Consider the following 55,101-nt stretch of genomic DNA (forward strand, 5'->3'; position numbering starts at 1 on the left):
CGGCCACGAGGTCATCGTGAGTTTCCTGGAAGGGGACCCGGACCAGCCCATCGTTACCGGCCGCACCTTCCACGCCACCAACAGGCCGTCCTATGAACTGCCTGCCAACAAGACCCGTACCGTGCTGCGCACCGAGACCCACCAGGGGGAGGGGTCCAACGAGCTGCGCTTCGAAGACCAGGCGGGGCAGGAAGAGATTTACATCCACGGTCAGAAAGACCTGAACCTCCTCATCGAAAACGATGTGGCCTGGCACATCAAGCACGACGAACACCGTGACATCGACAACGAGCGGGTGACCCGCATCAAGGCCAATGACCACCTGACGGTGGAGGGGGAGAAGCGGGACCAGATCAAGGGGGACTATTCGCTCACCGTGGATGCCAGCCTGCATCAGAAGCTTGGCCAGTCCCTGCTGGTGGAGGCGGGGAGCGAGGTACACCACAAGGCGGGCATGAAAATCGTGATGGAGGCCGGTGCCGAGTTGACCCTCAAGGTGGGCGGCAGCTTCGTCAAGATTGACCCGAGCGGTGTCACCCTCAGTGGCGGATCCATCAAGATGAACTCAGGTGGCAGCCCGGGGTCAGGCTCCGGCTGGGGTGGCAAGGTCCCCATTCTGCCAGGCAATGTTGAGGTACCAGCAGCACCACCGGCAACTTTGCCAGCCCCGGCCATTCACAAGAGCATGGAGTCCATGGCACCGTTGACCAAGCCTTGTCCGCTCGCGCCACCACCCGCCCCACCTCAGTTTGCCGGGGGGGCACCAGTGCCACCACCCGCTCCACCCCAGTTTGCCGGAGGGCCATCGATGCCACCGCCGCCGCCACCTGCTGCGGCCAAAGGGGAGGGCAAAAAGCCAGCAAAGAAGTGGGCGACGGTAGAGATATCCAAAGCGGATGAAGCGCTCAGATACTATTCGGCGCAGGGGTACACGCTGCTCAATAACTATTTGCGGGATCGCCCCTACAAGCAGCGAGAGGCCATCGATACCCTGCTTAGTCGCAGCTATTTGAATTATGAGCCGACATCCGCGAGTGAGTTTGACCAGGCAATGAAGGCCTATGTTGCCGATGTGGAGGCTGGTCTGGCGAAATTGCCGGCTTCACCCGATTTGTCTTTCGTCTATCGGGGATTGGCACTGGACAAGCCGGAGCTTGCAGCCCTGAAAGAACAGTTCACAGGGGTGGGCAATATCGTTGTTGAGCCAGGATTCATGAGTACCTCACCGGACAAGGCCTGGGTGAACGATACCTTGTTGAAGATCCGCTTGCCTGCCGGTCATGGTGGCCGTCTGCTGGGAGACGCTGCGCACTTCAAGGGGGAAGCTGAGATGCTGTTTCCGACCCAGACCCGGCTAAGGGTCGATCGGGTGGTTTCCTCCATGAGCGGTGATTTCGATACCTTGCTCAATACGATTCCAACCTCTGACAATGCATCGGATAACCGCAGCAGGATCAAGCGACTGATCGAGGTATCCATATTATGACGTTATCTGATTGGCTCGCTGGCGAGCAAGTGGGTAAAACGTATGCCGTCATCGATGGAGCCCAGGCAGAGTCAGCCGTGGCGGATTTCTATACCTATGATGGAGAGAATGCCAATCCACTTTTTGCCGGTACAGCTTTCGATGAACAGTCTGCGTTGGGGCCCTGGTTGCTGCCTGCGCCTTCCACTGAGTTTATGATGGTCAACCCCACCCTGAGCGGCTTCTACCTGATCAGCGACCAATCAGTGGAGTTGATCCGCCGCCATTGGCAGAGCCTGATAGAAGCAATACGCGAGGGAGAAGCAGTCTGGTTTCGTTTCTCTGACCCACGCATTTTCCTGCCCATGCTCAGCGCCATGACCCCTGATGAACGCGATAGTGTGCTGGGGCCCTGTTCCGGGATCTGGATCCATGGCAAAGCCTTCGCTCGCACGCCTCATGCCCGGTTCCAGCCCGCATTGCAAACCCCCTGGTTTCATATCCGCCCTCATCACCTGGCTGGACTCTACGACGAGAACCGTCATGCCTATATCTTGCGTCGGCATTTCTGGCAGCGCATGACAGGTATGATGGAGCTTCATCCAGACCCGAAAGGCGCTATCCTGCCTGTGCTCAAAGCGGCTAACCTGGCATGCCTGCAAGACGATGTGCTTGACGGTGTGGTGGCTGGCGTCCTGACCCTGCAGGTGGGTCTGCCTCTTGACAGCATACGGGCTCCTTTGATGTTGACCGATGATGAGATGTCTCAGGTGGCCAACTGGTTGCACAAGTATCAAGTGAAGACAGGAGTTTCTTGATGGCGGCAGATCCCCATTGCATCCCTTGCGAGCGTTACGAAAACTGGATAGAGATCGATGTTCGTGATGAGTACAATCAACCATTCAAGGGGCTCAAGGCCATCTTGACTGATGAGACAGGCAAGTCAGAGACAGTGATACTGAAAGATGGACCAACTCTGGTGCGCGGTTTTGCGGTTGGTCCCGTGGACGTGAAGATTGAGACTCAGCCCTGGCTCAAGGCGGCGCAATCCCGCGAAAAGCTCAAAGAAGGAGAACAGAGCGGAATACCTGCTTATTCCGACAAGCTGCCTGGATATGAGAATTCCAAACGGGAGCATATCAAGGTCACCACGGGGGACCTCAGCCAGAGTGAACCGCCAACCCCGCTGCCTGAGGCTCACCAGAAGGGCAAGGCTAGCAATGCCCGCTTTTTTACCAAGCATTCCTATGTCATTGAGGTGAAAGGTTATCAAATCAACACTCTGCGGATCGGGGTGTTCTTCGATGGTACTGGGAACAATACCCGCAATGCCCAAGCTGGATTACAAAAGGTTGAGAAGTGGTTGCTGGAAACCTGTTCAGACCCAGCGCAGCGAGAGAAAGAGCTACGGGGCTGCCAGATGGGACAAAGCCCGGTTGAAGGAAGCTCGGCCAATGATGTGACCAATGTTTGGAAACTTCGCGAACAATATCGGATCGGCGAGGAAACCCTAAGTGCTCGTGCTTATATTAGCGGCATTGGTACCCGTGATCCTGTATTAGGAAAGGATACCCTTGTATATCGTTCTGACGATACTTTTACTCAGGGTCTGGATCTTGACCTAGGTGGAGAAAATACATCAATTATCGGTAAGGTGATGCAGGCTTGTGAACTTAAGATTACCGAAGGAATCGAGCTTGGTTTAGGTCGAGTATTGCCTGATATAGACTGTATTCATCGCATAGAATTCGATGTATTTGGCTTTAGCCGAGGGGCTGCTGCTGCTCGCCATTTTGTCAATGTGATCGATCAGAAAGCCGATCATCCTCTAGTCAAAGCGATAGCCAATAATCCGAATATTCGGCTTAAGGCAGGTTTTGATTGGGCCAGCCGGAGAGATGTACGTTTTACTTTTGTTGGCCTGTTCGATACCGTTGTTTCCTCCTATAACTCCCGTGTTAACGTCAATCTTAAAGCTGATTGTGCGCAGCGAGTAGTGCATCTAACGGCGCAAGATGAAGTACGTAAACACTTTCCTCTGTCACGTATCATTGACAGAAATACGGAGAGCGATATACCTACTCACTTTACTGAGTTAGCTCTACCTGGGGCTCACTCTGATATAGGGGGGGGGTATTATAGCCGCTGGAGTTTGGGCAATCCTAATAGCGATTCTGCACTGATTGAGTGCATCGAGATGGAGCGCTTTATGAGCGTCGAAAGTGTCGATATAACGGAAACTGCGAGTCGTGCTTATTTGCAAGCCAAGGCCTATGCCGAAGAAAAAAGAGCTATGGGATGGGTAGAAAGCATCAACTCCAACTTACCCCGCGGCGCAGTCCCGTCGCTTGGGGTCATCAGCCTGAAACCTTATTCCTTTAGGCGTCCGGAGGGGAAAAATAGTTCTGGTCCCGGCAAAAAGTCAGTCTATGTGGAGGTACTGATGAATCGGGTGGTTGAGGGGGAATATTCTCGCATTCCATTGCATATGATGGTTGAAGCTGGACTGGCTGCGGGGGTGCCATTTAAAAAATGGAGGTCTGAAGATAGGGCACTGCGACTTGAGTCACTCTCAATCAAGCGATCAATGCTCAATTTAACAAAGCTAGATAGGCTCTGGGCTCAAGCAGCTACAAAGCAAAAAAAGGTGGAAAACTTAGCTAGTCAACTACCAGCCGATGATTATCGTATGTTACGCCGTGATTATTTGCATCATAGCGCTAGTAACCAAGGAATTGCCAATCCGGCTAATACTGATAAATCCGAGCCTACAGTTAGTAAAGAAAAACGTGAACTGATAGGAAACAAAAAAATATGATATTGAAACGATTATTTATCCTGAGTTGTTTTCTGTGGTCGTTGACCGCTTATGCTGTGCAACCAATTTATTGGGTTTATGGAACAGGTAGCAACATTGATAATATTTGGACCAGCAAAGCAGAATTTTATCGTGATGGTCGTTTAGTCGTGGGCTATCCGGGAGGGGGAGGAGGACCTGAGACCAGTGAAAAGCGTATTGTTCAAAAGAGGTATTACTGGAGTGGGGGGGATGGTGGACCAACTAATGGAGCCCCTATACCAGATAAGGCCATAGTCGAAATGGTCTCATTCCACGACAAAAAACGTTATCGCATCAAAGTAGATCTACCTGCTGATTTGGAACAGCGGATGCGGCAAGAGTACATGGTTGATGGAATGATCGAACGCCGTCATTGGCTTTACTTTGGGTTGGCACCAGGTGGTTATTTCGAAGTGCTGTTGCAAGGATTCAATATCCGGCCTGATCAGTTGCTTGTGCGTGGTATTGCCGAAGAGGTGACTGACGACTGGTATGATAAAAAAGTCCCGCTAGCTCGCCAATATGGAATAGATGACTTCGATAAAGAATATAGCGAGTTATTCAAGCAATATTCTGTGCCACACGGCATGGATTGGGCTCCCATCATGGACTCCTACCGTGCCAAGCAGCCCAAAACAGATATAAAACCAGTCAACTAGCTAGCCAGTTGCATCCACAATCTTCGCTGTTATGGCATAACCATGGGCCCGGCGACCGCGCGGGCGGCTTCGTCACCGCGCAGCACCCGTACTATCTCGAGGGCAAACTCGATGGCGCTGCCGGGGCCCTGGCTGGTGATCAGGCGATGGGCTTCATCGGTCACCACCCGCGCCGTGCTCAGTTGCGCGGTGGGCAGGCGGGCCTGAAAGCAGGGATGGCAGGTGGCGCTGGCATCGCCAAGCAAGCCGTGATGGTGCAGCACCACGGCAGGGGCGGCGCAGATGGCCGCACGCCAGCGGCCCAGCGCCGCCTGCTCCCTCAGCAGGTCGATGGCGAGGGGGGTGTCGCGGATAGCTTCGCTGCCGGGCAGGCCACCCGGCACGACCATGGCTTCGAAGTCGCGGCTGGTCAGCTCGTTGAGATGGCAATCGGCGACCAGCTGCACCCCACGGGAGGCGCGGATCTGGCGCTGCCCCGCCGGGCAGCAGGAGGCCAGCACCACCTCTATGCCGCCGCGCACCAGGGTGTCGACGATGGCGACCGTCTCTATCTCTTCCGACCCAGGGGCTACCAATACCAGCACGCTCATCCTGCACTCCTCCATCGCCCGCGTCCCGGGCTCAGCGCTTCTCTTTGACGGCCTGATAGAGGCCCTGATTGACCGGCACCGCAATGCCGTGGGTGGCGGCCTTGCCGAGCAGGAAGCCGGTGATGGCCTCAATCTCGGTCTCACGCCCCTGCTCCATGTCCTGATACATGGAAGAGTAATTGTCGGCGGTGAGTTCCACCACAGTCATCACTCGGCGCAGCAGCTCGTCGCTGCCGGTCGGCTGGCCTTCGGCCTGCATCACGTCGGCGACTTCCACGCAGATCTGTTGCAGCACATCGGCAAAACGGGGGCCGGCCAGTTCGCCATTCTTGAGCTTGTAAAGCGCCGTGAGCGGATTGATGGCGCAGTTGATGGCGAGCTTCTGCCACTGGCGGGTCAGGATCTGCTCATCCCAGCCGGCTTGGCCTAGGGCGCGAGCGAGTTCATCCGCCAGGTGGGCATGGGCTTTGGCCGCGTCGTTGACCGGGCCCAGCCAGGTTTCGCCCTTGCCGGTATGGCGGAACACGAAGTGGCCATTTTGCATGGCGCCGTGGCTGGTGACACCGGCAATGACCGGGTTGTGCGGAAACAGCTGCACCACCTGTTCGGCTATGCCCATGCCATTGTGCAGCAGCACGATGGGAACCCCTGCCGCCAGCTTGCCTGCCAGGGGCGTCAGGGCCGACACCACCTGACCCGCCTTGGTCATCACCAGCAGTCGCTGGATGGGGCCGGGCTTGTCGATGAAACCCCGCTCGATGGCGAGCAGCTGGGTGTGGCCCTCGAGGGAGGTGAAATCGATGCCGGGGTGCAGGGTGGCGCGGTGCCGCTCGCTCAGCAGCACACGGGTCGGCTGGCCACTTTGGGTCAGCAAGGAGGCGAAGACGCCGCCCAGAGCACCACAGCCCAGCAAGGACCAGTGAGGGGAGGAGGGGTGTCGGCTGTTTTTCAGGTTGTTGTCGCGTAATCCGCTTGGCATGGAGAGGCTCAATCAGGGTAGTGGCTGCGTTCCGAACAACCCGCTACCGGGGATAAGTGAAGATATCGCTAGGCGGACACTAACGGGTCTCGCCATTCCTGTGCGCAGGGGATTCTAGCAGAGCAATCCCATTGAAATCAGCAAATTTGCCGGTTTTCTGGTAGATTTGCCCCTTTGTCAGCACAACCTGAAGTACAGCATGAGGAGCCCGGCTATGCCGTCATTCGATATTGTCTCTGAAGTCAAAATGAACGAGGTGTTGAACGCCGTCGATAACGCCAATCGTGAACTGGCGACCCGTTTCGATTTTCGTGGTGTGGAAGCCAGCTTCGAATTGAACAAGGAAGAGGTGAAGCTGGAAGCCGATGCGGATTTCCAGCTCAAGCAGATGGTCGAGATCCTGCGCGGTGCCCTGCTCAAGCGCCAGATCGAGAACAGCTCCATGGAGGTGGGCGACAGCGTTCACTCCGGCAAGCGTTTCCACCTGACGGTGAAGTTCAAGCAGGGGATCGAGAAAGAGATCGCCAAGAAGCTGGTGAAGCTGATCAAGGATTCCAAGATCAAGGTGCAGGTTGCCATCCAGGGTGACGAGGTGCGCGTCACCGGCAAGAAGCGTGATGATCTGCAGGAGACCATGGCACTGGTGCGTGGCGCCGAGCTGGGTCAGCCGATGCAGTTCCAGAACTTCCGCGATTGATGATGAACGGGGGGAGGGCCCTGGCCACTCCCCTCATCGAGGAAGTGCCATAAAAAAACCGGAGCAGCTGCTCCGGTTTTTTGTGTCCGTGTGACGAGTTCGATTAGAACTTGTAGGTCACGGAGAAGTAGTGGCCGAAACCAGTGGTCTTCAGACCGTAGGAACCGTTCTGGATGCCATAGATGTCGTTGAAGTACTTCAGACCGTAACCGACGGCGTAGCGGTCGGAGTGCCAGTACAGACCGTTGAACATGGCGGTACCGTCGGTGGAAGTGTCCTTGGCATCAAACAGGTGATCCAGGTAGCCCTGATAGGCTACGAAGCTGCCGTTGGAGAAGGTGTAGAAAGGCTTGAACCAGTTCATGGAGAACTGATAGCCGTTCCAGCCCTGCTCACCGCCGCCTTCGTTGACGTGACGGGCATACAGGTTCATGCCAACCTTGCCGAACCAGGGCACTTGTACGTCTGCACCCAGACCGGTCATGGCTTCAAACAGACCATCCGGACCACCCACGTTGATCAGGTTGGCGATGTAGACTTCCTGCACCGGGCCGAAGGAGAGATCTTTGCCGGTCATGGCATCGATGGAGATACGCGGTGCGAACTTGATGAACAGGTTGTCTTGGTTGTGCTTGTCGTCGTGACGGTTCTGGAAGATGTCGAACACGTCGACGTAACCGTACAGATCGAAGATACCAGAGCGGCCACCAAACTCCATTTCGAAGTAGGTATCGTTGTAACCACCTTCAGATTCGCTGTAGGGCAGCTGATCGATGGTGTGCATCACGTTGAACTGGAACCACTTGTAGTCGTTCTTGTGGATGTCGCCGCTGTAATCGGCAGCAAAGGCCGGAGTGGCGGATGCAGCCAGCAGACCGGCAGCGATCAGAGTCTTGGTAAATTTGGCCATTTTATTGGTCTCTTGTGCGTTAGTTGAGGTTTTCCGTAGCCTGCCCACAAGGAGCGGAAGGGATTCTAGCCAAATAAATTCATCGGATAAACAAGAGCCAGGGAACTTTGTCCGGTTTTGTGAATCTAATCACCCCCAAAATGGCGCAAACGCTTGCTATTTGTCCGCTTGTGGTAACAAAGCATCGCCTCGTTTGGCAACCATGATGATCAGTATCATCACCGGGATGCCGAGCAGACTGGTGCCGACGAAGAAGCTGCTGTAGCCGATCTGTTCGACCACCTGACCGGAAAAACCCGCCAGCAGCTTGGGCATCAGCAACATGATGGAGCTGAACAGGGCGTACTGGGTCGCCGAGAAGGCGACGTTGGTCAGGCTCGACAGATAGGTCACGAAGGCTGCCGTCGCAATGCCGGCGCTGAGGTTGTCCAGCGAGATGATCAGGGTCAGCAGCTCCAGATCGTGACCCACCTCGTTGAGCAGGGCGAACAGCAGATTGGTGCTGGCGGTGAGCACGGCGCCGAGAAACAGGATGCGCAGGGTGCCGAAGCGCATCACCAGCACGCCCCCCAGGGCCGCCCCCACCAGCGTCATGATGACGCCATACACCTTGGTGATGGTGGCCACCTCCGTCTTGCTGAACTGCAGATCCACATAGAAGCTGTTGGACATCACCCCCATCACCACATCCGAGATGCGATAGCAGGCGATGAGCCCCAGGATCAACAGGGCCGAGCCGCCGTAGCGGCGGAAGAAATCGGCAAAGGGACACCAGATGGCTTCATAGGTCCAAGCGCCCAGCCCGGCCAGGGTCCTGGGCCAGCCCCGCTCGAGCAGCAGCGTCTTGCGCTCCATCTGTTGTTCGTTCTGGCGATGGAGGTCGATATCCGGCTCGTGGCTGAGCAGTGTGGTGAGGATGCCGAGGGACATCAGCCCCGCCATCAGCAGGTAGGTGAGCTGCCAGCCGCGGTAGTCGTAGCTGTCGTTGCTGCCAAGCCAGGCCGCCAGTGCCAGCGCCCCCGCCCCCGCCATGATCATGGCGAGCCGGTAACCCGTCATGTAGGAGGCTGCCATGGCCGCCTGCAGGCGCTCGGGGGCCGACTCGATGCGGTAGGCGTCGATGACGATATCCTGGGTCGCGGAGCAAAACGCCACCAGCAGGGCGAACAGGGCGAGCTGGGCGAGCTGGGTCTTGGGATCGCAATAGGCCATGCCAACCAGGGAGAGGGCGATCAGCACCTGGGAGAGCAGCATCCAGCTGCGGCGCCGCCCCAGCAGCCGGGAGAGCAGTGGCAGCGGCAGTCGATCCACCAGAGGGGACCACAGCCACTTGAAGCCATAGGCCAGCGCCACCCAGCTCATGTAGCCGATGTCGGTCAGGCTGACATCGGCTTCGCGCAGCCAGAAGGAGAGGGTGCCGAAGACCAGCAGCAAGGGCAGGCCGGAGGAGAAGCCCATGGCAAACAGGGTGAGTACCCGCGCTTCCAGATAGACGGCGAGGGCGTCTCGCCAGCTTGTGGCGCGGTCAGGGGTATGGCTGGGCGGGCGGAGATTGTTCAACTGCCTGACTCCTCAGAGAAAAGGGGGTCATTTTGTCAGGTTCGAGGGGGATAGCCAAGGCAAGCCGAACGGGGCGGCCCGGGATTCAGGGTCGTGAGCCGATGCAGTGGCGCGGACAGGGCCCCTCGGCCACGAGGAAGGTGGCGCAGGCCATCAGTTGCTGACGCAGCCAGGTGTCGGTGACGAGCTGATGCTCGTCCCACAGGTGCAGGCTGTGGAGCAGGTGCCAGAACACCCCCTCCTGCTCGGTGGCGGGCTCTTTATCCATGGGGATGGCGGGCAGCGCCTGCCAGTGGGAGAGGAGTTGCCAGCTCAGATCCTCGAGCTGTCGATAAGGAATTTCCCGTGCCAAAAAGTGACGAACCGCCTGGGCCAGCACAATGGCATGTTGGGCAATGTAATCGTGACAAGTCACCGGAACCTCCTCTCTCTGCCTGGCCATGTCCCGCACACAGGACAAGGCCAGAGTATAGAAAGGGGCGCCGGTGACCCGGGTTACGTCGTGGCGGAATGTGATCCGCCCCGCGTTATTTGTCCGCCAGCAGCACCACTTTTTTCAGGATGATGGGGCTGGTCGGCACGTCATTGGCGCGCAGTATGGAGCTGTAGCCGGTCTGGACCTGAGCCAGCTTGTCCAGCACCTCCATGCCCTGCACCACCTGGCCGAACACCGTGTAACCGGCGCCGGCATTGGCGTTGAGGTTGTCGTTGTCCACCAGGTTGAAGTAGAACTGGCGGGTGGCGCTGTCGACCGCCTGGGTACGGGCCATGGCGATGCTGCCACGCTTGTTGGGCAGGCCGCCCCTGGACTCGTTGACCACGGGGTCGAAGGTCGGCAGGGGCTGGAACTGCTGGTTGTAGCCCCCGCCCTGCACCACGAAGTTCTGGATCACCCGGTGGAACAGGCTGCCGTCATAGCTGCCATCCGCCACGTAGCGCAGGAAGTTCTTCACCGTCTGTGGCGCCTGCTTGGGGGCCAGCTCCACCACTATGTTGCCGTGGTTGGTCTCCATCTGGACTTTTTGTCCGGCGAACGCCAGGGGGGCGATCAGGGTGGCCAGTAACCAGAGAGTCTTCATTTATATGCTCCTTGCTCAGCTCGGCTGGCCTTTGAGATAACCGCGCAGTGCCTCGTCGGCCATGATCTGTTGCAGCACGCTGCCCAGTTGCTGGTTCAGGATGGACTCCAGGTCGGCCATGGTCGGCTCACCCGGCTCTTCCTTGCTGGAAGACATATTGAACTGCTTGGTCAGTCTGTTGCCCTGGAAGTCGGCGATCACCTGCAGGCTGACCTTGGACTTGGTGACATAGGTGAAGGTCTTCTCTTCCACGGTGACGGCGGCGGTGGAGATGGCCAGGGTCAGGTTGGTGGTGCCGCTGTTGCCCACTTCGAGGCCCTGGCTGCGCAACCCTTCCGCCAGTTTTTCCGCCAGCAGGTTGTTGAGGGGCTGGCTGCTGTTGACCAGCACGGGAGCCTTCTCTTTCTTCTTGATGGAGAAGACATAGGCGGCCTCGCGCTTGTCGACTCCTTCCATGGTGATGCGGTTGCCAGAGTAGTACTGCTGGTTGGAGGGGATGACTTGCGGATTGAGCAGCGCCGTCTCCGGCCAGTGGGTGGCACAACCACCCAGTATCAGGGCGGCCAGCAGCAAGAGTGACTTTTTCATCATGGTTTTCCTTTGGCGTTTGATGGCTTTCAGCGTTTGATGGCTTTCAAAATAACGAATTTGCTGTTCGACGCAACGACTTGTGCGTTGGCAAACAAGCGCTTGAGTTTGTTGTGATAGTCCAGATGACGGTTGCCTACTATCCAGAGTTCACCCCCCTGAGGCAACACCCGGTGTGCGTCGGTGAACATCTGCCAGGCGATGTGATCGGTGATCGCCTGCAGCTGATGGAAGGGGGGATTGCAGAGGATTCTGTCCGCCGCTCCGACCGCCACGCCGTCGAGACAGTTGTTGACCATGAAGTGGGCTCGCGGCAGGGCAGCCGGCAGGTTGTGCTCGACGTTGAGGCGCGCCGAGGCGACCGCCATGTGGGATTCGTCGATGAAGGTCACCTCCACCTCGCTGTCTTTTGCCAGCAGCGAGAGACCCAGCACCCCGTTGCCGCAGCCAAGGTCTATCACCTTGCGCGCGCTGTGGATCGGCAAATTGTCCAGCATGAAGCGGGCGCCTATATCCAGGCTGGTGCGCGAAAACACGTTGGCATGGTTGTGGATGAGCATGTCGGTGCCCTCCAGCGGCCAGACGGTCGGGAAGGGGTTGGTCAGGGCAGGGCGCTCGGCCTGCGGCTCGCAGTGAATGAGGCGCGCCTTCTTCCAGGCGAGCGAGGTGCGGGTCTGGCCCAGATACTTCTCGAACAGCTTGAGGGTGGAGCTGTGGATGTCCTTGGCCTTGCCGGCGGCTAGGATGCGAGTAGCCGGGGTGACCACCTCGCGCAGGGCCAGCAGTTGCTGCTCCAGCAGCGCCTGATACTTGGAGACCTTGATCACCACCAGCGCAGGGGCATCGGGCAGCGGGGCCAGGGCGTCCTGCAGGGTGATCTGTGCGGGATCCAGCCCGTTCTCCGCCAGATTGGCCAGGGTGGCCCGCTCGCTGATATGGGAGTCGCTCACGCAGACCGGGCCATGGCCGTGCAGATAGGCGGCCAGGGCGCCGAAGCCGTCGTTCATGATGATGACGGGGCCATCCTGCTCGAGCGGCTCCTCGGCCAGGGTGTTGATCAGGTACTCGTCCGCCGCATCCCAGGCCTGCAGGGGATCCTGGCTCTGCCGTGGGTAGCGATACAGGGTCAGACGACAATGGGCAGTGTCGAGCAGGGTTTGCATAAGAATGAGTCCAACGTGTTGCTGATAGATGACGCCCGCCCGCACCGTGTTGCCCGGCAGGCAGGGAAAGTGGCGCTATTCTAGCGGCGACGGAGAATTTCACCAGCCCGCAGCGAGGAGGCGCCCGGCCTCCTTCTATTTACAGCGGCCCTGATGCATCCGGCATGCAACCCTGGCTACAATGGCCGGATATCCAACGAGGGAGTCTTGCCCGTGAGCATGCAACAACAGATAGAGGCCAAACTGGCCGCCGCCTTGTCCCCCAGTCATCTGGAAGTGATCAACGAGAGCTACATGCACAGGGTGGAGCCGGGATCCGAGAGCCACTTCAAGGTCATAGTGGTGAGCCAGGCCTTCGAGGGGCAGCGCCTGCTGGGGCGCCATCGTCAGGTCAACGGCGTGCTGGCAGAGGAGCTGGCAGGGGCTATCCATGCGCTGGCGCTGCATACCTATACCGAGGCGGAGTGGCAGGCCCGGGAGCAGGCCCCCAAGACCCCGGGCTGTGTCAGCAAGTCCCCCTTTGCCTGAGCCTTTGACCTTTTCATTACCCGATTGTCGACCAATTAACAAAACCATCACGACAGGGCCGGGGCGCCAGCCGCCGGCCCCGCGTGCGTTGGATCAGGGTAATGATTACTTTTTCTAATCAACCTCTGGGATGGGTGAAATTACCTCCATATGGGTAGTAAAACAAAAAATCCTTTAAAACCACGGGTTGCAGGGATGGAAGGGAAATATTCATTGGAGGTTAATTTTGTGATAGGACGGGGATTTTCCCCATTTGGCGTGGCGACTGACTTGTCTAAGGTGGTAAACTCAGGCGCTTTTGAATGATCCTGTATGTTGCTGATTTGTTTGTTTCTTCGACAGTTTTCCGTGATGTTGACGGGCTCATTCAACAACTCGTCGTGATGTATTTCTCGGCGCTAACCAACCTGTCTTCCCTTAACGGTAGTGCAAGTGAGTATGATTACAATTAAAAGAGGACTGGACATCCCCGTGCTGGGTGCTCCGGAGCAAGTAATCTACGATGGCCCGGCCATCACCCGTGTTGCTACACTCGGCGAAGAGTTCGTGGGGATGCGTCCTACTATGTTCGTCAAAGTAGGTGATCGCGTCATTAAAGGTCAGGAGCTCTTCGAAGATAAGAAGAATCCCGGCGTTAAATTCACGGCCCCTGCCACCGGTGTGGTTTCTGAGATCAACCGTGGTGCCAAGCGTGTTCTGCAATCCGTTGTCATCGACATCGATGGTTCTGACGAACAGGTGACCTTTGAACACTTTGCGTCTGCCGAGCTGGCACAGCTCGAGCGCAGCAAGGTGCAGGAGATCCTGGTCGCATCAGGCCAATGGACCGCATTGCGTACCCGTCCATTCAGCAAGGTGCCGGCAGTGGGCTCTGCCCCGCGTGCCATCTTCGTCACCGCCATGGACACCAACCCGCTGGCTGCCAACGCCGAGATCATCATCAAGGAACAGGCCCAGGCCTTCCTCGATGGTCTGGCCGTGCTGAGCCGCCTGACCGATGGCACTGTCCACGTCTGCAAGGGCGAAGCCAGCCTGCCGCACGCCTCCCTGGCCCAGGTCAAGGAAGCCGTGTTCGTCGGCCCGCACCCTGCCGGCCTGCCCGGTACCCACATCCACTTCCTGGACCCGGTCGGTGCCAAGAAAGTGCAGTGGCACATCAACTATCAGGATGTGATCGCCTACGGCAAGCTGTTCACCACAGGTCAGATCTTCACCGACAAGGTGATCGCCCTGGCCGGCCCGAACGTGATCAAGCCGCGCCTGCTGCGCACCCGTCTGGGCGCCTGCATCAGCCAGCTGACCAACAACGAGCTGCGTGCGGACGAGAATCGCATCATCTCCGGTTCCCTGCTGAGCGGTGCCAAGGCCGAAGGAGTTCATGACTACCTGGGTCGCTACCACAATCAGGTGAGCGTGCTGGGCGAAGGTCGTGAGAAAGAGTTCCTGGGCTGGGTCAACCCCAGTGCCGACAAGTTCTCCATCACCCGTACCACCCTCTCTCATCTGATGAAGGGCAAACTCATCAACTTCACTACCACCACCAACGGTAGTGATCGCTCCATGGTGCCTATCGGCAACTATGAGCGCGTGATGCCGCTCGACATCCTGCCGACCCTGCTGCTGCGGGATCTGATCTCCGGCGACACCGACAGCGCGCAGGCGCTCGGCTGCCTGGAGCTGGATGAGGAAGATCTGGCGCTCTGTACCTTCGTCTGCCCCGGCAAGACAGAGTACGGCCCAGTCTTGCGTGAGTGCCTGACCAAGATAGAACTGGAAGGTTAAGCGATGAGTTTCAAGCAACTTCTTGAAAATATGGAACATCACTTCGAGCCGGGTGGCAAGTACGCCAAGTACTATGCCCTGTTCGAGGCGGCGTATACCCTGTTTTATACCCCGGGTTCCGTGACCCGCAATGCCGCCCACGTCCGTGATGCGATCGATCTGAAGCGCATGATGATCATGGTGTGGCTGGCCGTGTTCCCGGCCATGTTCTGGGGCATGTACAACGTCGGCAACCAGTCCATCGCCGCCATCGCCCATCTGGGCAGCGCGGCCGGTGCCGATACCTGGCAATACGCCCTGGCTACCCTGCTGGGGGCCTCGCTGGATCCGGCCGTGGCCGGCATCGGCAGCAAGATGCTGATCGGTGCGGCGCACTTCTTCCCGATCTACATCACCGTCTTCATCGTCGGCGGTTTCTGGGAAGTGCTGTTCGCCATGGTGCGCAAGCACGAGATCAACGAAGGCTTCTTCGTGACCTCCATCCTGTTCGCCCTGATAGTGCCGCCCGAGCTGCCCCTGTGGCAAGCCGCGCTCGGCATCACCTTCGGCGTGGTGCTGGCCAAGGAAGTGTTCGGCGGTACCGGCAAGAACTTCCTGAACCCGGCCCTGGCGGGTCGTGCGTTCCTGTTCTTCGCCTACCCGGGCCAGATCTCCGGCGATGCGGTCTGGGTGGCCGTTGATGGCTATTCAGGCGCGACTGCCCTGAGCCAGTGGGCCCAGGGCGGCCAGATGGCGCTGATCAACGGTGCCACCGGCGAAGCCATCAGCTGGATGGATGCCTTCCTCGGCAACCTGCCGGGCTCCATCGGTGAAGTCTCCACTCTGATGATCCTCATCGGTGCGGCCATGATCGTCTACATGCGGATCGCCTCCTGGCGCATCATCGCCGGCGTCATGATCGGCATGGTGGCGACCTCCCTGCTGTTCAACGTCATCGGTTCCGATACCAACCCCATGTTCAGCATGCCGTGGCACTGGCATCTGGTGCTGGGTGGCTTCGCGTTCGGCATGGCCTTCATGGCGACCGATCCTGTCTCCGCCGCCTTTACCAACAAGGGCAAGTGGTGGTACGGCGCCCTCATCGGCGTCATGGTCGTGCTGATCCGTGTCGTGAACCCCGCGTTCCCGGAAGGCATGATGCTGGCCATTCTGTTTGCCAACCTGTTTGCCCCCTTGTTTGACCATTTCGTGGCGCAGGCGAACATCAAGCGGAGGATCGCACGTGGCGTTTAATAAAGACTCTACTACCGGCACTCTCGCCGTAGTGACCGGTCTGTGTCTGGTCTGCTCCATCGTGGTCTCCGTGGCCGCCGTGGGTCTGCGTCCTGCCCAGCTGGAAAACAAGGCGCTGGACAAGCAAAGCAACATACTGTCCGTTGCCGGTGTCGATGTCAGCTCTGTGGCCAAGCGTGACCTGGCCCAGCTGTACGGCGACAAGATTGAAGCGCGTCTGGTGGATCTGGCCACCGGTGAGTTCGTTGACGGCGATGCCGACAACTTCGACACCAAGCTGGCAGCCAAGGACCCGGCCAAGAGTGTTCGTCTGGCACCTGCCGACGACAAGGCCGGCCTGCGTCAGATCTCCAAGCTGATCCCGGTGTTCTTCGCGAAAGATGCCGAGGGCAAGGTCGACAACATCATACTGCCGATCTACGGCCAGGGTCTGTGGTCCACCATGTATGCCTTCGTGGCGGTCGCGGCCGATGGCCAGACCATCAAGGGCATCACCTACTATGACCACGGTGAAACCCCGGGTCTGGGCGGCGAGATCGAGAACCCGGCCTGGCGCGAACTGTTCGTCGGCAAGAAGCTGTTCGATCAGGACGGTCAGCCTGCGCTGCGGGTGATCAAGGGACATGCTCCGGCTGGTTCCGAGCATGAAATCGACGGCCTGTCTGGCGCAACCCTGACCGGTAATGGCGTACAGCACACCTTCGACTTCTGGATGGGCCCCAAGGGCTTCGGTCCCTTCCTGGCCAAGGTACGTGCAGGAGAAATCAACAATGGCTGACAAGAGCGAAATGAAAAAATTGCTGTTGACGCCTGTGCTCGGTAACAACCCCATCGCACTGCAGGTGCTGGGTGTCTGTTCCGCGCTGGCCGTTACCAGCCAGATGAAGACGGCGTTTGTGATGACGCTGGCCGTTACCGCGGTCACCGCCTTCTCCAACCTGTTCATCTCCCTGATCCGCAACCAGATCCCGAACAGCGTGCGGATCATCGCCCAGATGGCGGTGATTGCCTCGCTGGTTATCGTGGTTGACCAGGTGCTCAAGGCCTATGCCTATGACATCTCCAAGCAACTGTCGGTGTTCGTCGGCCTCATCATCACCAACTGTATCGTGATGGGTCGTGCCGAAGCCTATGCCATGAAGAGCGCCCCGCTGCCCTCCTTCCTGGACGGCATCGGCAACGGTCTGGGCTATGGCGCCGTGCTGCTGACCGTGGCCACGGTGCGCGAGATCCTGGGGTCAGGCACCTGGTTCGGCATCGAACTGCTGCCGCTGGTGAACAATGGTGGCTGGTATGTGCCGAACGGCCTGCTGCTGCTGCCGCCGAGTGCATTCTTCATCATTGGTCTGATCATCTGGGGCGTACGCACCAAGGATCCCAAGCAGGTGGAGGCAAAGGATTAAGGTATGGAACACTATCTGAGTCTGTTGATTCGTTCGATCTTCATCGAAAACCTGGCGCTCTCCTTCTTCCTGGGGATGTGTACCTTCCTGGCTGTGTCCAAGAAGGTCAAGACCGCCATGGGCCTCGGCATTGCCGTTATCGTGGTTCAGACCGTTGCCGTTCCGGCCAACAACCTGATCTACAACTACGTGCTCAAAGACGGTGCCCTGGTCTCCGGCCTGGATCTCAGCTTCCTGAGCTTCATCACCTTCATCGGGGTGATTGCGGCCCTGGTGCAGATCCTGGAGATGGCGCTGGACAAGTACTTCCCGGCGCTCTACAACGCCCTCGGCATCTTCCTGCCGCTCATCACGGTGAACTGCGCCATCTTCGGTGGCGTCTCCTTCATGGTGCAGCGTGACTACAACTTCGTGGAGTCCGTGGTCTATGGCGTGGGGTCGGGTGCAGGCTGGATGCTGGCCATAGTCGCGATGGCGGGGATCCGCGAGAAGATGAAGTACTCCGATGTTCCGGAAGGCCTGCGCGGCCTCGGCATCACCTTCATCACCGCGGGTCTGATGGCGCTGGGCTTCATGTCCTTCTCTGGTATTTCCCTGTAATCGGAAAGGAAATATAGATGGAAATTATTCTGGGTGTGGTCATGTTCACCGTGATCCTGCTGGCCTTGGTGGCAGTCATTCTGTTCGCCAAGTCCAAGCTGGTGACCGCCGGTGACGTGACAATCAGCATCAACGGCGACCCGGCCAAGGCTGTGACCAGCCCGGCGGGTGGCAAGCTGCTTGGCGTGCTCGCCGGCAGTGGTATCTTCGTCTCCTCCGCCTGTGGCGGCGGCGGCTCCTGTGGTCAGTGCAAGGTGCGGGTGAAAGCCGGCGGCGGCGACATACTGCCGACCGAGCTGGATCACATCAGCAAGGGCGAAGCCCGTCACGGCGAGCGTCTGGCCTGTCAGGTCACCGTGCGTTCCGACATGGACATCGAGCTGCCGGAAGAGATCTTCGGCGTGAAGAAGTGGGACTGTACCGTCATCTCCAATGACAACAAGGCCACCTTCATCAAGGAGCTCAAGCTGCAGATCCCCGATGGCGAGAGCGTCCCGTTCCGCGCCGGTGGTTATATCCAGATCGAAGCCCCTGCCCACCACGTGCAGTACAAGAACTTCGACATTCCCGAGGAGTATCGCGGGGACTGGGATCGCTTCAAGATCTTCGAGCTGGAGTCCAAGGTCAACGAGCCTATTATCCGTGCCTACTCCATGGCGAACTATCCGGAAGAGTTCGGCATCATCATGCTGAACGTGCGGATCGCGACTCCGCCGCCGAGCAACTGGACTGCGCCTCCCGGCCAGATGTCCTCCTACATCTTCAGCCTGAAGGCTGGGGACAAGGTGACCATCTCGGGTCCGTTTGGCGAGTTCTTCGCCAAGGACACCGACGCCGAAATGGTGTTCATCGGTGGTGGTGCCGGCATGGCGCCGATGCGTTCCCACATCTTCGACCAGCTGCGTCGCCTGAAGTCCAAGCGCAAGATGAGCTTCTGGTACGGTGCCCGTTCCAAGCGCGAGATGTTCTATGTCGAGGACTTCGACATGCTGGCCGCCGAGAACGACAACTTCCAGTGGCACGTCGCCCTGTCGGATCCGCAACCGGAAGACAACTGGGATGGCTACACCGGCTTCATCCACAACGTCTTGTTCGAGAACTACCTCAAGAACCACGAGGCGCCGGAAGATTGCGAGTTCTACATGTGTGGACCTCCCGTGATGAACGCTGCCGTCATCAACATGCTGAAAAACCTCGGCGTTGAAGACGAAAACATCCTCCTGGATGACTTTGGTGGTTAATCCATGCACAGTGTTGTAAAGACCTGGCTAGCCTTCGGGCTAGCCTTTTTCTTGACTGGGTGCGGTCAGGAACAAACGGTCCAATCCAAGCCGGAGATCCACATCACCGGCAGCACCATGGGCACCTACTACTCCATCAAGGTGGCGGATGCCGCCGTCACGGATGCCGCCAAGCTTCAGGCCGAGGTGGATGTCCTGCTGGAACGGGTCAACGATCAGATGTCCACCTACCGCCCGGATTCCGAGCTGTCGCGCTTCAACCAGCACAAGGACAATACCCCTGTGGTGGTCTCCCGTGACACAGCCCGGGTGGTGACCGAGGCCATTCACATTGGCCGCGAGAGCCGCGGGGCGCTGGACGTCACCGTGGGCCCCCTGGTCAATCTGTGGGGCTTTGGGCCGGATGCCAAGCCGACCAAGGTGCCATCCGACGAGCTGATCGCCCAGACCCGGCAGAAGACGGGCCTCGGCAATCTGCATGTGGTAACCTCGGTCGACGCCGACACCCTGCAAAAGGACATCCCGGATCTCTACGTGGATCTCTCCGCCATCGCCAAGGGCTTCGGGGTGGACAAGGTGGCCGAGTACCTGGAATCCCTGGGGGCGCGCAACTACCTGGTGGAGATCGGCGGCGAGCTGCGGATCAATGGCGTCAACGGCAAGGGTCACCCCTGGCGCGTCGCCATCGAGAAGCCGACCGCCAATGCCGGCTCGGTGCAGGAGGTGATAGTGCCAGGGGACAACGGCGTCGCCACCTCGGGGGACTATCGCAACTACTACGAGCTGGATGGCAAGCGCTTCTCCCACACCATGGATCCGCTGACGGGCAAGCCCATCACCCATCGCATGGTGTCGGTCACCGTGATCCACCCCTCCTGCATGACGGCAGACGGGCTGGCCACGGCGCTGACGGTCATGGGAACGCAGAAGAGCCTGGCCTATGCCAAGGAGCGGGGTCTGGCCATCTTCGTCATCACCAAGACGGACGAGGGCTTCGAGGAGGCTTACTCGGATGCCTTCAAGCCTTATCTGGTCAAGAAGTAAGGGGTAACGACATGCAGATCTTTCTGATCACCTTCGGGGTGTTTCTGGTGGTGGTGGTGGCCATGGCCATCGGCTACATCTTCCAGAAGAAGACCATCTCCGGCTCCTGTGGCGGCCTTGGCACCATAGGGATCGAGAAGGAGTGCGACTGCCCGGAGCCCTGCGACAATCGCAAGAAGAAGATGGCCAAGGAAGAGGCCCGTCGCAAGATGCTGGTGGACAACCGCATCCTCTGAGGGCGAGCACCCGCGTGCGGGTGCATCGAATGCACGCGAGCCGACCCTGGGTCGGCTCGCGTCTTCATGGCGCTCAGTAGTCGTACTGGCTGCAGGCCTTGTTGTGAAACTCCGCCTTTCGTTTTGCCAGCTCCTCCCTGGTGCCCAGCTTGTCCCCCTGCTTGATGGCTTTCTCCAGTATCTCTATGCGCTCAAACAGCCAGCTGCACTCGGCGGTCGGATGGTCCTTGGTCATGCCCGTCAGCGGCAACAGCAGCAGGCAGAGTCCCGGCCAGATTGCTCTCATCTCTCCTCCTTGAGTCTGATGTGGATGGTGCCTTGAGAGTCTATCCGTCCCTCTCCTCCCGTGCGCTGGCAGAAATGACAGGGCTGGGGTAGCATGGGGCCTTGACTGGTTATTCATACAGTGGTGTCGCCGCCTCATCACGACAGCGGCGGTGCACCCAACCATGCGGCAGGCGCCGACGGCTCAACAGACTCTGGCATGCGCAAGATCATTCACATCGACATGGACTGCTTCTTCGCCGCGGTGGAGATGCGGGACAACCCGGCCCTGCGGGAGGTGCCGCTGGCCATCGGCGGCTCGGCCGACAGGCGCGGCGTCATCTCCACCTGCAACTATGTGGCGCGCCGCTTCGGGGTGCGCTCCGCCATGCCGAGCGCCCTGGCCAGGAAACTCTGCCCGCCGCTGGTGCTGATCCCCGGGCGGATGGCCGTCTACAAGGAGACCTCCCGCCAGTTGCAGGCCATCTTCCTGCGCTACACGGAGCAGGTGGAGCCGCTCTCCCTCGATGAAGCCTACCTGGATGTCACCGACAGCCCCCACTGCGGCGGCAGCGCCACTCTGATGGCGGCCGAGATCCGCGCCGCCATCGTCCTCGAACTGGGATTGACCGCCTCGGCCGGGGTGGCGCCGAACAAGTTTCTGGCCAAGCTTGCCTCCGAGCAGCGCAAGCCGGACGGCCTGTTCGTCATCCGCCCCCAGGAGGTGGACGAGTTCGTGCGCCAGCTGCCCCTCGGCAAGCTGCCCGGCATAGGCCGCAAGACGGCGGAGCGGCTGGAGTCCCTCGGGCTCTACTCCTGCGAGGATGCCCGCCAGCTCGGCAACGAGGAGCTGGTGAGCCGTTTCGGCAAGCTCGGGGAGATGCTGGCTGGCCGCATCTGGGGACATGACGATCAGCCGGTACAGGCCCGGCGGATACGCAAGAGCATAGGGGTGGAGACGACCCTCGCCAGCGACGTGCTAGATGAAGCCGCCTGCCGGGAGGTGCTCGGCCGGCTCATCCCCGAGCTGGAGCTGCGCTTTGCCAGGGCTTGTCCTGCGGAGGCGCTGATGGGGCAGGGGATCAAGCTGAAGTTTGCCGATTTCCACCAGACCACCGTCTATCGCAAGGGGAGCTACCAGGCGACCCGATTCCACGATCTGCTGCACGAGGGGCTGCAACGGTCTCAAGGAAAACCCATTCGCCTGCTCGGTCTGGTGGTCGGTCTGCCAGGGGCGGGGGAGATCAACCAATTGAGCCTGGATCTCAGCTGATTTAGTTAAGTTTTTGTGTCCAAAACCGATACAGTGTTCACATCTGTAGACGTTAGGAAATGTGGCATGAGTTCTCTTTCTGTTCAGGGACGGATCACCCTGATCGCCGGTTGCTGTCTGTTGGCCAGTGCCGCCGCACTGGTCGCCTCTTCCCTCTTCAACGCGGCCCGCATGCAGGAGCAGGTGCTCACCTCCACCACCCTGGAGGGGCAGCACGCGGCAGAAAACTGGATGAAGGCCATGGGGTCCACCCAGGCGGCCAGAGTGACCAGCTACCTCGACGAGGCCTATTTCAGGGCCACCCTGCTGGCGGAGGGCATACTGTTCCAGCGCAAGAACGCGGCGGACAACTTCGTTCACTCCGAGGCGCTGCGCAATGCCGTGAACCAGCAGTTGCAGGACGCGGCGGAGTCGTCGGCCAATCTGCTCGGGGTCTATGCGGTATTCGAACCCAACCAGCTCGATGGTGAAGACGACAACTATCAGGGCTCGACCGCGCTCGGGGCTAACGACAAGGGGCGCTTCTCCAGTTACTGGGCCAGAGTCGATGGCAAGGTGACCCTGGAGGTGATGGACGAGGCGCTGCTGGCCGACGACAAGCCCTCCGGGCACGGCGGCCTGGAGAATGACTGGTACAGCTGCAGCATTCGCAGCAAGGCCCTCTGTCTGCTCGATCCCTATGTGGACGAGGTGGGCACCCGGCAGGTGCTGATGACCTCTGTGACGGCCCCCCTGCTGGAAGAGGGCAATCTGCTCGGCATGGTGGGGGTCGACATCTCGCTGGCCACCTTGCAGAGCCTGGTGGAGGAGATGGACAAGACGCTCTATGACGGGCAGGGCAAGGTGCTGCTGCTCAGTCACGAGGGGCGGGTGGCCGGGGTCGAAGGGTTCAAGGTCGCCCTTGGGGATACCCTGGAGCAGCAGGGGCTGTCGGCGGATCTCAACGGCTGGCTCGCCAAGGGGGAGGTGGTCACGCGCTGGAGCCCGGATGGCGCCCTGTTGCAGACCTTCGTGCCGGTCAGCATGCGCGGGACGGATCGCAAGTGGGGCATCTACATCGAACTGCCCCGCGCCGTGGTGCTCGCCTCCGCCCTGCAACTGCAGGATGAGCTGGAGGGCCAGTCCCAGCGCAGCGTCGCCACCCAGCTGCTGATCGGCGGGGCCATCTCAGCCCTTGCCCTGCTCTGCATCTGGCTGATGGCCCAGCGCATCGTCGCCCCCATCCGCACCGTGGTGGCCCGCCTCAAGGACATCGCCAGCGGCGAGGGGGATCTGACCCAGCGGATCGACCTGCGTCGCGATGACGAGATCGGCGAGCTGGCGAAGTGGTTCAACAACTTCCTGGACAAGCTGCAGTCCACCATCAGCCAGGTGATCGATACCGTGGCCGGCACCCGGGCCAGCGCGTCGCTGGCGGCGCAAGGGGCCGAGCGCACCAGTGCCGGCATGCAGTCCCAGTATCAGGAGGTGGATCTGGTGGCCACGGCGTTCGAGGAGCTGAGCGCCACCGCCCTGCAGGTCGCGGGCAATGCCAGTTCGGCGGTGAGCGCGGCCAACCAGGCGGACATGGCGGCCCAGGAGGGCAAGTCCGTGGTCGCCGATACCCAGCAGGCGATGTCCAGGCTGATGGCGGTGATCAGCGACGCCAAGCCCGTGGTGGAGCGGCTGGCCGCCAACAGCGACAACATCAACGACATCCTCATCGTCATCCAGGGAATAGCCGAACAGACCAACCTGCTGGCGCTCAATGCCGCCATCGAGGCGGCGCGGGCCGGTGAACAGGGCCGCGGCTTCGCCGTGGTGGCCGACGAGGTCCGCAACCTGGCGGGTCGTACCCAGAATGCCATCGTCGAGATCCAGACGCTGATCACCGAGTTGCAGTCGGGCACGGAGGCTGTGGTGAAGGCGATCATGACGGGCCACAGCCAGGCGGATGTGACCCTCGGCAAGGTGGAGCTGTCGGTCAGCGTGCTGGAGCAGATCATCCATGCGGTGGCCACCATCCATCAGATGAACGAGCAGATAGCCAGGGCGGCCCAGGAGCAGAGCGGGGTGGCGGACGAGATCAACCGCAACGTCAGCAACATCCGCGACGTGAGCCACACCATCAGGGCCGAGGCGGCCACCTCGGCCGACAACGGGCGCGAGTTGTCGCAACTGGCGGACAAGCAGCAGCAACTGGTGGGGCAGTTCAGGGTGTAGAGATAAGAAAAAAGGCGCCATCCAACCGGAGGCGCCAAACACATTCAGATGACAGACTGGGTTAAATCGGTCCGATTTAGCCCTTCTTCCCGCAGAGGAAGAAACACAACACCACAATCGCTGTCGGCCCACTCACAAAAACCACATGTAAACCAACATGGAAGAGAAGGTGTGAGCCATATGGCAACGGATTGCGTGGCGAATTATGTTTATTCACTGGTCGACCCGCAACCGACAATTTATAATGCGCCCCATTAGAAAAACTCATCGTCGGCTGGTGTCATGTCTCGTCGTTTACCCCCGCTCAATGCCCTGAAAGCATTCGAAGCAGCGGCTCGCCACTTAAGCTTTACCCGCGCAGCAGAAGAGTTGTTTGTGACTCAGGCCGCCATCAGTCACCAGATCAAGGCGCTGGAGGAGTACCTCGGCATCAAGCTGTTCCGTCGCAAGAACCGCTCCCTGCTGCTGACCGAGGAGGGACAGAGCTACTTCCTCGACATCAAGGACATCTTCGCCTCCATCTCAGAGGCCACCGACAAGCTGCTGGCCCGCAGCGCCAAGGGGGCGCTCACCGTCTCCCTGCAGCCGAGTTTCGCCATCCAGTGGCTGGTGCCCAGGCTGGTGAAGTTCAGCGAGCGCCACCCCGACATCGATGTGCGGATCAAGGCGGTGGACATGGACGAGGGCTCCCTGACCGACGACGTGGACGTGGCCATCTACTACGGCCGTGGCAACTGGCCCGGGCTGCGCTCTGACAAGCTGCACACCGAGTATCTGATCCCGGTCTGCTCCCCCCTGCTGCTGACCGGCCCCAAGCCCCTGCGCACCCCGGAGGATCTGACCAGGCACACCCTGCTGCACGACACCTCCCGACGCGACTGGAAGGCCTGGTTCCGCCAGCTCGACATCGACGCCCCGAACGTCAACCAGGGGCCCATCTTCAGCCACTCCACCATGGTGATCCAGGCGGCGATCCACGGTCAGGGGGTGGCGCTCGGTCACAGCGTGCTGGCCCAGCCCGAGATCGAGGCGGGCCGCCTCATCTGCCCGTTCGAGCAGGTGCTGGTGAGCAAGAATGCCTTCTACCTGGTGTGCCAGGAGCAGCAGTCCGATCAGGGCAAGATAGTGGCCTTCCGCGACTGGATGCTGGAGCTGGTGGAGCAGGAGGAGGCCCGTCGCCGGGCTCGTCTCGCCGATGCCTGAGGGGATGGATGTGACAAGAGAGGGGGCGAGCGACGCCCCCGTTCGCATTCTGCTGGCCCACGGCGCGGGCGCCGGCATGGATCATGCCTTTCTCGCCGAGCTGTCGCGACTGCTGGCGGGGCCGGATATCGAGGTGGTGCGCTTCAACTTTCCCTACATGAGCAGGCGGGCCCTGGACGGCAAGCGCAGGCCGCCGGACCGGCAGCCCGTGCTGCTCGCCCACTGGCGCGAGATGGTGCGCGCGTTTGCCCACCCCAGGTTGTTTCTGGCGGGCAAGTCCATGGGGGGGCGAATGGCGGCCGAGCTCTATCACGAAGGGGGCGACGAGATGAATGCTGCAGGATTGCTCATTCTCGGGTATCCTTTCCACCCCCCGGCCAGCCCCGACCGCTGGCGGGGTGAGGTGCTCAAGCAGATCACGACGCCGACCCTGCTGCTGCAGGGGGAGCGCGACACCTTTGGCTCTCGCGCCGAGCTGGCCGATTTCCCCTTCTCCCCCGCCGTATCGGTCCACTGGCTGACCGATGGGGATCATGGCTTCAAGCCGAGGAAGGCCAGCGGCGTGAGCGAGCAGGAGAACCTGCGACAGGCTGCGGAGCGGATCAAGGGGTTTATCGCGGCGACCCCGTCCCGCTGCGTCTGAAGGGATGGCCACGCGCAGAGAACGAGGAGAGAGGATGCAAGTCCATCGACATTGGCTGGTGCTGGCGGGTTGTTTCGGCCTGACGGCCACCATGCTGGGAGCCTATGGGGCTCACGGGCTGGCGGCGACCGGCATAGCCCCTTCACTACTGGCGGCGTTCAACACCGCGGTGCAGTATCAGTTTTTTCACGCCCTGGCCCTGCTGGTGCTGGGGTGGTGCGGCGTGCGCAGCAAGGTGATTACCTTTGCCGGCACGGCCTTTGTGCTGGGGATCCTGGGATTCTCCGGCAGTATTTACGCCATGGTGCTGCTTGGCAGCAAGGGGCTGGGGCTCATCACCCCGGCCGGTGGCCTCTGTTTTATGTTGGGATGGGCGGCTCTGATATGGGCCGGCTGTCGTCTTGGAGGAAAAAATGAATAATCTGCTGCTTTATTGCCGCCCGGGTTTTGAGAAAGAGGCGGCGGCAGAGATCACCGAACGAGCCAGCAACATGCAGTGCTACGGCTTCGCCCGGGTCAAGGACGACAGCGGTTACGTGATTTTCGAGTTGTATGACGAGGAGCAGGCGGATCTGCTGGCACGCAAGCTGCCGTTCCGTGAGCTCATCTTCATCCGCCAGATGCTGGTGGTGACCCATGAGCTGAAGGATCTGGACCTCTCCGATCGGGTTTCCCCCATCATAGAGGCGACCCGTGACTATGCCATCTGTGGCGATCTGCGGGTGGAAACGGCCGATACCAACGAGGCGAAGGAGCTCTCTGCCTTCTGCCGCAAGTTCACGGTGCCGCTGCGCCAGGCGCTGCGTGGCAACGAGATCCTGACCAAGAAGGAGACGCCGCACCGTCCGGTGTTCCACGCCTTCTTCATGGCCAATGATCACCTGTTGCTGGGGTACTCCTACTCCTTCAACAACTCCGAATTCCACATGGGCATTCCGCGCCTGCGCTGCCCGCCGGACGCCCCGAGCCGCTCCAGCCTCAAGCTGGAAGAGGCCTTCTATGTGTTCGTGCCGCGGGAAGAGTGGGAGCTGCGCCTCACCTCCGGCATGAAGGCCGTCGATCTGGGCGCCTGCCCGGGCGGCTGGACCTATCAGCTGGTGCGCCGTGGCATGATGGTGACCGCGGTGGACAACGGCTCCATGGCCCAGTCCCTGATGGATACCGGCCAGGTCAAGCACATTCGCGACGACGGCTTCGTCTGGCGGCCAGGCAAGAAGAACACCTACTGGCTGGTGTGCGACATGGTGGACAAGCCGGCGCGGGTGGTTCACATGATCGCCGACTGGTTCCGCGAGAACGACTGCCAGGAGGCCATGTTCAACCTCAAGCTGCCGATGAAGAAGCGCTATGCCGAGGCGGTGCACAACATAGAGGTGCTGCGGGAGATGCTCAAGGAGATCGACAATGCGTTCGTGATCCAGGCCAAGCAGCTCTACCACGATCGGGAAGAAATCACCGTGCACGTCTACAACAAGTTCTGGGTCTCCAAGCTCGAACCCAAGTCCTGAGCAGGGCACCCGCGTCACCTGGTATGACGCCAAATAAAAACCGGACGGCTGACCCCGTCCGGTTTTTTGTTTTCTGGTGTCATCAGAAGCGGTAGTCGAAACGCATCATGGACTCGTCATCGGTGATCTTGAGCTCGATCTGAAGCGGAATGGTCTTGTCGGTGGGGTTGAACTGCATCTTGACGCCGTCCCCCCGGAGCTTGACCGAGGTATTGAGGCCACCGGCGTTGAACTTGATCCTGGGTTTGTGCTTTTCGAAGGAGAGGCTCACGCTCTTCTCGGCCGTCAGATTGAGTTTCTGGTAGGGCGTGACCCGCTGGGTGCCGTTGCTGTCGGTCATGATGTCCACGCCGAGGGAGAGCGGCTTGGGGCTCTTGAGCAGGTCGTTGGTGTCTATGGTGGACTGCCAGGTCTGCTTGGCCGGCGGCTCGTGCTGAGGGGGCGGTGTCAACCAGGCGTTGTCGATGGGCCTGTCTAATGCCATGGTACTGCTGCTGAAGATCAGCAAGATGAAAGTAGCACGCATGATGGATCTCCTTATCCTTCATATGAACATAGTATTCATCTGACAAGGGAGATAGGGGGATCCGGTATAAAACGAAGGGAGCCGAAGCTCCCTTTTTAAATCAATCAGTTAGATATGATTTATAGACGGTCTATGATGGCCTGGGTGAATTCGCTGGTGGAGGCCGTGCCCCCCAGATCCCGGGTCACCCGATCGCCGGACTCGATGGTCGCCCGCACTGCCTCGCGGATGCGCTCGGCCTTGTCCTGCATGCCCAGGTACTCCAGCATCTGGATGGAGGCGAGGATCACCGAGGTCGGGTTGGCGATGTTCTTGCCGGCGATGTCCGGCGCCGAACCGTGCACCGCTTCGAAGATGGCGGCGCCCTCACCTATGTTGGCACCTGGGGCCATCCCTAGGCCACCCACCAGACCGGCGCAGAGATCCGAGAGGATGTCGCCGAACAGGTTGGTGGTGACCATGACATCGAACCGCTCCGGGTACATCACCAGATTCATGCAGGCGGCGTCGACTATCATCTCTTCGTTCTGGATATCCGGATAGCGGGCAGCTACCTCGCGCGCCACTTCCAGGAACAGGCCCGAAGTGGACTTGAGGATGTTGGCCTTGTGGATGATGGTGACCTTCTTGCGCCCTTCCTGGCGCGCCAGCTCGAAGGCGAAGGTGACGATGCGTTCGGCACCGTCGCGGGTGATGATGCTCATCGCCTCGGCGCTCTGGTTGTCATCGCTGCGCTTCTGGCCGGCGCCCGAGTACATGCCCTCGGTGTTTTCACGCACCGTGATGATGTCGATGTTGTCGTAACGGCTCCTGGTGCCCTTGAAGGAGATCACCGGGCGCACGTTGGCGTAGAGGTTGAACTTCTTGCGCAGGGAGACGTTGATGGAGGTGAAGCCGCCGCCGACCGGCGTGGTGAGGGGGCCCTTGAGGCTGACCTTGTTCTTCTCAATCAAATCGAGGGTGGACTGGGGCAGCAGCTCGCCGTGCTTCTCCAGCGCGACCAGGCCGGCATCAGCGTAGTCATAGTCAAAATCACAGCCGGCGTGGGTCAGGATCTGGATGGCGGATTCGATGATGCTGGGGCCTATGCCGTCGCCCGGAATGACGGTAATTTTTCTTTTTGACATGAGACGTATCCACTTCTAGGGAACAGAGGGGGAGGATTCGGCGGTTTTATACCATTTTTGCACCACTTCCTCCATGTTTCTTTACATTTTTCCCATTTATGTCAACAGGTACGGCCTGTTTTGGGGAATAGTGTGCCGGGGATCACGCCCCCGAGTCGGGCTCGGGCGGGTAGCGGATCTCCCTCAGGTTGAAACCGAGGGGGATGTCCCGCTGCAGCCGCACCAGCCGCTGGGCCAGCAGGGCCTCCTCCTTGTGCTGGCGCAGCTTGAGCAGAGGCTTGCCCGCGTCTTCTTGCAAGCAGGCATCCAGCATGGCGGCCAGATCGCCGTATTGTTGCAGCAGCTGGGTCGCCGTCTTTGGCCCTATGCCCGGCACTCCCTTGATGTTGGAGCCGCCGATGCCGGTCAGGGCCCAGAAGTCCACCAGCTGCGCCGGGGCGACGCCATATTGCTGCCGGACGAAGGCCTCGTCCAGCCAGCGCTTGTTGAAGTAATCCCGCACCCGGATCTGCGGGCAGATGAGCTGGCAGAAGCCCTTGTCGGTGGAGATGATGGTGGCCCTGGCACCGTGCTGGGCAATTCCACTGGCTAACGTGGCGATAAGATCGTCCGCCTCGTCGGTCTGGGAGAGCAGGGCATCCACACCGCACTCCCAGAAGGCGTCCTGCAAGTCGGCCAGCCCCTCCCTCAGCTCCTGTGGCATGGGGGTGCGCCCCTCCTTGTAGGCCGGATAGATCTCCTTGCGCCAGCTGTGCACCTCGCCGTCAAACACGGCGATGACGTGGGTCGGCTCGCTGCCGGCCAGCAGTTTCTTGCAGGTATTGATGAGGTTGGCGCGGGTGGCGATCAGGGCCTGGGCCGGGGTCAGCGCCTGCTGGGCCTGCACCGCGTGCAGGCGGCGGATGAGGTTGAGGGCATCGATGATGAGCAGGTGTGGCCTGAGGTGTTGCATGGCAGGGAGCACTCTTGGCGGTCGGGACGGCCCATTGTAACAAGGGATGGGCGTCATGCTAACCCCGGGCGCCAGGGCCGGGAAGTGGAGGAGGGGCCTGGGGCCCCTCCTGTCATCACGGGCGCTGCGCCCTTATTTCACGATTTCGTAGCAGGGAATGTACTGGCTGCCAGGCAGCTTCATCCGCTGCTGCCTGACGAAGCTCTCCAGCAGCCTGTCCATCAGGTGCATCAGCTCCTTGTCGCCGTGCAGCTTGAAGGGGCCCTTCTTCTCGATGGCGCGAATGCCCCCTTCCTTGACGTTGCCCGCCACTATACCGGAGAAGGCGCGCCTCAGGTTCGCCGCCAGCAGCTGGGGCGGCTGGTTGCGGTGCAGATCCAGGCTCGCCATGCTGGCGTGATCCGGCTCGAACGGCAGCTGGAACTCCGGCTCTATGCGCAGGGACCAGTTGAAGGAGTAGGCATCCCCCACGGATTTTCGGTACTCGCGGATCTTCGGCATCGCCTCCTTCATCACCCGCGCCACTTCCGGGGCATCCCCGACGATGATGCGGTAGAGGCTGGTGGCCGGCTCACCCAGGGTGGCCTTGACGAAGTCGTCGATGGCGCGGAAGTAGTCGGCGCTCTCCTTAGGACCGGTCAGTATGATGGGCATGGGCTGCCGCTCGTTGGCCGGGTGCATCATGATGCCGAGCAGATAGAGCAGCTCCTCGGCGGTGCCGACCCCGCCCGGGAAGATGATGATGCCGTGGCCCAGGCGCACGAAGGCCTCCAGCCGCTTCTCGATGTCCGGCAGTATCACCAGCTCGTTGACGATGGGGTTCGGCGGCTCGGCGGCGATGATGGAGGGCTCGGTGAGGCCGATATAGCGGCCGTTGCGCACCCGCTGCTTGGCGTGGCCGACGGCGGCCCCCTTCATGGGCCCTTCCATGGCACCCGGGCCGCAGCCGGTGCAGATGTTGAGCTCCCGCAGGCCCAGCTCGCTGCCCACGGCACGAGTGTACTGGTACTCCACCTCGTTGATGGAGTGACCGCCCCAGCAGACCACTAGGTTGGGATCGGCGCCGGGCAGGATCGCCTTGGCGTTGCGCAGTATGGCGAACACCACGTTGGAGATGTGGGTGGAGTTGGTCAGGTTGACTAGGCGATTGGACTCCAGCTGGGTCGAGACATAGAGGATGTCGCGCAGCACGGAGAAGAGGTGCTCCTGGATGCCGCGGATGATCTCGCCATCGACGAAGGCGTGCTCGGGAGCATTGAACAACTCGAGTTTGACCCCGCGCTCGCGCCGGATCACATGAATATCGAAGGACTTGAAGCGCTCCAGTATCTCTTTGGAGCTGTCGGTGTGGCTGCCGGAGTTGAGCACCGCCAGCGAGCAGTTGCGAAACAGTTGATAGATATCGCTGGAGGCGGTCTGCTTGAGGCGATCCACCTCAAGTTGGGACAGCAGGTCCATGCTGCCCACGGGATTGATGTGTGTAATCATAATTTCCCCTTTCACTCGCTTGTTATCGTTGTGCTTTCCCTGGGGAGAAAACGGGATGCCATGGCATCCCTCGAGTTCGATAGTAGAGGCAAGGGGTGGGGCAGGGGAATAGGGGGGCGGTGCGTTTGCCTGTTTTTTAGCCGCAGTTCAACCCGGGATCAGGCCAGATTGACCTGATCCCGGCCCAGATTCTTGGAGCTGTAGAGTGCCTTGTCGGCGCGCTCGAATGCGTCCGTAGTGTGGTCCCCTTCGCGAAACAGGGTGGCGCCGATGGAGATGGTGATCTCGACCCTGGCGTCTCTGAACCTGAACGGAATGCTCTTGACCGTCTGGCGCAGGTTCTCCAGGGGTTTTTGGAACTTGTCCGGATTGATGTTCGGTAGCAATACCACGAACTCCTCCCCACCGAAGCGGGCGATGAAGTCGGTGTCGCGCAAGGCGTTCTGCAGGGCCTTGGCGACCACCTTCAAGGCCTTGTCCCCGGCCATGTGGCCGTAGTTGTCGTTGATGTTCTTGAAGTGGTCTATGTCGATGATGGCCAGACACAGCGGGGTGCCGTACCGCAGCCAACGCTTGTACTCGAGCTCGAGCCGCTCGTCGAGGGCCGCCCGGTTGTGCACCTGGGTCAGGCTGTCGAGGAACAGCTTGTGCTTCTGGATGGTGAGCCGCTTCTTGTACTCGGCCGTCTCCTCCTTCATCAGCCGCAGCTTGGCTTCCATGTTGGAGAGGTGGGTGAGCAGGTGACGCTCGCGGCCGGCCATGGCCTCCCGCTCCTGCTGCAGGCGGCGTATGGTGTCCAGATGGCTGGAGATGGCTCCCTTGAGGGACTGCGGGGAGTTGTGGGTCGCCATGGTGCGATCGATGGCGGCGAGCTCTCGCTCCAGCGCCTGGCCGCTGAGGTGGGCGGCATTTTGCAGCGCCCGCCCCTCGTCCAGGGACTCGGTGAAGTTGAAGTGCACCGCCGAGAGGCTCTCGTTGAGGGAGCTGAGGAAGGCCTGGGAAGATTTACGCTCCTCCCGGGTCCCCTCTATGATGAGCTCGATGATCTGCAGGCAGATCTCCGCCAGCAGGGGCGGGGTGATCCCCCCCAGCAGCTGGCGACGGATGTCCGCCAGGCTCTCCCCCACGGCGCCGGCAAAGTCGAGCTCTGTGATGAGCCGCTGCAGCTCATCGGAGATCTGGGCGTGGGCCTTGATATCGAAGGAGTCGGTGGGCACCGGGTTGGAGAGCTCGGTGGCCATCTCGGGGGCGAGCAGGGGCTGGCGTGGCAGCAGCTGGATCTTGATGGCCTGCTGGTAGAACTCCAGCAAGCGGATCACCTTCCTCTGGTGATCGCCTATGCCATAGCCCTCGGGGCTCGCGAGAAACTCCTTGAGGGAGCGACGGGTATCTTCCGGAAAGCCCTTCAAGGACTTGAGCTGCTTGCTGCCCAGTTCGATGGCGGCCCGGGTCAGACTGATGGACTCCTCCATGGCGTGGCCATGTTGCTGCAACAGCTTCTCGATGACGGCGAGATCGGCGTCGAGCGAGGAGAGGGGAGGGTTGCCATCGAGCTTCTGCTTGAGCTTGGCGAGCCGGCTGTCCAGTTCACGATCGTGACCACGGCAGGCCTGCATCAGCTTGCCGATGAACTGGATGCTGCGGGTGCGTTCGGCATCGGAGAACGTGGCCATGCCATCGAGCTCCTGCTGTTTTTGCTGAAGGGATTCCCTGAGTCTTGCCAGTTGTCCTGTTACGGCAGCGATATCATTCATTGTTCAGGTCGCCCTGTTGTCATTATCGTTTTTGTGTCGTCCAGCAACAGTAAGCCAATGAAAGACCCCGTTGAGTACCTTTTTGTTATGGGTTATCCGGCACTTTCGTCCGTGAAAGCAAAAGCCAATTAACCCATTGCTTTTCATGAGAAGAATTTACTTTTACCAGTCCCTTGTCAATTGCCATCAAGCAGCATTGCCACACATCGCCATTAAAAAATGCGGCCTGTTGGCAATCGATGGCTGCCAGCTCCAGCCAGACGCTCTGCTGGTATTTTTCACTGAGTTGCATGGCCCCCGAGAGCGCCAGATAACAGAGGTCGAACAGGCCGTGATGATCGAGGGCCATGGCCGCCTTGGGCAGGAAGGGATGGCTGACGATGCCGAGGCTGATGTGCCTGTCCAGCGGGTAGTCGCAGGGGAAGGCGGCCAGGGTGTCCAGCAGCTCCTGTGCCAGCTGGTGCAGCTGGGCCACGTGGCGTTGGGGCACCACATAGAGCAGGTGTCCCTCGCGCAGATCGTAGATGCGGCCATCCTGGGGGGTCAGCTGATTGATGTAGTGGCCGAAGGCCTGCTCAATCTCGCGGCTGACCTGATATCCATGCTGCTCCAGGCTGTTGACCAAGAAGGGCACCCGGAACAGCAGGTAGTGGAGCTTGTCGTCAAATTCGCTGGTGGGGCGCTCGCTCAGGTACCAGCGATCGGATTTTTGCTGGCGCTTGGCCATCTCGCGCGGCCAGCGGCTCATCAGTCGCTGCCAGTTGGCCAGGCCGCTGCGCGGCTCGATGAGCAGGGCCTCCCCCAGCTGTCTGGCATTGAGGCGGGCGACCCGCAGCTTGAGCCAGAGGGTGAAGAAGAGGTAGATGAACAGGACCAGCAGCAGGCCAGTGCTGACGCTGGTCCAGAGATAGCGCTCCTGCTGATGCTGGCTCTGGTCGAGGCGCTGCTCCAGCTCCTTGACCTGCTGGGCGCGCTCCACCTGGGCGTAGTTGTCGCGGACCGCCTCCTGCTCCAGATCGAGCTGCTGCTGGCGGACCAGCTCGCTGCGCTGGTGATAGTTCTTGTAGCTCTCGAGGGCCTGCTGGAGGTAGCCCTTCTGCTCGTAGGCGATGGCGAGCAGCCGGAAGATTTCAAACTGGCGGCGGATGTCGCCAATCCGGTTGGCCAGGGTCAGGGCATTCTCCAGCTGCAGGATGGCAATGCCCGCCTCCTGCTGCTTGAGGTGCAGCTCCCCCAGCAGCAACAGGGTATCGATCAGCGACTCCTTGTCGTCCCCCAGCTCGTGGGACTGGCGCGCCGCATTGAGGTAGTTGCGGGCCAGGGTCAGGTTGCCGGTCTGCAGGTAGGTCTTGCCTATCTCGAACTTGAGGTGGGCGATGCGGGTGCGGTTCTTGCTCTCGTCCAGCAGATCCAGGGCGTTGAAGAAGTAGACCAGCGCCATGTTCATCTCTCCCTGATCCCGGTTGAGGCGGGCGAGGACTATCAGGGCGTCGCTCAGCAGGGAGGGGTTGCCGAGGGCATGGAAGTAGTTGGCCGCCTCGTTGGCATACTGCAGCGCTTTTTGCGGCTCCTGCTCCGCCTGATAGAGGCTGATCATCTGGTTCGACAGCAGGCCGAGGAAGAGGGGATCCTGCAGATTCCTGGCCTGCTGCTGGGCGTCGATGTACTCCCCGAGGGCGAGCTGGGGCTGCCCGAGCGCCTGATAGAGATCCCCTCCCACGGCGCTGACCCAGGCCCTGGCCAGGGGATTCTTGGCCTGCTCTGCCCATTGACGCGCCTCGGTCAGCTGGCGTTTGGCCAGATCGAACTGCCGCCCCGCCATGCTGGCGTTGACGTGCAGCAGTCGGCTGTATACCTGCAGCTGACTCTCTTTGAGGCCGGGGTTGGTCAGCAGCTTGTCCAGCTGTTCGAGCGCCATCGTGCTGGCGCCAGGGGCATGCTCCTGCATCTCCCGGCTGCGGATCTTGAGATAGAGGCCATGGGCCTGCAGCTCGAACTGCTGCTCCTTCTCGGCCATGGCGATGCCCTTGTCGAAGGCGTCCTGGGCCGGCTGGCTCTGTCCCAGCTGTTGCAGGCACTCGCCCTGGAGCAGGTAGGCCCCCGTGGTCTGGGTCGCAGTGCCATAGCTCAGGATCGGCTCACGATAGCCGTATTCCTGGCGGTTGCTGATGATTTGCTTGGGGTTATTGGCCGTGCGTTCGAGGAAGGAGGTGGCAATCTGGACACATCTGGCGGGATCGGTCAGCACCAGGGTCTGTGCCTGCTGCAGATCGATAGACAACTGCTCCTTGGCCAGATCCAGATCCGGAGCCGACAGGGAGGACATCATCATTGCCAGAAAAAACAGTTGATTCATTGGATTAAGAACGGCACGGAGGTGCAGGCATGTTATCCAAGCCCACCCCCGCCCGTCCAGAGTTCATTGCTGACATGGGTGATGGGCCTGATCCCCCGGCTTGTGGCGCCGGCTTTACTGGCGGATGAGGCGCAGGTTGGCGGGCACCGGCTCCCAGTCACTGCGGAAGGGGTTGATGTCCAGGCCCCCGCGGCGGGTATAGCGGGCATAGACGGTCAGCTGCTGCGGGGCGCAGAAGTGCTTGAGATCGATGAAGATGCGCTCTATGCACTGCTCGTGGAACTCGTTGTGCTGGCGGAAGGAGATAAGGTAGCGCAGCAGCTTCTCCCGATTGAGACGCGGGCCGCGATAGTGGATCACCAGGGATCCCCAGTCCGGCTGGCTGGTGACCAGGCAGTTGGACTTGAGCAGATGGCTGTGCAGTGTCTCTTCCACTATGTCCGCCTCTGCGGCCCCTTGCAGCAGGGTCTGGTCAAACTCGTAGCTGTCGATCTCGATGTCCTGCTCGTCGATGCACTCACCCGGCAGCAGCGCTATCTGGTGAGGGGCCTGATCGAGGGGGAACAGGGTGACGCTCACCTCTGCCCCGGCACAGGCGCTCAGGTCTTTGGCCAGCAGTGCCTGCACCGCCGCCAGAGAGTCGCAGCGGGTCTGGTTGAAGGAGTTGAGGTAGAGCTTGAACGACTTGGATTCGATGAGGTTAGGGCTGGTGGCGGGCACGGCCACTTCGCCGAGCGCAACCACGGGCTTGCCCTTGGCATTGAGCCAGGAGAGTTCGTACAGGGTCCAGACGTCGCAACCCTGGAAGGGCAGCGTCTCGCCAAGGCCGAGATCGTCGCGATTCAGACTGCGTGGCACGGGTTGCAGCAGGGACGGGGTGTACTGGCTGATGTAGGCAGACTGCTGCCCCAGGCTCAGGCCCTGCAACGCGCTGGCGCCTGCGTATCTCTCTTGTTTGCTCATGCTTGTTTGCTCACGCTTGTCTGATAAAGGGTTTGATGGTGCAATGCCCGGATTTTTCGGTCAGGTTCTTGCGGCGATCAGAGGCCGCTATTGTGGGGAATATCGATGTCGGATCAAGTCCTGTCTGCCCTGGAGCAGTTCTTTTTACGCTGGCAGCGCGATGGCGAGGCGAGGCGGGGGCTGCCTCTGTGCGAGTGGGAGGCCGACTGGCGCTCCCCCTGCGAGCTAGATGAGCCCAGAGAGGGTCGGGTGGCCTGGCGTCCCCACCGGCGCCCTGTGCCCGCCGACTTTGCGGCCATGGCCGATGCCCTCGAGCTGACCCTGCACCCGAGCGCCCTTGCCCTGTTTGGCCACTGGTTCAGCCGCCCGCTCCCCTGCTCCTACAAGGGACTGCGCATCGAACTCATACTGCCATGGAACGAGGCCGATCTGGATCTGCTCAAGGAGAACCTCATCGGCCACCTGCTGATGCTGCGCAAACTCAAGCGCACGCCGTCGCTCTTCATCGCCACCACCCGCAACGAGATGACGCTGGTGTCGCTCGACAACGAGAGCGGCCAGGTGTGGCTGGAGTGGCTGGATTCCGGTCGTCGGCTGGTGCTGGCCCCCTCCCTGCCGGCCTTCCTCGCACGGCTGGAAACCTTGCCGCAGTAAACAGACCCGTTTTCCCTAGCCAAGCATGAAAGAAGGGCCTTGCCATCTGGCAAGGCCCTTCTTTCATGGGATGAACGGCGCAGGCGGAGCTAGTCCTTGAAGTCCCAGGAGAGGTTGGAGACCAGCCGGCAGGGATCGCACTTGAAGTCGAAGATCTCGTGCAATGGCGCTGCCAGTGCCCAGTCGTTGCCACAGCCCGGGCAGGGGCGTGCCAACTCCGCCGCCTTGCTCAGGCCGCCGACCCTGTAGAGGTAGTAGTAGGTCGGGATCCCGCAGAGCCCCTCCAGCCGTCTGGCCAGATCGCTGCCCCGGCGCTGCAGGCGGCTGCCCACCTCGCCGATTTCGTGCAGCACGGCGTGCTCGGCGATGGAGCCGTTCATCTGCAGCTGATCGCAGGCCTCCCAATCCTCCTGCCACTTGATGATCTGCTTGTGGTCGCCGTTGGCGATGGCAGGCAGGCGGTAGAGCGGAATGGGGGCGAAATGATCGCCGCAGCGCAAGGGAGAGCAAGTGTGCACAAAGCTGGTGTAGAGCAGCATCCAGCTCGGCCGTTCTCCCTGCTCGCCGCAAGGATCCGTGCTGTCGGAGAGCAGATCCATGCCGAGCAGCTGGGGCTTGGGGGCCAGCAGCCCCGCCTGGTGCAGGCCCTGTTCGGCCAGCGCGACCTGCTCGCTCTGGTTGTCCGGGTGCAGGCTGTCCCGCTCCGGGCAGACCACCCGGCTGACGAAGCAACCATCCTGCATGCTGGTGGGAAACTCCCGCCCCAGGATCTGCCCCTGGTAGCGCAGCATGTCGAGGTAGTTGACGATGGCCGGTTCGGCCTCGCCGAGGGAGGTGTCACGGTAGCATTCAAAATTGAGTTCGAGGATATACATGGGGAGCCATCAATCCTGCTGCTGTTTGAGCAGCAGTGCGGTCAGGCGATCGACCTTCTGCTCGAGGCGATTGAGCTGCTCGCCCAGCTGTTGCAAATCGACGGCCTGGGCCCGGGCGGCAACGGTGGGGGCGCTGGCCGGGACCGGGTCTGCCGACTGGGGCTGTTGCTTCCACTGGCTCAACACCTTGAGCAGCTCGGCCATGGGCACGGGGTGACTGAGGCGGGCCTTGACCATGGCGGTGGAGGGGGTGATCCCCCTGGCACTCAGTTCGTTGGCTATCTGGATGATCTCTTGGGCTGACATCTTGGCTCCTGCGCGGCGCTCTTGCTGCTTGCGGATGGTGGCACAGAGCTTAATCAAAGCCTGCCCATCAGGAAAGCGGAGCTAAGGGGGGAGGCCCAGATTGTTGAGGTGGAGAAGCCAGGGGGAGATCTGATGGGTGGCACAGAGCTCAAACCCCGGCCCTCGGGAAAGCGGGGGACGCGGGCCGGCTCAGTTTGCCTGGCGCAGCATCACGTCCAGTTGATCGATGGCTTCGGACCAGTCGGAGTCGTTCCAGAGCGCGTCACGCAGGAACACGGCCTGGGAGGGGCTCCAGAAGCTGGCCTCCGGCAGCAGGGTCTGGTTGTCCAGATGGTGCTCGCGGATGAAGCGGTGCAGGCTTATCTCGTCATTGGCCAGGCCCAGCTGGGCGAAAAGGGCAGGCATGTCATGGGTCAGCAATTCCATCTCGAGTCTCCTTGAAGGGCGATTGTCGAGAATTATAGCCAGCCGCCACGGCCTTGCCCCATGGGCTAGGAGGGGAGGCGATGGGGCGGCAGCTCGACCCCGGCGACATGCAGGCCCTGCATGCAGAGCTGGCCCTGGTAATGGCTCTCCCCGTCGCTGGAGAACTCGAACTGGTAATAGGTCAGCAGGCGCAGGGGCTTGTGCCCAAGGGCGCGATGGGTGCGGGCCAGCGACAGCAGTTGCAGATCGTGGTGCTGGCAGTAGCGCCGCATATATTGCCAGGCCAGCTCCGCCTGGCGGCGTTGTTGCCAGAAGGCCCAGCCGATGGCGCCAAGCAGCAAGATTCCAAGCATTTCTCCCATCAGCGGGTTCCTTCTGTGATGTATGGCCTGGGCCGTGCTTCCCGGGGAGAGCACGGCCGCACCGAGAGTGGTTATACCGAGGCGAACAGTCGGCCTATGGCCTGGCCGAGGGCCTCGCTGCGCTCGGGGTCACGCAGTCTTGCCAGCATATCATTGCGCAGGGCGGGCAGTGTCACCAGCTCGGCAAAGACCTGATTGAAGAACTGGGTGGGCTGCAGGGCGAGTTGCTCCAGAAACAGTCCGAGCAGCTCGGGGTTTTTCAGATCGGGCCAGAGACGGCCTGCGATGGCGAGCAGCAGGGCCGGGCTTGGCCGGGTGTGCAGCAGGGTCAGCAGCTTGTTGCTGCGCAAGGCATTGCCGGAGCAGGAGGCCAGCGCCCGGCACAGGTAGGCCAGGGTCTCGGCATTGGGGTCGGCGCACTCCTGCTCCTTGCCGATGCGCTCGAGCAGGGCACCCTGCAGCGCCGGCGGCAGGGGGGCGTTTTCCAGGCTCTGGCACAGGGCGTAGAGCGGCTCCAGAGGCAGCCTGGGCAGCGCCTTGCACACAAGGGCCAGATTGCGTTCATCCTGCAACCGCTCCGCCAGATCGGCGAAGCCTTGCAGCCCCAGGGCCTGCCACCCCTCTTCCCCTGGCGCCGCCAGGTAGTGGCAGAGGGCCTCGTAGTAGGCGGAAGGGGCCTGCTCCAGCTGACGGGCCAGCTTGGCATGCAGGCTGGCCATCTTGGCCTCGGCCGGCCGGAAGGTGTAGGGGTTGTCGGCCAGTCGCTGCGCCTTCTCCTCGTCCAGATCGCCGGTGAGCTTGTAGCCCAGGGTCTCGACCACCTGATCCATGAAGTGCTTGGGGCCGCTGGCGATGAGCAGGCCATGCTCGTCGAGGGCAAACTTGAGGAACCAGAGGTAGTGCCTGGATTCGGCTGGCTGGAAGAAGTGCACACCGAGCCAGGCATGCTGTTGCAGTGGCCAGGGGTAGGGCTCCTGCTGCTGTTCGATGCGAACGAAGAGATCGCTCGCCAGCGGGCGCACCTGGCGGCCCATGTCGAACAGCTGGAACTGGGTCTCGGCCTGGGTCAGAAATTCGGTCAGGGTATTGATGGCAGACATGAGGGCATCCGGCAAAATGTGATGCGGGCGATTATAAGGAGGCTGCATCAGATAGCCAGTGGTGCAGGTGCGTGCCATGAAAGTGATGGCAGCATGGTAGCCACCCCGGGGGCGGTGTATAGTAACGCCCCTTTTTGGCACGCATGTTTGAAGAAGACGGGATCCCTGCCCTCTGGCAGCGGGATGGACGTCGAGACGAGGAAGAGGACGAGATGAATCAATATTTGCTGGTCGCCGGTCTGCTGGGTGAACTCACCGCCGAGTTGCAACGCCTCGAACGCTGGCAAGCCGAGCATCCTGGGGCAGAGGCGCTGGCGAGCGAGCTGCCGTTTTGCGTCGATACCCTGAGCTTCGATCAATGGTTGCAGTTCGTGCTGATACCGCGCATGGAGCAGCTGGTGCTGCTGCAGGCGCCGCTGCCCACCAGCGTATCCCTCTATCCCATGGCGAGCGAAGCCTACAAGGACGAGCTGGCCGAGGTGGCCGGCCTGCTGCGCCTCATCGGTCGTTTCGATCTGTTGCTGACCGGAAAAGTGGTGGATCAATGATCAATACCCTGCCTGCCCAGCCACGGGCCCTGGCCGCGGCGCGCTGCATTGGCGATACCCGGGTGACGGCATGAAACTGACCCTGCTCTATCAGGATGACTGGCTGGTGGCGGTCAACAAGCCGTCGGGCCTGCTGGTGCATCGCAGCTGGCTCGACAAGGCCGAGACCCGTTTCGCCATGCAGATGACCCGGGATCTCATCGGGGGGCGTCACGTCTACCCCGTGCACCGGCTGGACAGGCCCACCTCCGGGGTGTTGCTGTTTGCGCTGGATCCGGCGGTGGCCCGGACCCTGACCGAGGCGTTTGCCGCCCGTCGGGTGCACAAGGAGTACCTGGCCCTGGTGCGGGGCTGGGCCCCGGAGCAGGGGCTGATCGACTACCCCCTCAAGGAGCAGCTGGACAAGATAGCCGATGCCATGAGCGACCCCGATCGCCCCGCCCAGGAGGCGGTGACGGCGTTTCGTCGTCTGCATCGGGTCGAGCTGCCCCACGCCGTCTCCAAGAAGCATCCCACCAGTCGCTACAGCCTGGTTAGGCTCTTCCCCAAGACGGGCCGCAAGCACCAGCTGCGTCGTCATCTGGATCACCTGTTCCACCCCATCGTCGGTGACACCACCCATGGTGATGGCCGCCATAATCGCTTCTTTCGCGAGCACTATGGTTGCGAGCGGCTGCTGCTGGTCGCCCACCGCTTGAGCTTCGAGCATCCTGTGCTCAAGGTGCCGATGCGGATCCAGGCGCCACTCGGCCCGGAAGTGCTGGGCCTGTTCGCCAGGCTGGGGTGGCCCGCCAGCGAGAGCGACTACGGCGCCTGATACCTGTCATCATTTGTGGCCTCTGACCGGGCTGTGGCATGCTGTAGGCCACGTCTGTCAGAGGAACCACTTATGGCTCAACGAGATACCCCGCTAGCAACCCCGCACACCCAGACCCTGTCCGGGGCCAAGACTCCGGGCGCAGTGCCAGAGTCGGGCCCTCTCCTTCGCTCGAGGAGCCGCTGATGGCCGAGATCGATATCCTGGTCGGCACCGTCTACGGCTCGGCCATGCTGGTGGCCGAGACACTGCGGGATCACCTGCAGGCCCAGGGGCATGTCTGCCAGCTCTTCGACGAAGCCGAGCTGACTGACATAGACGCGTCCCGCTTCTTGCTGATCGTCAGCGCCACCACGGGGCAGGGGGATATTCCTCCCAATCTGCAACCCTTCGCCACGGCCCTGGCCGATCGCGCTCCTTATATGAAGGGATGGCGTTATGCCCTCATCGCCATGGGGGACAGCAGCTATGAGCATTTCTGCGGAGCCGGACGCAGGCTCGATGAGCTGCTGCAGGAGCTGGCTGCCGACGCCCTGGTGCCGCGTCTGGAGATAGACGCGACACTGGAAGATGAGCCTGAGGTTGCGGCGCTGGCCTGGTTGAAAAGCTGGGAAAATAGGCTGTAGCCGGATTGCCTTCGTATTTTAAATTTCGCCCCCGTGAGCATGCTCACGGGGGCGTGTTATTTTGGGATTCACCTAATCTTCCTTGAAATATATCCCGCACTTTATCGGGTTATTTTCCCCCACCAGATCGGATTCCTCAGACCCATATTCATCAGAACGGCGACACATCAGAAAATTAAAAGTTCCGCACTGAAAGCGATTTCAATCATGTTTTCGTCACGGCGCGACGGGTTAATCACTTAATCCTCATCGCAAATTAATACTTGAAAGCGCTTTCTTTGGTTTGTTTTTGCTTTAAATTGTTATCTGTTGGTCTGTTATTGCTTGTTTTCTCCTTTTTTACCTTGATATGCGTCCTCCGGGGTGGGGGCGCGCGATTTGTCACCGTTTTGTGAATCAGCTCATGTTTGTCGCGAAATTGGCTACATATAATCGACCCCGGTTATCGCTGAAACGTTTTTCAGTGATAAGAACTTGAATATCAGGATCACACTCCCAGCGGGAATAAGGAAAATGAAAATGAAAGCAAAGTGGCTCCCGATTGCAGCAGCAGTAACCGCTGCCCTGGCTTCCCAAGCCGCCTTCGCCGTTGATTTCCACGGCTACTTCCGTTCAGGTGTCGGTGTTTCCGGTGACGGGGACATGGTTAAATACAACGTCAACAAGGTTGGCCGTCTGGGTAACGAAAATGATACCTACGGCGAAGTGCAACTGGGTCAGGAAGTCTTCAACAAAGATGGCAAGACTTTCTATGTAGATTCCATGTTTGCCATGGCATCCAACGGTTCCAATGACTGGGAAGGCACCGGTACCGTCTGTAACTTCGACGCCAAACAGTGCAACGGCGACTCCGATTTCGCACTGCGTCAGTTCAACGTACAAGCCAAGGGCCTGCTGGGCTTTGCACCTGAAGCCACCCTCTGGGCCGGTAAGCGTTACTACCAACGTCACGACATCCACATCTCTGACTTCTACTACTGGAACATCTCCGGTGCCGGCGCCGGTATCGAAGGCATCCAGGCTGGTCCTGGCAAGGTCTCCTTCGCCTGGGTTCGCAACGACCGCAGCGCGGCCGATGTGTTCGGTCAGTACACCCAGACCGGTGTAGATGCCAACGGTGATCCGACTTATCAGAAGAACGAAGATCTGAACGTCAACACTCTGGACCTGCGTTATGCCGGTATCCCGCTGTGGCAAGACGGCTCTCTGGAACTGGGCGTTGACTATGCCATCGTCAACGAGACCGAAGCCCAGAAAGATCTGAAAAACGACAACATGAAAGACGGCGTCATGCTGACTGCCGAACTGACCCAGGGCATCTTTGGTGGCTTCAACAAGACAGTGCTGCAGTACGGCACCGAAGGTTACTCCAAGACCATGGCCTACTACGGTGACGGCTCCTGGTACGGTGCCGAAGCCAAGGGCGGTGCCGACGGCTACCGTATCATCAACTGGGGCGTCATCCCGATGGGCAACTCCTGGGAGATGGGTCACCAGCTGGTCTACGGTGTAGGCAACGAGATGTGGAGTGGTCACGACGAGACTCAAACCTTCTCCGCCGTTGTCCGTCCGATGTACAAGTGGGATGACTTCAACAAGACCATCTTCGAAGGCGGTATCTTCAAGGACAAGACCAGCTACACCAGTGGTGGCAGCGACAAGGATGGCGGTTACAAGCTGACCCTGGCGCAGGCCTGGTCTGCCGGCTCCAGCTTCTGGGCCCGTCCGGAAATCCGTGTGTTCGCTTCCTATCTGGCTGATACCGAAGCCGATGGCTCCGGTAGCAAGAACAGCTTCGAAAGTGGCACCTCTGATGACACCTGGCAAGTTGGCGTCCAGGCAGAAGCCTGGTGGTAAGCAATATCTTCAGTTAAGTTAGTCACTGCCCCCTGATGGGGGCAGTTTTGTTTAGCAGGATTTGGCAACCGGGTTATGGAGATAAGAAGAATGAAACTGGTAAAGATGTCTATCGCGGCCGTGGTTACCGCGCTGTTGGCCGGTTGTTCCGGTAGCATGGTGGTGCCCGTACAGGAGCACGCCTCCATCCTGAGTAATGCCGATCAGGCCAAGCAGGCACTCGCTCAGACGACGAGCTGCTGCAAGGCATTCAACGAATTCAATTATGTGGCTCTGCCGGAGGGGGACACGCTGTTGACCCTGGATGGCAAGCAACCCAGTTATCAGTTTGACGAGGGGATGAGCTACTTTGCCGCCTATCGTCTGCCGGCCAATACCGGCAACCTGGCCATCACCCTGGCCTCCCAGGTGAGCAAGACGGTACTCGTGCCCAAGGTGATCATGCTGGATGCCCAGTTCAAGGTGACCCGCGTGCTGGGTGAATCTGTCTTCACGTATCAGCCAGCCCACCTGCTCGACAATGACAGGATCGAAGGCAAGGTGTTCGTGGACCGCAGCATGCCGGGCAACCCCGCGACCGAAACCTACATGGTGATCTACGCCCCGGCCGACGAGCTGTCCGGCAGCACCACCATATTGCATCCCGCCAAGGCGTTCGCCCGTGCCAATGGCACTGTCGAGCCGGATATCAAGGATCCCGTCATCCCCCATTCTCCCTGGGGCCTGCTGCAACTCGAGGTCGTCGACATGGCCAAGGGGCAGGGCCTGGAAGCCGTGTTCAAGCCCGAGTATTCAGACAAGGTGGCGATGAGTCAGGCCAAGCCCGCCACGACGGCCGTGGCTGCGACGGCGGCGACCACTGCCGTTGTTGCCGCAACTCCCAGCACACCGGCTCCCGCCATGCTGAGCGAGACCGAGACCTTCTACAACAGCCAGATCGAGAAAGCGGTCAAGGCCGGGGATATCGACAAGGCGATGCAGCTGGTGAGTGAAGCCGAGCGGGCCGGTTCAACCAAGGCGAAATCCGTCTTTATTGATGCGGTGAAACGTTCACAAAAAAACTGAATGACTGAATTTATGTAGACTTATATTTATTTCAGGCCTCCCTTGTTGGAGGCCTTTTTAATCGGTAGACTGGATAATATAAAACATCAATGTGTTACATTGAGTTACAATGAGTTTCATTGGGTATTATATCGTTTCTCGGTGATTTATTTTGAAGTGATTCATTTCTTTTTGCCGCGCGACTATAACAATACGAAATAATATTCAAGATTCCCTCCCTTCCCCTTATTTGATTATCTTGTGATCTCTCCTCCAAATTTATTATTCCCTTGGGTGCGGCGCAGGCATTTTAAAAGCTGCTGGGTTATATTCTGTTGGTCAAAATAAGCAACCCGGGAAACGCATCCAGTACAACGTCAGATGAAGAAGGTCGTCATCTATAGCTGCACTGAGTCGTTGACGGAAAAAAATCCATTCAGGAGCGCACACATGTTAAAAAATGCTTTCTCTAATCTGCAAAAGGTCGGTAAGGCGCTGATGCTGCCCGTATCGGTCTTGCCCGTTGCAGGTATTCTGCTGGGGGTGGGCGCTGCTCACTTCAGCTGGTTGCCGGAAATTGTCTCCCAGCTGATGGAGCAGGCCGGTGGTTCAGTATTTGGTCAGATGGCCCTGCTGTTTGCCGTCGGCGTGGCACTTGGCTTTACCAATAACGACGGTGTATCCGGTCTGTCCGCCATCGTGGGCTACGGCATCATGGTCGCGACCCTGAAGGTCATGGCACCTGTGATGGGCGTCGAAAGCATAGATACCGGTGTGCTGGGGGGTATCCTCGCCGGTGGTGTCGCTGCCTGGGCGTTCAACCGTTTCTACAAGATCCAGCTGCCCGAGTACCTTGGCTTCTTCGCCGGTAAGCGTGCCGTGCCCATCATCACCGGCTTCGTCTCCATTGGCCTGGGTGTTGTGCTCTCCTTCATCTGGCCGCCGATCGGTGGTGCCATCGGTGCCTTCTCCGACTGGGCTGCCAACCAGAACCCGGTACTGGCCTTCGGTATCTACGGCGTGGTTGAGCGCTCCCTGATCCCGTTCGGTCTGCACCACATCTGGAACGTCCCCTTCTTCTATCAGGCGGGTACCTGTGTCAACGCCGCTGGCGAAACCGTACACGGCATCATGACCTGCTTCCTGACTGCTGATGACGCTTCCCGTGCTGCCGGTAACGGCTTCGGTCAACTGGCCGGTGGTTACCTGTTCAAGATGTTCGGTCTGCCTGCTGCTGCGTTTGCCATCGCTCACGCTGCCAAGCCGGAAAACCGTGCCAAGATCGTAGGTATCATGGCCTCCGCTGCCCTGACCTCCTTCCTGACCGGTATCACCGAGCCTATCGAGTTCTCCTTCCTGTTCGTCGCGCCAGTGCTGTATGCGATTCACGCCCTGCTGGCTGGTCTGGCCTATGTGCTGACCAACTCCCTGGGTGTCGTACACGGTCACACCTTCTCCAACGGCTTCATCGACTTCGTGGTGCAATCGCCCCGTGCCGACAACATGCTGCTGCTGGTCGGTCTGGGTCTGGTCTACGCCGTCATCTACTACGTGGTCTTCACCGTGGTGATCCGTGCCATGAACCTGAAAACCCCGGGTCGCGAAGACGAAGCTGCCGAAGAGACCGTTGGTCAAAGCAAAGACGAGATGTCTGCTGCCCTGGTGTCTGCCTTCGGTGGTAAAGAGAACATCGCCTCCCTGGACGCCTGCATCACCCGTCTGCGTGTCGGCGTGAAGGATGTGGCCAAGGTTGACCAGGCTGGTCTGAAGAAGCTGGGCGCCGCCGGTGTGGTGGTTGCTGGCTCCGGCGTACAGGCCATCTTCGGTACCAAGTCCGACAACCTGAAAACCGAGATGGACATCTGGATGAAGAGCAACTAATGGTTGCCTGACATCGAGAGTTCCGAAAAGGGAGGCGAAAGCCTCCCTTTTTGCTGGGCGCTTGTCAGCCAGCTGGACGGGGCTGAGCAGATCCGGGGGAGGGGGTTGGCAGCTTCCCTGTGGATCGGCATTAAAAAAGGCGCCTGATGGCGCCTTGTGCAGGATGGGAAACTGCCTAGAGTTTTTCCAGATCCCGCTCTATCTCGCTTATCTTGTTCTGCACCACTTTTTCCAGATGGCGCAGGTCGCGCAGGATTTTCTGCTTGATGTCCTGATCGATCTCGACCTGTACGCCCTGGGTCAGGTTATCCAGCTCATCCACCACGTACTTGAGGTTGGCGTTGATCTCGGTGACATCCTTGTACTCATGGGTGCCCGAGTCTATCAGCATGGTCTTGCGCTGACGGGGATACTTGAACTTGACGCTCTTGGCGAAAAACTCCCCCTTCTGCTTCTTGAAATAGATCTTGAGGATGTCGTGGTTGGCCTCCTGGCGCAGGGTATAGCTGTCCACTGAGGTGGGCTCCTGGATCCCCAGGCTCTTCAGATTCTCGTACATCGGGCTTCCTCGGTTTGAAACGATCCTGACCCATCTATCTTAACCGAGTCACGGTGGCTTGCCTGTGACAGGAGCGCCAAAATCACCAGGGTCCCAAAAGATCCCTTTTTTCGCTGCTCGGTCGTGCATGAGGGCCACCCAAAATAGTGTGGCTGGCTCACCACCATCAAAAAGGGCGCCATCAGGCGCCCTTTTATTCACGGCAACGCGGATTACTCGTCGATGGAACGCAGCAGGGCGTTGATACCGACCTTGGCACGGGTCTTGGCATCCACCTTCTTGACGATGACGGCGGCATACAGGCTGTACTTGCCGCACTTGGAGGGCAGGGAGCCGGAGACCACCACCGAACCGGCCGGCACGCGACCATAGTGGATCTCGCCGGTTTCGCGGTCATAGATGCGGGTGGACTGGCCGATGAAGACGCCCATGGAGATGACGGAGCCCTCCTCGACGATCACCCCTTCAACCACTTCGGAGCGGGCACCGATGAAGCAGTTGTCCTCGATGATGGTCGGGTTGGCCTGCAGCGGCTCCAGTACGCCGCCGATGCCGACGCCGCCGGAGAGGTGCACGTTCTTGCCGATCTGGGCGCAGGAGCCCACGGTGGCCCAGGTATCGACCATGGTGCCTTCATCGACGAAGGCGCCGATGTTGACATAGGAGGGCATCAGCACTGTATTGGGGGCGATGAAGGAGCCCTTGCGAGCGGTGGCCGGCGGCACCACGCGCACGCCCGCCGCCTTGAACTGCTCGGCGGTGTAGTCGGAGAACTTGAGGGGAACCTTGTCGTAGTACTGGGCGTCGTCGCCCTTGATGATGCCGTTGTCATTGATGCGGAAGTAGAGCAGCACGGCCTTCTTCAGCCATTGGTGGACGACCCACTCACCGGCAATCTTCTCGGCGACCCGGGCCTTGCCGGAGTCCAGCAGATCGATGGCCTCCAGGATGGCGGCCTTGGTGGCGGCATCGACGGAGCCGGGGGTGATGGAATCACGGCGCTCGAAGGCCGCTTCGATGGTCTGTTGCAACTGGGTCATGACAGGTTTCCTTTAAAAAATTCTGTTTGTTGTATCACACTTTTCCAATCGTTTTTAAGGGCTCTGGCCGATTTCTTCAAAAGAAAGGCGATTTATTGTACTTAAGTGGCCCAACCACTTGTTCTGATTGATAAATCAGAACGATAAACGGTGTCTTGTGAAGCCTTGTCCGGGCCTTATCGCCCCTCCTCGTCCCCCTGCTCCTGCGGGTTGAGCTGATTGACCAGCCGCTCCTCCAGCGCCTGCTGTTCGGCCTGGTTCAGCGGCTCGCCGGCCAGGGTGGTGAGGCTGAAGAAGTCTTCCACCCGCTCGCCTATGGTGGTGATCTTGGCGGCATGCAATTCGATGCCGCACTGCTGGAAGACTGCACCGATGCGGGCCAGCAGGCCCGGGGTATCCAGGGCGGTCAGCTCCAGCAGGGTGTGGCGGCTCTCCCCCTTCGTGGGTGAAGAGCGGGGCAAGAAGACCACCCGGGTCGGCACGCTGAACTGGCGGTGGCGCCTGGACAGGGGCTTGTTGCGCAGCACCAGCTTGCCCGGCTCCTGCAACGCCTTCTCCAGCGCCTTCTTGATGGTGGCGGTGCGGTTGGGGCTGATGGGTTCGCCATTGGGTTCGAGCACGATGAAGGTGTCCAGCACGTAGTCGTTGCGCGAATTCATGATCTGGGCGTCGTGGATGTTGAGGTTCTTCTGATCCAGCGCCGAGGCCACGGTGGCGAACAGATTCGGGGTGTCGCGGCAATAGATGAACACCTCGCTGCCGCCCCGGATGGGGTGCTTGCCGATGAGCACCAGGGGGGCCGGATTGTCGCCGTGCGCGATGATCTTGCGGCAATGCCAGGCGATCTGCTCCGGGCTGTGGCGCAGGAAATAGTCGGCCTTGAAGTCGTTCCAGAGGGCGCTGACGGCCTCCTCCGGCACCTCGCGCTGGGCCAGGATCTGCCTGGCCTGACGCTGGTTCTCGCGGATCTTGAGCCGCATGTCCGGCGGGTTTTCCAGCCCCTGGCGCAGCGCCTTCTGGGTGGCGAAGTAGAGTTCGCGCAGCAGGGTGCCCTTCCAGTCGTTCCACAGGGTGTCGTTGGTGGCGCAGATATCGGCCACGGTCAGGCAATAGAGCAGATCCAGGTGCAGTTCGTCGCGCACCTTGTGGGCGAAGTCGGTGACCACTTCGGGATCGTAGATGTCGCGGCGCTGGGCGGTGACCGACATCAGCAGATGGTGGCGCACCAGCCAGGCCACCAGGCGGCTCTCGTAGCGATCCAGCCCGTGCAACTGGCAGAACTCCAGCGCATCGACGGCGCCGAGTTCGGAGTGATCTCCCCGCCGTCCCTTGGCGATGTCGTGGAACAGGGCGGCGATGCTGAGCAACTCCGGCTTGCGCAGCTGGGCGAACACCTCGTGGCAGAGCGGGTGGGTCTGGCGGCTGGCCGGGTTCGGGAAGCGATGGATGTTCTGGAGCAGGCGATGGGTGTGCTCATCCACCGTGTAGGCGTGGAACATGTCGAACTGCATCTGGCCGACGATGAGGTTCCACTGGGGCAGATAGGCCGCGAGGATCCCGTACTTATGCATAAGAGTGAGGGGCTGGCCGATGCCGTTGGGGTGGCGCAGCAACGCCATGAAGAGGCGACGGCATTCGGGCAGGTCCTGCAGCCAGCAGCTGAGGGTGCGTCTGGCCTCCCGCAGCTGGCGCAGGGTGGCGGAGTGGATGCCGGCGATGTCCGGGTGCTGGGCTATCTGGTAGAAGAGCCGCAGTATGGCGGCGGGGTCGCGGCCAAACAGCTCGGAATCCACCGCATCGATGAGGCGGCCACGGAGCTGGAACTCGTCGCTGATGCGGCGCACATCCATGGCGGTGTTGCCGAGGATGGCCTCGTCAAACAGCTGCAGCAGCATCTCGTTGAGCTCGGCCACCCGTCTGACCGTCTGATAGAAGCGTTTCATCATCTGCTCGACCGGGCCGTTGCCTTCCCCCTCGAAGCCCAGCATCTGGGCCACGGTGCGCTGGCGGTCGAACAAGAGGCGGTTGTCCCCCTTGTTGATGGCCATGTGCAGGGCGAAGCGCACCTTCCACAGGAAGTTCTGGCAGTCGAGCAGCTCGCGGTACTCGGCCCGGTTGAGGAAACCGTGGCTGGTCATCTCGAACAGGGTAGTGGCGCCGAAGTGGCGGCGGGCGACCCAGGCCAGGGTCTGGATGTCGCGAAGGCCCCCGGGATTGTTCTTGAGATCCGGCTCCAGCTTGTAGGCGGTGCCGAGAAACTGCTGGTGGCGCAGGCTCTGCTCCTCGCGCTTGGCGCGAAAGAAGGCCTCGCTCGGCCAGAAGTGCTGGGGCTGAGTGGCGGCCTGCAGCTGTTCGAATCCCGCCTGGCGTCCGGTGATGTAGCGCGCCTCGATGAGGTTGGTGGCGACAGTGATGTCGCTGCGGCCCTGCTCGATGCACTCGCTCACGTTGCGCACCGACTGCCCGACCTCCAGCTTGAGATCCCACAGCAGGGTGATGAACTCGCCGATGCGCAGCCCCAGCACCTCGTCCAGCTCGTCCCCTTCATAGAGGATGAGCAGATCGATGTCGGAGTGGGGGTGCAGTTCGCCCCGGCCATAGCCCCCCACCGCGATCAGGGTCAGGTTGGTCTTGTCGAAGCCGAACTTGTGCCAGAGCCTGGTCAGCAGCGCATCCATGTACTCGGAGCGGGTGGCCACCAGTTCGATGATGTTGTCACCGGCATCGAAGCGCTCGTGCAGCCAGACAAGAAAGCGGCTCAGATACTCCTTGCAGTTGTCACGGGTGAGCTGGTCGTCGGGTAACAGGTGGGGGGAAAGCAGACTGGCATCCATGGCATCTCACACACAAGTGGCAGGCAAACGGCTGGAACGGGCAGTAAAAACCCCGGCGCTTTTGAGGTCAGGGCCGGGGTTCGATGTTAGCTGTGTTTGATGACGCGGTCGATAGTGTCGTCGGGGCGCAGGGTGAGCACCTCGCAGCCATCCTCGGTGACCAGCAGGGTGTGTTCCCACTGGGCGGAGTCGCCGCCATCCTTGGTGGTGACAGTCCAGCCATCCTTGGGGTTGATGCGGCAGTGGTACTTCTTGCTGTTGACCATGGGCTCTATGGTGAAGCACATGCCCGGTTTGAGCTCCAGCTTGCCGCCATTGCGGTAGTGGAGGATCTGCGGCTCTTCGTGGAACTCGCTGCCGATGCCGTGGCCGCAGTAGTCACGTACCACGGAGAAGCCGGCCTGCTCGACGATGGGCTGGATCACGGCGCCGATCTCGGTGATGCACATGCCGGGACGCACCCGCTTGATGGCGGCGTACAGGCTCTCTTGCGCCACCTTGCACAGCTGGCGACGCAGGGGCGTGGTCTGGCCCACGATGAACATGGCGGAGGTGTCGCCGTGGTAGCCATCCTTGATGACGGTGATGTCCAGGTTGATGATGTCCCCTTCCCGCAGCTTCTTGTGATTGGGGATGCCGTGGCAGATCACATCATTGACCGAGGTGCAGATGGACTTGGGGAAGCCGTGATAGTTGAGCGGCGCGGGGATGGCCTGCTGTACCTCGACGATATGGTTGTGGCACAGGGTGTTCAGCTCGTCAGTGGTGACGCCAGCCTTGACATGGGGGGCGATCATGACCAGCACATCGGCGGCCAGCTGGCCGGCAATGCGCATCTTTTCAATCTCTTCCGGTGTCTTGATTTTAATGGACATGGGATCTCTCTTGGGGCCTGACTGCGCATCCTGCCGATGCCCAACAATCAGGTAATGAAAAATAGATGCGTTTGCAATCAGGGCAAAATTTTATCCCCAACCCCCGTTTACTTCCAGTGTGATCGTCATCGCAACGTCATCCAGCGGTCGCAGCCCTCGCCAGGATCCATTTTTAGCGGCCCAGCTGGTGGTGTCCTGACCAAAGTTATGGTATAAAGCGCGCCGGAATGGGGAACTTGTGCCCCCTTCTATCACCCTTACTCAATAACACACACACATCGACACCTGTACCGGGGTGCCCCTTTGGGGTCGGTTACATGGGATGTGTGGAGGCCTAACCCCAATACAGAGGTATAAAATGGCTAAAGTTTCTATGCGCGACATGCTGCAAGCCGGCGTTCACTTCGGTCACCAGACTCGTTACTGGAACCCGAAAATGAAGTCCTACATCTTCGGCGCCCGCAGCAAGGTTCACATCATCAACCTGGAAAAAACCGTTCCGATGTTTGACGATGCCATGAACTTCATCAGCTCCGTAGCTGCCAAGAAGGGCAAGGTCCTGTTTGTAGGTACCAAGCGTGCCGCGTCTGAAGCCGTAAAAGAAGCCGCTGAGCGTTGCGACCAGTTCTATGTTAACCACCGCTGGCTGGGCGGCATGCTGACCAACTGGAAAACCGTTCGTCAGTCCATCAAGCGCCTGAAAGATCTGGAAACCCAGAGCCAAGACGGTACCTTCGACAAGCTGACCAAGAAAGAGGCGCTGATGCGTACTCGCGAAATGGACAAGCTGGAGAAGAGCCTGGGTGGTATCAAGAACATGGGCGGCCTGCCTGACGTTCTGTTCGTTGTCGATGCCGACCACGAGCACATCGCTATCAAAGAAGCCAATAACCTGGGTATCCCGGTAGTTTCCATCGTTGATACCAACTCCAACCCGGACGGCGTTGACTATGTCATCCCGGGTAACGACGACGCTATCCGTGCCGTACAGCTGTACCTGAATGCTGCTGCTGACACCGTACTGGAAGCTCGCGCTCAGGACATCGTTGTTCAAGCCGAACAAGATGGCTTCGTTGAAGCTGAGTAATTGATAAGGACTGTAAAGCCCTTATTAACCAAGCTGATGTAATTGGTTAGCAGGGGCCCTTGTGGCCCCTGTTTCTTGTCAATTCAAGACCGAGGATACTGGACATGGCTAACGTTACTGCCGCCCTGGTAAAAGAACTGCGCGAGCGCACCGCCGCTGGCATGATGGATTGCAAAAAAGCACTGGAAGAAGCCGCTGGCGACATCGAGCTGGCAATTGAGAACATGCGCAAATCCGGTCAGGCCAAGGCCGCCAAGAAAGCGGGCCGTATCGCCGCTGAAGGCGTGATCTTCGCTCGCACCGAAGGCAACGTTGCCGTCATGATCGAGCTGAACAGCGAAACCGACTTCGTCGCCAAAGACGCCAGCTTCATGGCCATGGGCCAGAAGATCGCCGACATCGCCGCGACCCAGAAAATTGCCGACATCGACGCCCTGAAGGCCGCCGATTTCGGTAACGGTGAGTCCGTTGAGCTGACCATCACCAACCTGATCGCCAAGATCGGTGAGAACATGAACCTGCGTCGCGTGATGCTGGTTGAAGGTGACAACCTGGGTACCTATGTACACGGTTCCCGTATCGGTGTTATCACCAAGCTGACCGGCGGTACTGCCGACCTGGCCAAAGATCTGGCCATGCACGTCGCTGCCAACAGCCCGCAGTTCGTCAAGCCTGAAGATGTGTCTGCTGAAGTCGTTGCCAAAGAGCGCGAAATCCAGATCGACATCGCCATCAACTCCGGCAAGCCGAAAGAGATCGCCGAGAAGATGGTTGAAGGCCGCATGAAGAAGTTCACCGGTGAGGTTTCCCTGACTGGTCAACCCTTCGTGAAGGACCCGTCCATCACCGTGGCCGAGCTGCTGAAGAAAGAAGGCGCTGACGTTGTCTCCTTCACCCGTTTCGAAGTGGGCGAAGGCATCGAGAAGCAAGAGACCGATTTCGCGGCTGAAGTTGCAGCCCAGATCGCGGCCGCTCAGAAGGCCTAATCGAACCGGTTTTTCCGTTTCCCCAGACCGCGACTTATGTCGCGGTCTTTATATGACCAGGAATCAGTGACATGAGTACCAATCCCAAGCCTGCATACAGACGTGTTCTTCTGAAGTTGAGTGGTGAAGCCCTGCAAGGATCCGAGGGTTTTGGCATTGATCCAGCGGTGCTGGAGCGGATGGCCCAAGAGATCAAAGAGCTGGTTGAGCTGGGTGTTCAGGTCGGTCTGGTCATTGGCGGCGGCAACCTGTTCCGTGGTGCCGGTCTTGCCAAGGCGGGCATGAACCGCGTGGTGGGTGACCACATGGGCATGCTGGCGACCGTCATGAACGGCCTGGCCATGCGTGATGCTTTGCATCGTGCTTATG

General features: G+C 60.1%; 55 protein-coding genes (1 of these 55 only partly in view). 30 read left to right on the top strand and 25 right to left on the bottom strand.

Annotated elements, in window-relative coordinates; translation table 11 throughout:
• From AAHB08_RS02890 to AAHB08_RS02905, 4 genes are all read left to right on the top strand, one after another.
• The coding region (locus tag AAHB08_RS02890; RefSeq protein ID WP_342058058.1) for a bacteriophage T4 gp5 trimerisation domain-containing protein at positions 1-1,486 on the top strand (1,486 nt) is incomplete at its 5' end.
• Positions 1,483-2,283: a DUF4123 domain-containing protein gene (locus AAHB08_RS02895; RefSeq protein ID WP_342058059.1), complete on the top strand. Its 801-nt coding sequence runs from the start codon at positions 1,483-1,485 to the stop codon at positions 2,281-2,283. The genes AAHB08_RS02890 and AAHB08_RS02895, both read left to right, overlap by 4 nt.
• The gene (locus AAHB08_RS02900) at positions 2,283-4,283 is read left to right on the top strand and encodes a phospholipase effector Tle1 domain-containing protein (protein WP_342058060.1); all 2,001 of its coding nucleotides are present in this window, start codon (positions 2,283-2,285) and stop codon (positions 4,281-4,283) included. Before AAHB08_RS02895 ends, AAHB08_RS02900 begins: the two co-directional genes overlap by 1 nt.
• A gap of 2 nt (positions 4,284-4,285) precedes the next feature.
• On the top strand, positions 4,286-4,963 hold the full coding sequence (locus AAHB08_RS02905; RefSeq protein ID WP_446699510.1) for a DUF2931 family protein: 678 nt from the start codon (positions 4,286-4,288) through the stop codon (positions 4,961-4,963).
• A gap of 29 nt (positions 4,964-4,992) precedes the next feature.
• Here AAHB08_RS02905 and AAHB08_RS02910 read toward each other — a convergent pair whose 3' ends face one another.
• A complete protein-coding gene (locus AAHB08_RS02910; RefSeq protein WP_342058062.1) occupies positions 4,993-5,553 on the bottom strand; it encodes a DJ-1 family glyoxalase III in 561 nt (186 codons plus the stop codon).
• Between the two features lie 31 nt (positions 5,554-5,584).
• Complete coding sequence (locus AAHB08_RS02915) at positions 5,585-6,532, bottom strand: ketopantoate reductase family protein (RefSeq protein WP_342058063.1); 948 nt, start codon at positions 6,530-6,532, stop codon at positions 5,585-5,587.
• Between the two features lie 214 nt (positions 6,533-6,746).
• On the opposite strand from AAHB08_RS02915, the gene AAHB08_RS02920 reads away from it, so the two are divergent.
• On the top strand, positions 6,747-7,229 hold the full coding sequence (locus AAHB08_RS02920) for a YajQ family cyclic di-GMP-binding protein (protein ID WP_139436622.1): 483 nt from the start codon (positions 6,747-6,749) through the stop codon (positions 7,227-7,229).
• A 103-nt stretch (positions 7,230-7,332) separates the two neighbouring features.
• Here AAHB08_RS02920 and AAHB08_RS02925 read toward each other — a convergent pair whose 3' ends face one another.
• The 6 genes from AAHB08_RS02925 to AAHB08_RS02950 all read right to left on the bottom strand — a co-directional run bounded on the left by AAHB08_RS02925 (position 7,333) and on the right by AAHB08_RS02950 (position 12,529).
• Entirely contained in the window at positions 7,333-8,139 is an 807-nt protein-coding gene (locus AAHB08_RS02925; RefSeq protein WP_005330693.1) for a nucleoside-specific channel-forming Tsx family protein, read from the bottom strand.
• Between the two features lie 156 nt (positions 8,140-8,295).
• Positions 8,296-9,699 (bottom strand): AmpG family muropeptide MFS transporter, encoded by a 1,404-nt coding sequence (locus AAHB08_RS02930; protein WP_427229820.1) that lies wholly within the window; start codon positions 9,697-9,699, stop codon positions 8,296-8,298.
• Positions 9,700-9,784: 85 nt separating this feature from the next.
• Positions 9,785-10,114, bottom strand: coding sequence for a hypothetical protein (locus tag AAHB08_RS02935; protein WP_171272412.1), 330 nt, complete (start codon positions 10,112-10,114; stop codon positions 9,785-9,787).
• Between the two features lie 112 nt (positions 10,115-10,226).
• Positions 10,227-10,778, bottom strand: a complete 552-nt coding sequence (locus AAHB08_RS02940; protein ID WP_005330697.1) for a peptidylprolyl isomerase — start codon at positions 10,776-10,778, stop codon at positions 10,227-10,229.
• A gap of 15 nt (positions 10,779-10,793) precedes the next feature.
• Entirely contained in the window at positions 10,794-11,366 is a 573-nt protein-coding gene (locus tag AAHB08_RS02945) for a YajG family lipoprotein (RefSeq protein ID WP_041206274.1), read from the bottom strand.
• Positions 11,367-11,395: 29 nt separating this feature from the next.
• On the bottom strand, positions 11,396-12,529 hold the full coding sequence (locus AAHB08_RS02950; RefSeq protein ID WP_342058064.1) for a methyltransferase: 1,134 nt from the start codon (positions 12,527-12,529) through the stop codon (positions 11,396-11,398).
• Positions 12,530-12,748: 219 nt separating this feature from the next.
• Between AAHB08_RS02950 and AAHB08_RS02955 the strand changes: the two genes are divergently transcribed.
• The 9 genes from AAHB08_RS02955 to nqrM all read left to right on the top strand — a co-directional run bounded on the left by AAHB08_RS02955 (position 12,749) and on the right by nqrM (position 20,596).
• Positions 12,749-13,057: a BolA family protein gene (locus AAHB08_RS02955; protein WP_041204526.1), complete on the top strand. Its 309-nt coding sequence runs from the start codon at positions 12,749-12,751 to the stop codon at positions 13,055-13,057.
• Positions 13,058-13,495: 438 nt separating this feature from the next.
• The gene (locus AAHB08_RS02960) at positions 13,496-14,839 is read left to right on the top strand and encodes a Na(+)-translocating NADH-quinone reductase subunit A (protein ID WP_139436612.1); all 1,344 of its coding nucleotides are present in this window, start codon (positions 13,496-13,498) and stop codon (positions 14,837-14,839) included.
• Between the two features lie 3 nt (positions 14,840-14,842).
• On the top strand, positions 14,843-16,072 hold the full coding sequence (locus tag AAHB08_RS02965) for an NADH:ubiquinone reductase (Na(+)-transporting) subunit B (protein WP_342058065.1): 1,230 nt from the start codon (positions 14,843-14,845) through the stop codon (positions 16,070-16,072).
• A complete protein-coding gene (locus tag AAHB08_RS02970) occupies positions 16,062-16,850 on the top strand; it encodes a Na(+)-translocating NADH-quinone reductase subunit C (protein WP_025327949.1) in 789 nt (262 codons plus the stop codon). Before AAHB08_RS02965 ends, AAHB08_RS02970 begins: the two co-directional genes overlap by 11 nt.
• Complete coding sequence (locus AAHB08_RS02975; RefSeq protein ID WP_005303545.1) at positions 16,843-17,475, top strand: NADH:ubiquinone reductase (Na(+)-transporting) subunit D; 633 nt, start codon at positions 16,843-16,845, stop codon at positions 17,473-17,475. Before AAHB08_RS02970 ends, AAHB08_RS02975 begins: the two co-directional genes overlap by 8 nt.
• Before the next feature lie 3 nt (positions 17,476-17,478).
• Positions 17,479-18,075 carry an NADH:ubiquinone reductase (Na(+)-transporting) subunit E gene (gene nqrE / locus AAHB08_RS02980; protein ID WP_005330713.1) on the top strand — a complete coding sequence of 199 codons (597 nt, stop codon included), beginning with the start codon at positions 17,479-17,481 and terminating at the stop codon, positions 18,073-18,075.
• Positions 18,076-18,092: 17 nt separating this feature from the next.
• Complete coding sequence (gene nqrF, locus AAHB08_RS02985) at positions 18,093-19,316, top strand: NADH:ubiquinone reductase (Na(+)-transporting) subunit F (RefSeq protein WP_025327948.1); 1,224 nt, start codon at positions 18,093-18,095, stop codon at positions 19,314-19,316.
• Positions 19,317-19,319: 3 nt separating this feature from the next.
• Positions 19,320-20,360, top strand: coding sequence for an FAD:protein FMN transferase (locus AAHB08_RS02990; protein ID WP_342058066.1), 1,041 nt, complete (start codon positions 19,320-19,322; stop codon positions 20,358-20,360).
• A gap of 11 nt (positions 20,361-20,371) precedes the next feature.
• Complete coding sequence (nqrM, locus tag AAHB08_RS02995) at positions 20,372-20,596, top strand: (Na+)-NQR maturation NqrM (protein ID WP_005330718.1); 225 nt, start codon at positions 20,372-20,374, stop codon at positions 20,594-20,596.
• Between the two features lie 73 nt (positions 20,597-20,669).
• Here nqrM and AAHB08_RS03000 read toward each other — a convergent pair whose 3' ends face one another.
• Positions 20,670-20,882, bottom strand: a complete 213-nt coding sequence (locus tag AAHB08_RS03000; protein ID WP_342058067.1) for a hypothetical protein — start codon at positions 20,880-20,882, stop codon at positions 20,670-20,672.
• 198 nt (positions 20,883-21,080) lie between these two features.
• Here AAHB08_RS03000 and dinB point away from each other — a divergent pair, with 198 nt between their 5' ends.
• The 6 genes from dinB (at position 21,081) to rlmM (ending at position 27,689) form a co-directional block, all read left to right on the top strand.
• Complete coding sequence (gene dinB / locus AAHB08_RS03005) at positions 21,081-22,133, top strand: DNA polymerase IV (protein ID WP_342058068.1); 1,053 nt, start codon at positions 21,081-21,083, stop codon at positions 22,131-22,133.
• A 66-nt stretch (positions 22,134-22,199) separates the two neighbouring features.
• Positions 22,200-24,335 carry a methyl-accepting chemotaxis protein gene (locus AAHB08_RS03010; RefSeq protein WP_342058069.1) on the top strand — a complete coding sequence of 712 codons (2,136 nt, stop codon included), beginning with the start codon at positions 22,200-22,202 and terminating at the stop codon, positions 24,333-24,335.
• A gap of 282 nt (positions 24,336-24,617) precedes the next feature.
• Positions 24,618-25,538 (top strand): transcriptional regulator GcvA, encoded by a 921-nt coding sequence (locus AAHB08_RS03015; RefSeq protein ID WP_042649544.1) that lies wholly within the window; start codon positions 24,618-24,620, stop codon positions 25,536-25,538.
• A 4-nt stretch (positions 25,539-25,542) separates the two neighbouring features.
• Positions 25,543-26,181 carry an alpha/beta family hydrolase gene (locus AAHB08_RS03020; protein ID WP_446699500.1) on the top strand — a complete coding sequence of 213 codons (639 nt, stop codon included), beginning with the start codon at positions 25,543-25,545 and terminating at the stop codon, positions 26,179-26,181.
• A 34-nt stretch (positions 26,182-26,215) separates the two neighbouring features.
• A complete protein-coding gene (locus AAHB08_RS03025; RefSeq protein ID WP_043130931.1) occupies positions 26,216-26,602 on the top strand; it encodes a DUF423 domain-containing protein in 387 nt (128 codons plus the stop codon).
• A complete protein-coding gene (gene rlmM / locus AAHB08_RS03030; RefSeq protein WP_025327941.1) occupies positions 26,595-27,689 on the top strand; it encodes a 23S rRNA (cytidine(2498)-2'-O)-methyltransferase RlmM in 1,095 nt (364 codons plus the stop codon). Before AAHB08_RS03025 ends, rlmM begins: the two co-directional genes overlap by 8 nt.
• Positions 27,690-27,771: 82 nt before the next feature.
• On the opposite strand, the gene AAHB08_RS03035 is transcribed toward rlmM, so the two are convergent.
• The 7 genes from AAHB08_RS03035 to queF form a co-directional block, all read right to left on the bottom strand.
• Positions 27,772-28,215: a hypothetical protein gene (locus tag AAHB08_RS03035; RefSeq protein WP_202046953.1), complete on the bottom strand. Its 444-nt coding sequence runs from the start codon at positions 28,213-28,215 to the stop codon at positions 27,772-27,774.
• A 119-nt stretch (positions 28,216-28,334) separates the two neighbouring features.
• Positions 28,335-29,342 carry an isocitrate dehydrogenase gene (locus AAHB08_RS03040; protein WP_025327939.1) on the bottom strand — a complete coding sequence of 336 codons (1,008 nt, stop codon included), beginning with the start codon at positions 29,340-29,342 and terminating at the stop codon, positions 28,335-28,337.
• Positions 29,343-29,484: 142 nt separating this feature from the next.
• On the bottom strand, positions 29,485-30,294 hold the full coding sequence (gene xni, locus AAHB08_RS03045; RefSeq protein ID WP_342058071.1) for a flap endonuclease Xni: 810 nt from the start codon (positions 30,292-30,294) through the stop codon (positions 29,485-29,487).
• Between the two features lie 132 nt (positions 30,295-30,426).
• Positions 30,427-31,782 carry a nucleotide 5'-monophosphate nucleosidase PpnN gene (gene ppnN, locus AAHB08_RS03050; protein ID WP_041206266.1) on the bottom strand — a complete coding sequence of 452 codons (1,356 nt, stop codon included), beginning with the start codon at positions 31,780-31,782 and terminating at the stop codon, positions 30,427-30,429.
• 158 nt (positions 31,783-31,940) lie between these two features.
• Complete coding sequence (locus AAHB08_RS03055; RefSeq protein ID WP_342058072.1) at positions 31,941-33,536, bottom strand: GGDEF domain-containing protein; 1,596 nt, start codon at positions 33,534-33,536, stop codon at positions 31,941-31,943.
• A gap of 85 nt (positions 33,537-33,621) precedes the next feature.
• Positions 33,622-35,892 (bottom strand): hypothetical protein, encoded by a 2,271-nt coding sequence (locus AAHB08_RS03060; RefSeq protein WP_342058073.1) that lies wholly within the window; start codon positions 35,890-35,892, stop codon positions 33,622-33,624.
• A 114-nt stretch (positions 35,893-36,006) separates the two neighbouring features.
• The gene (queF, locus tag AAHB08_RS03065) at positions 36,007-36,855 is read right to left on the bottom strand and encodes an NADPH-dependent 7-cyano-7-deazaguanine reductase QueF (protein WP_202046949.1); all 849 of its coding nucleotides are present in this window, start codon (positions 36,853-36,855) and stop codon (positions 36,007-36,009) included.
• Between the two features lie 105 nt (positions 36,856-36,960).
• On the opposite strand from queF, the gene syd reads away from it, so the two are divergent.
• Complete coding sequence (syd, locus tag AAHB08_RS03070) at positions 36,961-37,509, top strand: SecY-interacting protein (RefSeq protein WP_202046948.1); 549 nt, start codon at positions 36,961-36,963, stop codon at positions 37,507-37,509.
• 89 nt (positions 37,510-37,598) lie between these two features.
• Here the strand turns inward: syd and AAHB08_RS03075 are convergent, their stop codons facing one another.
• The 5 genes from AAHB08_RS03075 to AAHB08_RS03095 all read right to left on the bottom strand — a co-directional run bounded on the left by AAHB08_RS03075 (position 37,599) and on the right by AAHB08_RS03095 (position 40,578).
• Entirely contained in the window at positions 37,599-38,384 is a 786-nt protein-coding gene (locus AAHB08_RS03075) for a Zn-ribbon-containing protein (protein ID WP_342058074.1), read from the bottom strand.
• Positions 38,385-38,393: 9 nt separating this feature from the next.
• Positions 38,394-38,690 carry a hypothetical protein gene (locus AAHB08_RS03080; protein WP_342058075.1) on the bottom strand — a complete coding sequence of 99 codons (297 nt, stop codon included), beginning with the start codon at positions 38,688-38,690 and terminating at the stop codon, positions 38,394-38,396.
• 189 nt (positions 38,691-38,879) lie between these two features.
• Entirely contained in the window at positions 38,880-39,116 is a 237-nt protein-coding gene (locus AAHB08_RS03085) for a DUF2789 domain-containing protein (protein ID WP_025327930.1), read from the bottom strand.
• A 65-nt stretch (positions 39,117-39,181) separates the two neighbouring features.
• Positions 39,182-39,478 (bottom strand): DUF3301 domain-containing protein, encoded by a 297-nt coding sequence (locus AAHB08_RS03090; protein WP_025327929.1) that lies wholly within the window; start codon positions 39,476-39,478, stop codon positions 39,182-39,184.
• A 71-nt stretch (positions 39,479-39,549) separates the two neighbouring features.
• On the bottom strand, positions 39,550-40,578 hold the full coding sequence (locus AAHB08_RS03095) for a DUF3549 family protein (RefSeq protein ID WP_247627068.1): 1,029 nt from the start codon (positions 40,576-40,578) through the stop codon (positions 39,550-39,552).
• 212 nt (positions 40,579-40,790) lie between these two features.
• Between AAHB08_RS03095 and AAHB08_RS03100 the strand changes: the two genes are divergently transcribed.
• The 6 genes from AAHB08_RS03100 (at position 40,791) to ptsG (ending at position 47,351) form a co-directional block, all read left to right on the top strand.
• A complete protein-coding gene (locus AAHB08_RS03100) occupies positions 40,791-41,126 on the top strand; it encodes a YqcC family protein (RefSeq protein ID WP_139436577.1) in 336 nt (111 codons plus the stop codon).
• 70 nt (positions 41,127-41,196) lie between these two features.
• Positions 41,197-41,943 (top strand): tRNA pseudouridine(65) synthase TruC, encoded by a 747-nt coding sequence (gene truC, locus AAHB08_RS03105; RefSeq protein ID WP_139436575.1) that lies wholly within the window; start codon positions 41,197-41,199, stop codon positions 41,941-41,943.
• Between the two features lie 185 nt (positions 41,944-42,128).
• Complete coding sequence (locus AAHB08_RS03110) at positions 42,129-42,569, top strand: flavodoxin (RefSeq protein WP_139436573.1); 441 nt, start codon at positions 42,129-42,131, stop codon at positions 42,567-42,569.
• 519 nt (positions 42,570-43,088) lie between these two features.
• Positions 43,089-44,426 carry a maltoporin gene (locus tag AAHB08_RS03115; protein ID WP_025327924.1) on the top strand — a complete coding sequence of 446 codons (1,338 nt, stop codon included), beginning with the start codon at positions 43,089-43,091 and terminating at the stop codon, positions 44,424-44,426.
• Between the two features lie 90 nt (positions 44,427-44,516).
• Positions 44,517-45,491: a MalM family protein gene (locus AAHB08_RS03120; RefSeq protein ID WP_265436257.1), complete on the top strand. Its 975-nt coding sequence runs from the start codon at positions 44,517-44,519 to the stop codon at positions 45,489-45,491.
• Positions 45,492-45,920: 429 nt separating this feature from the next.
• Complete coding sequence (gene ptsG / locus AAHB08_RS03125; RefSeq protein WP_202046942.1) at positions 45,921-47,351, top strand: PTS glucose transporter subunit IIBC; 1,431 nt, start codon at positions 45,921-45,923, stop codon at positions 47,349-47,351.
• A 175-nt stretch (positions 47,352-47,526) separates the two neighbouring features.
• On the opposite strand, the gene AAHB08_RS03130 is transcribed toward ptsG, so the two are convergent.
• The 4 genes from AAHB08_RS03130 to map form a co-directional block, all read right to left on the bottom strand.
• Entirely contained in the window at positions 47,527-47,910 is a 384-nt protein-coding gene (locus tag AAHB08_RS03130; protein ID WP_202046941.1) for a DUF3461 family protein, read from the bottom strand.
• Between the two features lie 212 nt (positions 47,911-48,122).
• Positions 48,123-48,950: a 2,3,4,5-tetrahydropyridine-2,6-dicarboxylate N-succinyltransferase gene (gene dapD, locus AAHB08_RS03135; RefSeq protein ID WP_005330795.1), complete on the bottom strand. Its 828-nt coding sequence runs from the start codon at positions 48,948-48,950 to the stop codon at positions 48,123-48,125.
• A 176-nt stretch (positions 48,951-49,126) separates the two neighbouring features.
• Entirely contained in the window at positions 49,127-51,784 is a 2,658-nt protein-coding gene (glnD, locus tag AAHB08_RS03140; RefSeq protein WP_342058076.1) for a bifunctional uridylyltransferase/uridylyl-removing protein GlnD, read from the bottom strand.
• Between the two features lie 86 nt (positions 51,785-51,870).
• Positions 51,871-52,659 (bottom strand): type I methionyl aminopeptidase, encoded by a 789-nt coding sequence (gene map / locus AAHB08_RS03145; protein ID WP_139436560.1) that lies wholly within the window; start codon positions 52,657-52,659, stop codon positions 51,871-51,873.
• Between the two features lie 358 nt (positions 52,660-53,017).
• On the opposite strand from map, the gene rpsB reads away from it, so the two are divergent.
• The 3 genes from rpsB to pyrH all read left to right on the top strand — a co-directional run.
• Complete coding sequence (rpsB, locus tag AAHB08_RS03150; RefSeq protein ID WP_025327917.1) at positions 53,018-53,746, top strand: 30S ribosomal protein S2; 729 nt, start codon at positions 53,018-53,020, stop codon at positions 53,744-53,746.
• A 104-nt stretch (positions 53,747-53,850) separates the two neighbouring features.
• Entirely contained in the window at positions 53,851-54,732 is an 882-nt protein-coding gene (tsf, locus tag AAHB08_RS03155) for a translation elongation factor Ts (protein ID WP_139436558.1), read from the top strand.
• A gap of 71 nt (positions 54,733-54,803) precedes the next feature.
• A protein-coding gene (gene pyrH, locus AAHB08_RS03160; RefSeq protein WP_025327915.1) for a UMP kinase crosses the window boundary here: on the top strand, positions 54,804-55,101 show its start. The gene runs 437 nt beyond the window's last position; only the first 298 of its 735 coding nucleotides appear in the window; the start codon lies at positions 54,804-54,806; the stop codon falls past the right edge of the window.

It is taken from the genome of Aeromonas sp. OTU364 (genome assembly GCF_038440395.1).
Lineage (GTDB): Bacteria > Pseudomonadota > Gammaproteobacteria > Enterobacterales > Aeromonadaceae > Aeromonas.

What these genes read in the sequence shown, in the direction of transcription:
- ptsG (WP_202046942.1), top strand. Translation starts at nt 45,921, where the DNA reads ATGTTAAAAAATGCTTTCTCTAATCTGCAAAAGGTCGGTAAGGCGCTG.
- AAHB08_RS03010 (WP_342058069.1), top strand. Translation starts at nt 22,200, where the DNA reads ATGAGTTCTCTTTCTGTTCAGGGACGGATCACCCTGATCGCCGGTTGC.
- glnD (WP_342058076.1), bottom strand. Translation starts at nt 51,784, where the DNA reads ATGGATGCCAGTCTGCTTTCCCCCCACCTGTTACCCGACGACCAGCTC.
- AAHB08_RS02910 (WP_342058062.1), bottom strand. Translation starts at nt 5,553, where the DNA reads ATGAGCGTGCTGGTATTGGTAGCCCCTGGGTCGGAAGAGATAGAGACG.
- AAHB08_RS02950 (WP_342058064.1), bottom strand. Translation starts at nt 12,529, where the DNA reads ATGCAAACCCTGCTCGACACTGCCCATTGTCGTCTGACCCTGTATCGC.
- AAHB08_RS03110 (WP_139436573.1), top strand. Translation starts at nt 42,129, where the DNA reads ATGGCCGAGATCGATATCCTGGTCGGCACCGTCTACGGCTCGGCCATG.
- AAHB08_RS02965 (WP_342058065.1), top strand. Translation starts at nt 14,843, where the DNA reads ATGAGTTTCAAGCAACTTCTTGAAAATATGGAACATCACTTCGAGCCG.
- AAHB08_RS03100 (WP_139436577.1), top strand. Translation starts at nt 40,791, where the DNA reads ATGAATCAATATTTGCTGGTCGCCGGTCTGCTGGGTGAACTCACCGCC.
- rlmM (WP_025327941.1), top strand. Translation starts at nt 26,595, where the DNA reads ATGAATAATCTGCTGCTTTATTGCCGCCCGGGTTTTGAGAAAGAGGCG.
- xni (WP_342058071.1), bottom strand. Translation starts at nt 30,294, where the DNA reads ATGCAACACCTCAGGCCACACCTGCTCATCATCGATGCCCTCAACCTC.
- AAHB08_RS02900 (WP_342058060.1), top strand. Translation starts at nt 2,283, where the DNA reads ATGGCGGCAGATCCCCATTGCATCCCTTGCGAGCGTTACGAAAACTGG.
- AAHB08_RS03040 (WP_025327939.1), bottom strand. Translation starts at nt 29,342, where the DNA reads ATGTCAAAAAGAAAAATTACCGTCATTCCGGGCGACGGCATAGGCCCC.
- AAHB08_RS03035 (WP_202046953.1), bottom strand. Translation starts at nt 28,215, where the DNA reads ATGCGTGCTACTTTCATCTTGCTGATCTTCAGCAGCAGTACCATGGCA.
- AAHB08_RS03095 (WP_247627068.1), bottom strand. Translation starts at nt 40,578, where the DNA reads ATGTCTGCCATCAATACCCTGACCGAATTTCTGACCCAGGCCGAGACC.
- rpsB (WP_025327917.1), top strand. Translation starts at nt 53,018, where the DNA reads ATGGCTAAAGTTTCTATGCGCGACATGCTGCAAGCCGGCGTTCACTTC.
- AAHB08_RS03025 (WP_043130931.1), top strand. Translation starts at nt 26,216, where the DNA reads ATGCAAGTCCATCGACATTGGCTGGTGCTGGCGGGTTGTTTCGGCCTG.
- queF (WP_202046949.1), bottom strand. Translation starts at nt 36,855, where the DNA reads ATGAGCAAACAAGAGAGATACGCAGGCGCCAGCGCGTTGCAGGGCCTG.
- AAHB08_RS03075 (WP_342058074.1), bottom strand. Translation starts at nt 38,384, where the DNA reads ATGTATATCCTCGAACTCAATTTTGAATGCTACCGTGACACCTCCCTC.
- AAHB08_RS02895 (WP_342058059.1), top strand. Translation starts at nt 1,483, where the DNA reads ATGACGTTATCTGATTGGCTCGCTGGCGAGCAAGTGGGTAAAACGTAT.
- dinB (WP_342058068.1), top strand. Translation starts at nt 21,081, where the DNA reads ATGCGCAAGATCATTCACATCGACATGGACTGCTTCTTCGCCGCGGTG.
- AAHB08_RS03085 (WP_025327930.1), bottom strand. Translation starts at nt 39,116, where the DNA reads ATGGAATTGCTGACCCATGACATGCCTGCCCTTTTCGCCCAGCTGGGC.
- AAHB08_RS02925 (WP_005330693.1), bottom strand. Translation starts at nt 8,139, where the DNA reads ATGGCCAAATTTACCAAGACTCTGATCGCTGCCGGTCTGCTGGCTGCA.
- nqrM (WP_005330718.1), top strand. Translation starts at nt 20,372, where the DNA reads ATGCAGATCTTTCTGATCACCTTCGGGGTGTTTCTGGTGGTGGTGGTG.
- AAHB08_RS03120 (WP_265436257.1), top strand. Translation starts at nt 44,517, where the DNA reads ATGAAACTGGTAAAGATGTCTATCGCGGCCGTGGTTACCGCGCTGTTG.
- AAHB08_RS02990 (WP_342058066.1), top strand. Translation starts at nt 19,320, where the DNA reads ATGCACAGTGTTGTAAAGACCTGGCTAGCCTTCGGGCTAGCCTTTTTC.
- truC (WP_139436575.1), top strand. Translation starts at nt 41,197, where the DNA reads ATGAAACTGACCCTGCTCTATCAGGATGACTGGCTGGTGGCGGTCAAC.
- AAHB08_RS03080 (WP_342058075.1), bottom strand. Translation starts at nt 38,690, where the DNA reads ATGTCAGCCCAAGAGATCATCCAGATAGCCAACGAACTGAGTGCCAGG.
- AAHB08_RS02960 (WP_139436612.1), top strand. Translation starts at nt 13,496, where the DNA reads ATGATTACAATTAAAAGAGGACTGGACATCCCCGTGCTGGGTGCTCCG.
- map (WP_139436560.1), bottom strand. Translation starts at nt 52,659, where the DNA reads ATGTCCATTAAAATCAAGACACCGGAAGAGATTGAAAAGATGCGCATT.
- AAHB08_RS03000 (WP_342058067.1), bottom strand. Translation starts at nt 20,882, where the DNA reads ATGAGAGCAATCTGGCCGGGACTCTGCCTGCTGCTGTTGCCGCTGACG.
- dapD (WP_005330795.1), bottom strand. Translation starts at nt 48,950, where the DNA reads ATGACCCAGTTGCAACAGACCATCGAAGCGGCCTTCGAGCGCCGTGAT.
- tsf (WP_139436558.1), top strand. Translation starts at nt 53,851, where the DNA reads ATGGCTAACGTTACTGCCGCCCTGGTAAAAGAACTGCGCGAGCGCACC.
- syd (WP_202046948.1), top strand. Translation starts at nt 36,961, where the DNA reads ATGTCGGATCAAGTCCTGTCTGCCCTGGAGCAGTTCTTTTTACGCTGG.
- AAHB08_RS03060 (WP_342058073.1), bottom strand. Translation starts at nt 35,892, where the DNA reads ATGAATCAACTGTTTTTTCTGGCAATGATGATGTCCTCCCTGTCGGCT.
- AAHB08_RS02945 (WP_041206274.1), bottom strand. Translation starts at nt 11,366, where the DNA reads ATGAAAAAGTCACTCTTGCTGCTGGCCGCCCTGATACTGGGTGGTTGT.
- AAHB08_RS03115 (WP_025327924.1), top strand. Translation starts at nt 43,089, where the DNA reads ATGAAAGCAAAGTGGCTCCCGATTGCAGCAGCAGTAACCGCTGCCCTG.
- ppnN (WP_041206266.1), bottom strand. Translation starts at nt 31,782, where the DNA reads ATGATTACACACATCAATCCCGTGGGCAGCATGGACCTGCTGTCCCAA.
- AAHB08_RS02915 (WP_342058063.1), bottom strand. Translation starts at nt 6,532, where the DNA reads ATGCCAAGCGGATTACGCGACAACAACCTGAAAAACAGCCGACACCCC.
- AAHB08_RS02975 (WP_005303545.1), top strand. Translation starts at nt 16,843, where the DNA reads ATGGCTGACAAGAGCGAAATGAAAAAATTGCTGTTGACGCCTGTGCTC.
- AAHB08_RS03090 (WP_025327929.1), bottom strand. Translation starts at nt 39,478, where the DNA reads ATGGGAGAAATGCTTGGAATCTTGCTGCTTGGCGCCATCGGCTGGGCC.
- AAHB08_RS02920 (WP_139436622.1), top strand. Translation starts at nt 6,747, where the DNA reads ATGCCGTCATTCGATATTGTCTCTGAAGTCAAAATGAACGAGGTGTTG.
- nqrF (WP_025327948.1), top strand. Translation starts at nt 18,093, where the DNA reads ATGGAAATTATTCTGGGTGTGGTCATGTTCACCGTGATCCTGCTGGCC.
- AAHB08_RS03055 (WP_342058072.1), bottom strand. Translation starts at nt 33,536, where the DNA reads ATGAATGATATCGCTGCCGTAACAGGACAACTGGCAAGACTCAGGGAA.
- nqrE (WP_005330713.1), top strand. Translation starts at nt 17,479, where the DNA reads ATGGAACACTATCTGAGTCTGTTGATTCGTTCGATCTTCATCGAAAAC.
- AAHB08_RS02955 (WP_041204526.1), top strand. Translation starts at nt 12,749, where the DNA reads ATGCAACAACAGATAGAGGCCAAACTGGCCGCCGCCTTGTCCCCCAGT.
- AAHB08_RS03020 (WP_446699500.1), top strand. Translation starts at nt 25,543, where the DNA reads ATGGATGTGACAAGAGAGGGGGCGAGCGACGCCCCCGTTCGCATTCTG.
- AAHB08_RS03130 (WP_202046941.1), bottom strand. Translation starts at nt 47,910, where the DNA reads ATGTACGAGAATCTGAAGAGCCTGGGGATCCAGGAGCCCACCTCAGTG.
- AAHB08_RS03015 (WP_042649544.1), top strand. Translation starts at nt 24,618, where the DNA reads ATGTCTCGTCGTTTACCCCCGCTCAATGCCCTGAAAGCATTCGAAGCA.
- AAHB08_RS02940 (WP_005330697.1), bottom strand. Translation starts at nt 10,778, where the DNA reads ATGAAGACTCTCTGGTTACTGGCCACCCTGATCGCCCCCCTGGCGTTC.